At 61.1% G+C, this 57,671-nt stretch carries 44 protein-coding genes and 5 pseudogenes (2 of these 49 running past the window's edge); 21 read left to right on the top strand and 28 right to left on the bottom strand.

The window, feature by feature from the left end; all coding sequences use genetic code 11:
• The 7 genes from LPU83_RS68110 to LPU83_RS68080 form a co-directional block, all read right to left on the bottom strand.
• Positions 1-211, bottom strand: the 5' portion of a protein-coding gene (locus tag LPU83_RS68110; RefSeq protein ID WP_082321340.1) for a TetR/AcrR family transcriptional regulator. The gene continues 299 nt to the left of window position 1, outside the view; 211 of the gene's 510 nt are visible here — the first part of the coding sequence; the start codon lies at positions 209-211; its stop codon lies off the left edge, out of view.
• 63 nt (positions 212-274) lie between these two features.
• Positions 275-1,564 (bottom strand): alpha/beta hydrolase, encoded by a 1,290-nt coding sequence (locus tag LPU83_RS68105; protein WP_024317889.1) that lies wholly within the window; start codon positions 1,562-1,564, stop codon positions 275-277.
• 1 nt (position 1,565) lies between these two features.
• Positions 1,566-4,619 (bottom strand): efflux RND transporter permease subunit, encoded by a 3,054-nt coding sequence (locus LPU83_RS68100; RefSeq protein ID WP_024317888.1) that lies wholly within the window; start codon positions 4,617-4,619, stop codon positions 1,566-1,568.
• Positions 4,616-5,713: an efflux RND transporter periplasmic adaptor subunit gene (locus LPU83_RS68095; RefSeq protein WP_024317887.1), complete on the bottom strand. Its 1,098-nt coding sequence runs from the start codon at positions 5,711-5,713 to the stop codon at positions 4,616-4,618. The genes LPU83_RS68100 and LPU83_RS68095 overlap by 4 nt, the downstream gene beginning before the upstream one ends.
• Before the next feature lies 1 nt (position 5,714).
• Positions 5,715-6,779, bottom strand: a complete 1,065-nt coding sequence (locus tag LPU83_RS68090) for an efflux RND transporter periplasmic adaptor subunit (protein ID WP_024317886.1) — start codon at positions 6,777-6,779, stop codon at positions 5,715-5,717.
• A 667-nt stretch (positions 6,780-7,446) separates the two neighbouring features.
• Positions 7,447-7,671: a hypothetical protein gene (locus LPU83_RS68085; protein ID WP_024317885.1), complete on the bottom strand. Its 225-nt coding sequence runs from the start codon at positions 7,669-7,671 to the stop codon at positions 7,447-7,449.
• A gap of 523 nt (positions 7,672-8,194) precedes the next feature.
• The gene (locus LPU83_RS68080) at positions 8,195-8,590 is read right to left on the bottom strand and encodes a response regulator transcription factor (protein WP_024317884.1); all 396 of its coding nucleotides are present in this window, start codon (positions 8,588-8,590) and stop codon (positions 8,195-8,197) included.
• Between the two features lie 388 nt (positions 8,591-8,978).
• Between LPU83_RS68080 and LPU83_RS68075 the strand changes: the two genes are divergently transcribed.
• The 3 genes and pseudogenes from LPU83_RS68075 (at position 8,979) to LPU83_RS68065 (ending at position 17,272) form a co-directional block, all read left to right on the top strand.
• Positions 8,979-9,617: a response regulator transcription factor gene (locus LPU83_RS68075; protein ID WP_024317883.1), complete on the top strand. Its 639-nt coding sequence runs from the start codon at positions 8,979-8,981 to the stop codon at positions 9,615-9,617.
• Between the two features lie 575 nt (positions 9,618-10,192).
• Positions 10,193-15,734 (top strand): annotated as a pseudogene (locus LPU83_RS68070) (trifunctional serine/threonine-protein kinase/ATP-binding protein/sensor histidine kinase).
• 1,319 nt (positions 15,735-17,053) lie between these two features.
• A complete protein-coding gene (locus LPU83_RS68065; RefSeq protein ID WP_024317881.1) occupies positions 17,054-17,272 on the top strand; it encodes a hypothetical protein in 219 nt (72 codons plus the stop codon).
• Between the two features lie 442 nt (positions 17,273-17,714).
• Here the strand turns inward: LPU83_RS68065 and LPU83_RS74895 are convergent, their stop codons facing one another.
• The 13 genes and pseudogenes from LPU83_RS74895 to LPU83_RS68005 all read right to left on the bottom strand — a co-directional run bounded on the left by LPU83_RS74895 (position 17,715) and on the right by LPU83_RS68005 (position 30,100).
• Positions 17,715-18,569 carry a hypothetical protein gene (locus LPU83_RS74895; RefSeq protein WP_244656173.1) on the bottom strand — a complete coding sequence of 285 codons (855 nt, stop codon included), beginning with the start codon at positions 18,567-18,569 and terminating at the stop codon, positions 17,715-17,717.
• A 278-nt stretch (positions 18,570-18,847) separates the two neighbouring features.
• Complete coding sequence (locus tag LPU83_RS75245) at positions 18,848-19,153, bottom strand: DUF2092 domain-containing protein (RefSeq protein ID WP_280178244.1); 306 nt, start codon at positions 19,151-19,153, stop codon at positions 18,848-18,850.
• A gap of 79 nt (positions 19,154-19,232) precedes the next feature.
• Positions 19,233-19,502 (bottom strand): annotated as a pseudogene (locus LPU83_RS75240) (DUF2092 domain-containing protein); the annotation flags it as partial.
• A 356-nt stretch (positions 19,503-19,858) separates the two neighbouring features.
• The gene (locus tag LPU83_RS68050; RefSeq protein ID WP_024317878.1) at positions 19,859-20,371 is read right to left on the bottom strand and encodes an urease accessory protein UreH domain-containing protein; all 513 of its coding nucleotides are present in this window, start codon (positions 20,369-20,371) and stop codon (positions 19,859-19,861) included.
• Between the two features lie 213 nt (positions 20,372-20,584).
• On the bottom strand, positions 20,585-21,940 hold the full coding sequence (locus tag LPU83_RS68045) for an NAD(P)/FAD-dependent oxidoreductase (RefSeq protein WP_024317877.1): 1,356 nt from the start codon (positions 21,938-21,940) through the stop codon (positions 20,585-20,587).
• Positions 21,941-23,302, bottom strand: coding sequence for an NAD(P)/FAD-dependent oxidoreductase (locus LPU83_RS68040; protein ID WP_024317876.1), 1,362 nt, complete (start codon positions 23,300-23,302; stop codon positions 21,941-21,943).
• The gene (locus tag LPU83_RS68035; protein ID WP_024317875.1) at positions 23,299-24,336 is read right to left on the bottom strand and encodes a tetratricopeptide repeat protein; all 1,038 of its coding nucleotides are present in this window, start codon (positions 24,334-24,336) and stop codon (positions 23,299-23,301) included. Before LPU83_RS68035 ends, LPU83_RS68040 begins: the two co-directional genes overlap by 4 nt.
• A complete protein-coding gene (locus LPU83_RS68030; protein ID WP_024317874.1) occupies positions 24,336-25,121 on the bottom strand; it encodes an SDR family NAD(P)-dependent oxidoreductase in 786 nt (261 codons plus the stop codon). The genes LPU83_RS68035 and LPU83_RS68030 overlap by 1 nt, the downstream gene beginning before the upstream one ends.
• An 80-nt stretch (positions 25,122-25,201) precedes the next feature.
• The gene (locus LPU83_RS68025) at positions 25,202-25,825 is read right to left on the bottom strand and encodes a malonic semialdehyde reductase (protein ID WP_024317873.1); all 624 of its coding nucleotides are present in this window, start codon (positions 25,823-25,825) and stop codon (positions 25,202-25,204) included.
• A 79-nt stretch (positions 25,826-25,904) separates the two neighbouring features.
• Positions 25,905-26,696, bottom strand: a complete 792-nt coding sequence (locus tag LPU83_RS68020; RefSeq protein WP_051166737.1) for an acetoacetate decarboxylase — start codon at positions 26,694-26,696, stop codon at positions 25,905-25,907.
• 2 nt (positions 26,697-26,698) lie between these two features.
• On the bottom strand, positions 26,699-27,814 hold the full coding sequence (locus LPU83_RS68015; protein ID WP_024317871.1) for a DUF4331 family protein: 1,116 nt from the start codon (positions 27,812-27,814) through the stop codon (positions 26,699-26,701).
• Between the two features lie 22 nt (positions 27,815-27,836).
• Positions 27,837-29,177, bottom strand: coding sequence for a Dyp-type peroxidase (locus tag LPU83_RS68010; protein ID WP_024317870.1), 1,341 nt, complete (start codon positions 29,175-29,177; stop codon positions 27,837-27,839).
• Positions 29,178-29,377: 200 nt separating this feature from the next.
• On the bottom strand, positions 29,378-30,100 hold the full coding sequence (locus LPU83_RS68005) for a hypothetical protein (RefSeq protein ID WP_024317135.1): 723 nt from the start codon (positions 30,098-30,100) through the stop codon (positions 29,378-29,380).
• Between the two features lie 793 nt (positions 30,101-30,893).
• Between LPU83_RS68005 and LPU83_RS68000 the strand changes: the two genes are divergently transcribed.
• Both LPU83_RS68000 and LPU83_RS67995 read left to right on the top strand, forming a co-directional pair.
• Positions 30,894-31,580: a TetR/AcrR family transcriptional regulator gene (locus LPU83_RS68000; RefSeq protein ID WP_024317134.1), complete on the top strand. Its 687-nt coding sequence runs from the start codon at positions 30,894-30,896 to the stop codon at positions 31,578-31,580.
• Positions 31,581-31,670: 90 nt separating this feature from the next.
• Positions 31,671-32,198 (top strand): hypothetical protein, encoded by a 528-nt coding sequence (locus LPU83_RS67995; protein ID WP_024317133.1) that lies wholly within the window; start codon positions 31,671-31,673, stop codon positions 32,196-32,198.
• Between the two features lie 156 nt (positions 32,199-32,354).
• On the opposite strand, the gene LPU83_RS67990 is transcribed toward LPU83_RS67995, so the two are convergent.
• The gene (locus LPU83_RS67990; protein WP_244656171.1) at positions 32,355-32,576 is read right to left on the bottom strand and encodes a hypothetical protein; all 222 of its coding nucleotides are present in this window, start codon (positions 32,574-32,576) and stop codon (positions 32,355-32,357) included.
• A gap of 981 nt (positions 32,577-33,557) precedes the next feature.
• Between LPU83_RS67990 and LPU83_RS67985 the strand changes: the two are divergent.
• Positions 33,558-33,837: pseudogene (locus tag LPU83_RS67985) on the top strand (TetR/AcrR family transcriptional regulator); the annotation flags it as partial.
• Positions 33,838-33,923: 86 nt separating this feature from the next.
• Here the strand turns inward: LPU83_RS67985 and LPU83_RS67980 are convergent.
• Positions 33,924-34,628 (bottom strand): TetR/AcrR family transcriptional regulator, encoded by a 705-nt coding sequence (locus LPU83_RS67980; RefSeq protein ID WP_024317130.1) that lies wholly within the window; start codon positions 34,626-34,628, stop codon positions 33,924-33,926.
• 362 nt (positions 34,629-34,990) lie between these two features.
• Between LPU83_RS67980 and LPU83_RS67975 the strand changes: the two genes are divergently transcribed.
• The 11 genes from LPU83_RS67975 to LPU83_RS67925 all read left to right on the top strand — a co-directional run bounded on the left by LPU83_RS67975 (position 34,991) and on the right by LPU83_RS67925 (position 46,798).
• Complete coding sequence (locus tag LPU83_RS67975; RefSeq protein ID WP_024317129.1) at positions 34,991-37,969, top strand: molybdopterin-dependent oxidoreductase; 2,979 nt, start codon at positions 34,991-34,993, stop codon at positions 37,967-37,969.
• Between the two features lie 11 nt (positions 37,970-37,980).
• Entirely contained in the window at positions 37,981-38,856 is an 876-nt protein-coding gene (locus LPU83_RS67970; RefSeq protein ID WP_024317128.1) for a 4Fe-4S dicluster domain-containing protein, read from the top strand.
• Positions 38,849-39,496: a TetR/AcrR family transcriptional regulator gene (locus LPU83_RS67965; RefSeq protein WP_225039606.1), complete on the top strand. Its 648-nt coding sequence runs from the start codon at positions 38,849-38,851 to the stop codon at positions 39,494-39,496. The genes LPU83_RS67970 and LPU83_RS67965 overlap by 8 nt, the downstream gene beginning before the upstream one ends.
• Positions 39,490-39,678, top strand: a complete 189-nt coding sequence (locus LPU83_RS67960; protein WP_024317126.1) for a hypothetical protein — start codon at positions 39,490-39,492, stop codon at positions 39,676-39,678. Before LPU83_RS67965 ends, LPU83_RS67960 begins: the two co-directional genes overlap by 7 nt.
• A gap of 14 nt (positions 39,679-39,692) precedes the next feature.
• Positions 39,693-41,639, top strand: coding sequence for an acyl-CoA synthetase (locus LPU83_RS67955; RefSeq protein ID WP_051166714.1), 1,947 nt, complete (start codon positions 39,693-39,695; stop codon positions 41,637-41,639).
• Positions 41,636-42,070, top strand: a complete 435-nt coding sequence (locus LPU83_RS67950; RefSeq protein WP_024317124.1) for a VOC family protein — start codon at positions 41,636-41,638, stop codon at positions 42,068-42,070. Before LPU83_RS67955 ends, LPU83_RS67950 begins: the two co-directional genes overlap by 4 nt.
• Complete coding sequence (locus tag LPU83_RS67945) at positions 42,067-42,744, top strand: VOC family protein (protein ID WP_024317123.1); 678 nt, start codon at positions 42,067-42,069, stop codon at positions 42,742-42,744. The genes LPU83_RS67950 and LPU83_RS67945 overlap by 4 nt, the downstream gene beginning before the upstream one ends.
• 79 nt (positions 42,745-42,823) lie before the next feature.
• On the top strand, positions 42,824-43,780 hold the full coding sequence (locus LPU83_RS67940) for a fumarylacetoacetate hydrolase family protein (RefSeq protein WP_024317122.1): 957 nt from the start codon (positions 42,824-42,826) through the stop codon (positions 43,778-43,780).
• Between the two features lie 212 nt (positions 43,781-43,992).
• On the top strand, positions 43,993-44,943 hold the full coding sequence (locus LPU83_RS67935; protein WP_231052143.1) for an OmpP1/FadL family transporter: 951 nt from the start codon (positions 43,993-43,995) through the stop codon (positions 44,941-44,943).
• Positions 44,944-45,242: 299 nt separating this feature from the next.
• The gene (locus tag LPU83_RS67930; RefSeq protein ID WP_024317121.1) at positions 45,243-46,142 is read left to right on the top strand and encodes a glyoxalase/bleomycin resistance/extradiol dioxygenase family protein; all 900 of its coding nucleotides are present in this window, start codon (positions 45,243-45,245) and stop codon (positions 46,140-46,142) included.
• Positions 46,143-46,183: 41 nt separating this feature from the next.
• A complete protein-coding gene (locus LPU83_RS67925) occupies positions 46,184-46,798 on the top strand; it encodes a glutathione S-transferase family protein (protein WP_024317120.1) in 615 nt (204 codons plus the stop codon).
• A gap of 383 nt (positions 46,799-47,181) precedes the next feature.
• Here the strand turns inward: LPU83_RS67925 and LPU83_RS67920 are convergent.
• The 3 genes and pseudogenes from LPU83_RS67920 to LPU83_RS67910 form a co-directional block, all read right to left on the bottom strand.
• Positions 47,182-48,718: pseudogene (locus LPU83_RS67920) on the bottom strand (globin-coupled sensor protein); the annotation flags it as partial.
• 115 nt (positions 48,719-48,833) lie between these two features.
• Positions 48,834-50,372, bottom strand: a complete 1,539-nt coding sequence (locus LPU83_RS67915; protein ID WP_157997395.1) for a putative bifunctional diguanylate cyclase/phosphodiesterase — start codon at positions 50,370-50,372, stop codon at positions 48,834-48,836.
• Positions 50,335-51,039, bottom strand: a complete 705-nt coding sequence (locus LPU83_RS67910; protein ID WP_112334147.1) for a PAS domain-containing protein — start codon at positions 51,037-51,039, stop codon at positions 50,335-50,337. Before LPU83_RS67910 ends, LPU83_RS67915 begins: the two co-directional genes overlap by 38 nt.
• A gap of 404 nt (positions 51,040-51,443) precedes the next feature.
• On the opposite strand from LPU83_RS67910, the gene LPU83_RS67905 reads away from it, so the two are divergent.
• Positions 51,444-51,932, top strand: coding sequence for a Crp/Fnr family transcriptional regulator (locus LPU83_RS67905; protein ID WP_225039603.1), 489 nt, complete (start codon positions 51,444-51,446; stop codon positions 51,930-51,932).
• Between the two features lie 316 nt (positions 51,933-52,248).
• Here LPU83_RS67905 and LPU83_RS67900 read toward each other — a convergent pair whose 3' ends face one another.
• A complete protein-coding gene (locus LPU83_RS67900) occupies positions 52,249-52,890 on the bottom strand; it encodes a TetR/AcrR family transcriptional regulator (RefSeq protein ID WP_024317118.1) in 642 nt (213 codons plus the stop codon).
• A 170-nt stretch (positions 52,891-53,060) separates the two neighbouring features.
• Here LPU83_RS67900 and LPU83_RS76010 point away from each other — a divergent pair, with 170 nt between their 5' ends.
• The gene (locus LPU83_RS76010) at positions 53,061-53,354 is read left to right on the top strand and encodes a hypothetical protein (protein ID WP_024317117.1); all 294 of its coding nucleotides are present in this window, start codon (positions 53,061-53,063) and stop codon (positions 53,352-53,354) included.
• Between the two features lie 354 nt (positions 53,355-53,708).
• Positions 53,709-55,478: an acyl-CoA dehydrogenase C-terminal domain-containing protein gene (locus LPU83_RS67890; RefSeq protein ID WP_024317116.1), complete on the top strand. Its 1,770-nt coding sequence runs from the start codon at positions 53,709-53,711 to the stop codon at positions 55,476-55,478.
• Positions 55,479-55,811: 333 nt separating this feature from the next.
• On the opposite strand, the gene LPU83_RS67880 is transcribed toward LPU83_RS67890, so the two are convergent.
• Together LPU83_RS67880 and LPU83_RS67875 are read right to left on the bottom strand one after the other, a co-directional pair.
• Positions 55,812-56,222, bottom strand: a complete 411-nt coding sequence (locus tag LPU83_RS67880) for a M41 family metallopeptidase (protein ID WP_231052141.1) — start codon at positions 56,220-56,222, stop codon at positions 55,812-55,814.
• A gap of 571 nt (positions 56,223-56,793) precedes the next feature.
• Positions 56,794-57,103, bottom strand: a pseudogene (locus tag LPU83_RS67875) (efflux RND transporter periplasmic adaptor subunit); the annotation flags it as partial.
• 182 nt (positions 57,104-57,285) lie between these two features.
• Here LPU83_RS67875 and LPU83_RS67870 point away from each other — a divergent pair.
• Positions 57,286-57,671, top strand: the 5' portion of a protein-coding gene (locus LPU83_RS67870; protein ID WP_024317112.1) for a TetR/AcrR family transcriptional regulator. 301 nt of this gene lie beyond the right edge of the window; 386 of the gene's 687 nt are visible here — the first part of the coding sequence; its start codon is at positions 57,286-57,288; its stop codon lies beyond the right edge, outside the window.

Below are 57,671 nucleotides of genomic sequence, written 5' to 3'. Positions count from 1 at the left end.
GGAAGAAATTTTCCGCGACGGCATTCCATATCGTAGCTTTGGAGGGGAAGATTTTGTAGACGCTGGCTGGGGACTTCCCAAGAAGCCGGGCGATGTCGGCGACGTTTGTCTTCGACGGCCCGTACAGCCGGCACGCTTCCGTGCCGGCTTCGATGATCCGGGATGCGTATTCAGCTCGCGGCGGGTGTCTTACAATCGTTCCAACTTCCATTTGCCAATCTATCGAGTCCTAGCTGGACGGGGTTTCAGACTTCGGGCTAAGCCGCTTGAAGGTTCAGTACGAAATCTGCCCATCCTTGATCGTTCCGCCGTCGGAGGAGAGCTCCTCCTTCAGGATTTCTCGTGCTTCAGGGCTGATGACCGCGACTGGCGCCGCCACGGCAAGACGCGCAGCCGAGCCGGCGAAATTGGCCGCAGTCACCCCGATCTGATCGGCAACGCTGGTCTTTCCGCCCTCCAGGCTCTGCCCGGCCAGCCGCCGCCCGAGCAGGCGCACGATCTCGGGACTGTCGGCGAAGGCATTGTGGCCGAGCGGATCGTTCGTCGCGATGGCGCTGGTGTCGATGACGGAAACGCCGAGTTCGTCGAGAAGAGGCGCATACGGTCTGAGATCGGACCCGCCGACGCGGCTGACGCCACCAGATAGCCAGCTCGACATCTCCAGCGCCTTGTCGCGCGTCGACGTCAAGATCACAAAGTGCGGCCGCTTCGGCCCCATCTCGGTGAACTGACGGCGAAACACGTCGATGTCGATGTCCGGCGATGCGAGAACGACGTTCTTGACCTTCGCCGGGATTGATTTCTCGCGCATAGCGACGCCGCGCAGGGCCTCGGCCGCGAGCCAGCCGCCCATGGAGTGAGCGAGGATCGTCACATCGGAGACGTCGGGACTTTTGACCGCCTGGAGGATCAGATCCTCCAAAGCCCTGCGCGAATAGTTTGCGCTCTCCTTGTCGTAGAGGTAGTCGAAGACACGGCCCCTTGATGGCCAAGTGAAGAGGATCGGTGCGGCGTCGGTTCCCGAGTCATGGACGATCTGCGCGAAGCGGAAGACAGCGTCGGCGTAGGTGTTGTTGAAGCCATGCACGAAAATGATGACCTGATGCTTCGTGTTTCGATTCTTCCGGTACCAGTCGAAAGCCTGGCCCTCGGATTGCACCTTGGCAACCTGCGTGACCGCAAACTCCTTTTGCGGGTTGGGCGGCATGCGGGACGGCCACTGCACCTCTCCGATCTTGCGGTTCCGGTCGGGCGGGACGGACACATCGACGCTATTGAGGGAAATCGCCGTCCCGCGGTCGCCGGAAAAGAGTTTGCCGGGATCCTCCGTAGGCTTACGTGTCGTGGCGACGAGCATGGTGACCCGGCTCGTGCCGGTCGGGGCCACGGCGAGAGGCTGAAGGACGTTCTGCGCCCGATTGGCGCAACCCGATGTAATGAGAGACAGGGCCACGAGGACTGAGACGGTTCTGCACGCGCAATGAATGGCGGCGATCGTCGCAGTGAGGCTGTATCCGGTGAGACCCTGGGCAATGCGCCCAGGGATCGAGAGCGATGTCGTCATCTCAGTTCTGCTCGACTTCGCGAGGGATCCGGAACCAGGCGACGTAGAGCGCCGGCAGGAAGAGAAGTGTGAGCGCCGTTCCCACGACGATCCCACCCATCATCGCGTAGGCCATGGGACCCCAGAAAATCTCATGCGAGATCGGGATCAGGGCGAGCGTTGCGGCCGCGGCCGTGAGCATGATCGGCCGCATTCGATGTTCGGTCGCCTCTACCACCGCGTTCCATGCCGACATTCCCTCTGCACGCAGTTCCTCGATCTGGACGATCAGGATCACGGAGTTGCGGATGAGGATTCCGACCAGCGCGAGGACGCCTAGGAGTGCGACGAACCCCAATGGCGAGTTGCTGACAAGCAGCGCCACGACGACGCCGATGAGGGCCAGCGGCGCCACGGAGAAGACCAGTAACAGCCTGTGGAAGCTCTGCAGCTGGATCATCAGCAGCGTCGCCATGATGACGAACATCGCCGGCGCCACCTTGGCGATCGGACCCTGCGACTTGGCGCTCTCCTCGACCGCGCCGCCGACCTTGACGGAATACCCCGCCGGAAGCGTCTTTTCGAAGGCCGAAACCTTGTCGGAGAGCGCCTTTACGACGGTCGCCGGCTGCGTCGCATCGCCGATCCCGGCCTTGATCGTGATGGTCGGAACCCTGTCGCGCCGCCAGATCGTCGGCTGTTCGAGCTCATAATGGAAGGTCGCGACCGATGACAGCGGGACGGATTGACCACTACTGCTCTGCAGTTGCAGGTCAAGCAGCGTGTCGATCGAGCCGCGCTCCTTTTCCGCGGCACGGCCGATGACATCGACCAGATAGATGTCATCCCGGACCTGCGTTACGGCATTTCCTTGGACGACGGTGTTGAGCGCCATTGCGATGTCCTGGGACGAGACGCCGAGCTGTCTGGCCTTGTCCTGCAGCACGTCTATCTTCATGACGCGGGCCGGCTCGTTCCAATTGAAGGCAAGGTTCGTAAGGGAGGGATGGGTGCCGACGATCGAGCCCAGCTTCTGTGCCAGGTCGCGCACCGTCTGCAGATTTTCACCGGACACACGGTACTGGATCGGCTTGCCAACCGGAGGGCCAATGTCCAGTAGCTTCACGTAGGCGTCCGTTCCCGGAAACGTCTTCTGAAGGTAGGCTTCCATCTGCTGCTTCAGCTTGTCCCGGACATCGAGCCCCTTGGTGACGATGATCGTCTGGCCGATGGACACGTCGGCCGGCTGCACGTCGAAGGAAAGAACGAAGCGCGGCGCACCCCTGCCAACGTATGTCGACCAATGTTCGACGCCAGGGTTGCCGGCCAGCATCTCATGCTCGAACTGGGCCATCTGGCGGCTCGTTTCGGCGATCGAGCTGTTCTGCGGCAGGTTCCAGTCGACGATCAGCTCGGGACGGTCGGAGCTCGGGAAGAACTGCTGTTGCACCATCGACAGGCCGACGATCGATCCAGCGAAGAGAAGGACCGTTGCGACGATCGTCATCCAGCGCCAGCGCAGGCAGAACTGCAGAAGGCTGGAAAAAACCTTGGCAAAGCGACCCTTGTGCTCGGCGTGCTTCTTCATCGTCTTCGGTAGAATGGTCACGCCGATCAGCGGCGTGAACACGACGGCGACCACCCACGAAACGACGAGTGAAACCGCAATGACGACGAAAAGGGTGAAGGTGAACTCACCCGCGCTGCTCTTGTTGAAAGCGACGGGGATGAAGCCTGCGACAGTGACCAGCGTGCCGGTCAGCATCGGGAAGGCCGTCGAAGTATAGACGTAGGTGGCGGCTTTCGTGAGACTGTCACCTGCTTCCAGCCGCGCGACCATCATCTCGACGGCGATCATGGCGTCGTCGACGAGGAGGCCAAGCGCGATGATCAGCGCTCCGAGCGAGATGCGCTGCAGCGAGATGCCCGTGTAGAGCATCACCAGGAAGGTGATGGCGAGCACCAACGGGATCGCGATTGCCACCACCAGGCCGGCCCTCATCCCGAGGCTGATGAAGCTGATCGCGAGTACGATCGCGACCGCCTCGAACAGGGCCTTTGTGAAGCCCCCAACCGCCTCCTCGACCACCTTCGGCTGGTCGGAGACCTTTTCGACGGAGACGCCGACCGGAAGCTCCTGGACGATGTTACCCATCGTCTTTTCGAGCGTTTCTCCGAAGGCGAGCAGATTGCCGCCTGTCTTCATGCCGATGGCGAGCCCAATGGCTGGCTTTCCGTTGAAGCGAAAGAGCGACGTTGGCGGATCGACGTAGCCGCGGGTGATGGTGGCGACGTCCGTCAGCGGGAAGAAGCGGTCGTTGACCCGAAGATTGATCCCACGCAAGGTGTCTTCGGAGATGAAGCGCCCGCCGACCCGCAAAGCGACGCGTTCCGGCCCGGTTTCCACAAAGCCGGACTGGGTGACGGCGTTCTGCGCCTGCAGCGTGGCAATAATGTCGGCGCGGTCGATGCCGAGGGCGGCGATCTTGCGGGTGGAGAATTCGAGGTAGATCACCTCATCCTGCGCACCGACGATGTCGACCTTGCCGACGTCGGGGATCTTGAGGATCTGCGTTCGGGCGTTCTCCGCGAAATCACGCAGTTCCCTCTGGCTAAGTCCGCTGTCGCCCGTAAAGGCAAAGATATTGCCATAGACGTCGCCGAATTGGTCGTCGAAGAAGGGACCAACCACGCCGTGGGGAAATTCGTGCTTGATGTCGTCGACCAGGTTGCGGACCCGCGACCAGGTGGGCTTCACGTCCCGCGCGTTCGTATCCGGCAGCAGGTCGACGAAGACGGTCGTCTGACCGGCGGTCGTGATGCTGCGCGTGTGTTCGAGGTTGTCGAGTTCCTGCAGCTTCTTTTCGATACGGTCGGTAACCTGCTGTGTCACCTCCTCGGCAGAAGCGCCGGGCCACTGGGCCTGGATCACCATCGTCTTGATGGTGAAGGATGGATCCTCCTCGCGGCCGAGCCCGAGGTAGGCAAAGGCGCCTGCCGCCGCGAACATTATCATGAAATACCAGACGAGAGAGCGATGCTCGAGCGCCCAGTCAGAAAGGTTGAATTTATTCACGGGCGTGGCTCCTGTCCGAGTTTCACCTTCTGTCCATCGACGAGTTCATCGACACCGGCGATGACGATCTCTTCCCCTTCCCGCAGGCCCGATAGAACCAGGACGGAACGGGCGTCGGACGCCGGGCTATCGAGCTCAACCGCCCTCAGGGCGACTTGGGCTGTGGAGCGATCCACCACCCATACCTGGCTGGCGCCGCCTTCATAGCGGACGGCGGAGAGCGGCAGCGCGATCGCCTGCTTCCTTACTTCGACAAGCGGCGTCGCGGTGACCACGGCGCCGAGGCGGAAGATGTCGGGCGCCTGATCGATTGCGATCTTCAGCCGATAGGTGCGGGTGTTGGGATCGGCCTGAGGCGCGATCTCGCGGACGACGCCAATGGCTTGAATCCTGCTGTCGAGTTGAAGGGCGACATTAAAGCGGTCGTCCAGGCGAATGTTACTGAACTGCGCCTCGGGAACATCGACGACCACGTCGCGCTGTTCGAGGCGTGCCAGTTTCAGGACAGGCTGGCCGGCCGAGACGGTCTGGCCCATTTCCGCGGACGTGGCGGTCACGACGCCATCGAACTCGGCCCTCAGCTCGGAGTAGCCTAGCTGCTCATGCGCCTTGGCAAGGCTCGCCGTCGCTTTCGCAGCATTGGCGGCGGCCGACTTGAGCTGCTGTTCGGCAAGATCGTGATCGGCAATGCTTGCCGCATTGCTCTGGACGAGCCTTCGCTTGCGCGTTTCGGTCGTCGCGGCGTTCTCCAACTGCGCCTGGGCGTTGCGCAGATCGGCTTCGGCGCTCTTGACCGCGAACTGCAAAGTGAGAGGATCAAGCTGCGCAAGGACGTCCCCCTTGTGGACGAGGTCGCCGACGTCGACCTTGCGAGACACCATCCGCCCAAGAGTCCGGAACGCCAGGTCGGTCTCGATGCGGGCTCGCACGACGCCGGGCAAGCTTGGCATTTTGTCCTGTTCGGCCGCGGCTATGACGACTTTAACAGGACGGGGAGCCGCCTGCTGTCCCGCGGCGGAGTTTTGATCACAGCCGACAAGCAGGGAGATCGATAGAAGAAATGGAAGAGAGGCATAAATACGGTTCAGGGTCATCTCACTTGCCTTCCCAGGCGACTGCCTGACCTTCCCTAAGGAACTTTCCACCTTCGGTGACGATCAGGTCATGCGGGGCCACGCCGCCGGTGACGACGAAATCGCTCTGGCGGTATCGGTCGACCGATATCTTGCGGAGCGAAACCGAATGGTTTTGGGTATTGACCAGCCACACGGCGGGTTCACCTTGGGCTGATGCGATCGCGGTGTAGGGCAGCACAATTCCGTCGCGCGGCGAGGCCCGCAGCTTGCCCACCACGGGCGTCCCGAGCAGCCATTGCGCGGCTTCCTGGAGCCCCACCTTGATCCGGATCGTGCCACCCTTCCCGTCTATGACGGGCGAGACCTCGCGTATGTTGGCATGGACGTCGCGGGAGGGGTCCGACACCGGTGCAACCTCGACGTCCTTCAACGGCCGGCCATCCAGGAAGAACGCCTCGAAGACATCGAACACCGCATCTCTCGGACCGTCGTGGGCGAGCGTGAAGGCAGACTGCGCCGCTGAAACCACCTGCCCTGCCTCAATGCCGCGCGACGTGATGATGCCGTCCGCGGCGGCCTTCAGCTCGGTGTAGGACAGCGCGTCCTCGGCCGTCGCGAGCGCGGCCTCCGCGGCCTCGAGGGAAGCCTGCGCGCTCAGCAGCTCCTTCTGCGCATCGTCAAAGATCGCCCGAGGAACCGCCTGCGACTGCAGGAGCGACTTCGCCCGGTCGAAGGCGAGCGTCTTCTGAGCAACGACGGCCTGCGCCGACGCCAGCGCGGCACGGGCGACGCTGACGTCCGCCTGCTGTTCCGTGTCGTTGAGCCTTGCAAGCACGTCGCCGGCGTGGACGTGCGATCCGACGTCGACCTTTCTCTCGAGAACTCGACCGCTGACGCGAAAGGAGAGTTCAGTCTGAACCCGTGCCTTCACCTCGCCGGTGATTTCCGCACCCGGTTGATACTGAGCCGCCGACGCCGCAACGACGCGGACCTGCTGCGGCGGCGGGGCCACCGCGGCTTTCTCGTCGCAGCCAGCCAGAACTGCGCAGGCGAGACCAATTCCCAGCAATCGAAAGGACTGCATGTTTTGCTCCGATAGGGTTTCCGATCATCGGAAGCCGGCGTCTTGCACGGCGGCTCACAAACTATGATCTGCGGGTCGTCGCCCGATGTTGTCAACGCCCACTTAGAGAGTGTTGTGGGCAATGTCAACATTGAGAGATGAAAATATGTTGACACACGCGAGATGCGGCGTTGGGGACGCGCGTCCATTACGGTGCGATGTGAGGTCCCGCGCTCGAGATCGTTAGTTGCACTGGTGAAGCAATGCATGGCGAAGGAGGCGTCACCGGGACTGGTGCGCGAGATGCTGGCCGCCGTCCTCGACCGAGCGATCTCGTTGGCGCGAAAGCACCGCTCGGGTCATCGTCGTCGAACAAGGAAAGACGCCGAGATCGATCGGTACGAACCGCTCTATCAACCGCCTCGAGAACTAGAGGGCGAGGACGATTTCCATTCGCTATGCTCTCCCAACGAGCCCGCCTTGCCGACATCGACGTACACGCGGTCTGGGGAAGGCAATCCCCGTCGCCAATCTCGCCTTCCAGGCCCGACGCCAGTGCGTTGGAAGTAGAGATCAGTATCGCGCGGCATGGCGCACGGTTGGAATCAAGGGCGGCTGAAGGCTTTCGGCGAAGGGGATACGTATCCAACTCAAAATTCGGATAGCCGAATTCGTCCAAAATTTTAGCCTAAGCCGCGGTCAGCACATCATCGACCTGGACATACGACAACTTGATCTTCGCGGCCTTGTCCCTCAGCGCTGCGAGCTCTTCAGCAACCAGTTCCAGGGCGATCTTCTGGACGGCTGCCTTCAACCGATCCTCGACTTCGAACCTGTCCAGCAGGAAACAAGCTACTGCGTCTGCGAACATTTCCTCTATGGCAGGATCATCGTGCTCCAGTGGGTCAGTCATATTGTACTTCCTTTGGGTGCGGTATCCCTCTTCACTTTGCACCTTCAAGGGTAGTTCCCAGCGTTATCTCAGTCTATTGGACTGAGGGAAGAGTTTCTGAATTCTAGGTATCCTCATCTCCTCCTTTGGTTTAGTACCAGATTGTCGAAGTCTACCGAACTCAAACTCCTGGCGGCCCGCATGTGGTTCCGCCCATCGACTGAGCCCCTTGGCTGCGCCGGATTACGCCCCAAAAGGCAGGCTACGTTAACGCCGGTGGGGTGGTCCGTTGAGGGGGTCTTGCGGCTGTGACGGAGGCGACGGACAGACCATCAAGCGTCTGAATACAACACGAGGAGGCGTCCAAGACCTCCGCGTCCGCAAACGCGATGCGCTTGTACGAGATCGTTCTAGTACGGCGTGAGACAATGCCAATCTGCGGTGAACAATCGAGGCGTATAGTCAGCGGATCGCCGCCGCTCAAAAAAAACCTCCACTTCACCCCATCTCAGAACGGGGCGAGGCCTCCGGAGGTCGTACCACCCTATGATCCGCTTTTGCCCTGGCCGCCGAGACTCAGCGCAGAAAGGATGCAATCAAGCAAAACCTGTTCGCCAAATGGTTTTGTAAGGAAGCCGACAATGTCCCCGCCCAATGCAGTCGGGCGCACGTTCTTTTCCGGAAAAGCGGTGATGAAAACAGTCGGAATGCTCTCGCCCGACGCTACCAGCCTGCGGTGCAGATCAAGCCCACTCATTCCGGGCATGTTGATGTCCGTTACGAGGCATCCCGTGCGGCGAATGTGAGGGGATTTTAAGAAATCATCCGCGGACGAAAAGGTCTCGGCGTCAAAACCCATCGACCTCATGAGCCCCTTGATAGCCGCCCGCATCGGCTCGTCGTCGTCGACGATCGCAATCAGAGGTTTCTTGGTTGGCACTGTCGCCTCCCGACTTCGTCGATTGGCGTCGCGCCAAATCGGCGTTATTGGCGCGATTGCTGGATCGACTTAATTATCGGGCGGCGACAAAGGCATTGCAAGTTATACGATCGTATACACTATCTAAACTTGCTGCGACGAACCGGGGATCTATACGCGCCGTTCGCCGGCTGGCAGGCTCATGGACAGCAAACGCCCTTGGCGGCCGGCCCGCATCCAGCCTTGTGGCCGGGGTAATTATCGCGCATCGTGGCGTGCGAAAGGAAACCCCCTTTCGGCATTAGTGTTCTCATCGCTTGGCTGGCGCAGCCAGCCGGTCTCGCGGGCTGCCACTGTAGGGGTAGATAGTGTACTATCCCAACGTGGATTTACATTAGGGGTTCTGACGTTGACCGAGGCGCAAGCGACCATCATTGTCATCGATGATGACCCCGAAGTCCGGGAAGCGCTTGGCAGTCTGCTGCGTTCCGTCGGCTTTGCCGTCAATCTCCTCGCTTCGGTGGGCGACTTCCTCAGGTCCGGGCGACCCGATGGACCGACCTGTCTCGTGCTCGATGTCCGGCTTCCGGGACAAAGCGGTCTTGATCTTCAGCTCGAGCTGTCGCGAGAAAATATTCAGTTGCCGATTGTCTTCATCACCGGGCACGGCGACATTCCAATGTCTGTCAAGGCGATGAAAGGGGGCGCCGTCGAGTTCCTGACGAAACCGTTCCGAGACCAGGACTTGCTCGACGCCGTTCACATCGGCTTGGCGCGCGACCGCGAATGGCTTGAAAACGAAAAGGCGATGGCGACGGTGCGGGCTCGTTTCGCTAGCCTGACCCCACGGGAGCGCGAGGTGATGGCTTTGGTGGTGACAGGACGGCTCAACAAGCAGATTGCCAGCGCGCTAGGTGTGAGCGAGATCACCGTGAAGGTTCACCGCAGCCAAGTTATGCAGAAGATGGGGACCAGATCCTTGCCCGAACTCGCGCGTATGGCCGACAAGCTGATGCTCGCGCCCGGAAAGGCGCAAACCGGCTCATAAGGTCTTGACTAATCCCCTTCTCATTGCGAACCGCTCCCGCGCCAGAGCCAATCGCCCCGAGACCCTTCTCTCAGAAGCTAGCTCCTTTCCTTCTCCTCCTCGAGACGTTTGTATGTCGATCCATCAACGGGACGCTGGCTGAGCAGAAGTTCGTCGCTGGGGTGTCGGTCCCTGTATTCGAAAGTATGGCAAGAAGAAACCACCGTATAATTTCCCGCCGCTGCTTCCACCGCTACTCTATCCTCGTTGCCTCGAGACAGGCAGGTAGCGAATTCCTCCTTGCTACCAACAAGCTTCGGCACCCCTCCCACCGAAGCTCTGCGGGTCCGAGACCCCTCGACCGCCCAGCCGCCGCTGGGCGGTCGTCGTCAGGAGATCATTCGACGGGCGGGTGATGGCCGCTCGGTTGCTGTGAGGAACAGGCCAGATGTGGTAAGAAGGAAGAGCCGTCGTCACGGTCTGAAATATGTGCTCGCTTTGGCCAAATTGATTGGCGGATCTCGGAAACGAAGTGGCGATGATGACCTAGTCGATAGGTAAGCACATCCTCTTTCGGTCTTGGTGGAGATGAGGGTTTGGAGGTTCTTTGGGAGGACGGTGATCGCGTGTTCCACCGGCAACGGCGCCGAGGTGCCGACGGCAAGTGGAACCCGGTACTGGTCGTGCTTTCGGCCCTTGAGTACCCGACACCTTCAAGCCTCGGTCGCCTCGACCATGAATACGGATTGAAGGATGAGCTCGATAGCGCGTGGGCGGTGCGACCGCTTGAGTTGGTGCGCGACGGAAGCCGGACTATGCTGGTGCTTGAAGATCCGGGCAGCGAGCCGCTCGCCCGTCGGCTCGGAACGGCAATGGAAACGGGACTTTTCTTGCGCCTTGCGATCGGCATCGCCGCTGCGCTCGGCAGCGTCCACCAGCGCGGCCTGGTCCACAAGGACATCAAACCCGCCAACATCCTGGTGAAGGACAAGGGCGCCGAGGTGCGGCTGACCGGCTTCGGCATCGCCTCACGTCTCTCCCGCGAGCGGCAGGCGCTCGACCCCCGAAGTGGTCGCGGGAACGCTTGCCTACATGGCCCCTGAGCAGACCGGGCGCATGAACCGCTCGATCGACTCCCGCAGCGACCTTTATGCGCTCGGCGTGACACTTTACGAAATGCTGACCGGCAGCCTGCCCTTTGCCGCTTCCGACCCGATGGAATGGGTGCATTGCCACATTGCACGACAGCCGATGCCGCCCAGTCAGCGGGCGGCGGATGTATCGCAGACAGTCTCGGCCATCGTCATGAAGCTGCTGGCCAAGACGGCCGAGGAACGATACCAGACGGCGGGCGGCGTCGAGCACGATCTGAGACGCTGCCTCCGTCAATGGGAAAGGGAATCACGGATTGAGGCATTCCCGCTCGGCGAGCGCGATATCGCAGACCGGCTGCTGATCCCCGAAAAGCTATATGGGCGGGAGCACGAGGTCGAGACCTTGCTCGCAGCCTTCGACCGCGTGGTGTTGGGCGGGGCCCCGGAGTTGGTTTTGGTCTCAGGCTATTCCGGCATCGGAAAGTCGGCGGTGGTCAACGAACTCCACAAGGTACTGGTGCCCCCGCGCGGGCTGTTTGCGTCCGGCAAATTCGACCAGTACAAACAGGACATCCCCTATGCGACCTTGGCACAGGCCTTTCAGGGCCTGCTCAAGGGACTCCTGGCGAAGAGCGAGGCGGACTTGGCACCGTGGCGCGCGGCGCTGAGCGCGACGCTGGGACCGAACGCAAAGCTGATGGTCGATCTCGTCCCCGAATTGAAGCTCCTCATCGGCGACCAGCCGCCGGTCCCGGAACTTCCACCACTGGACGCGCAACGACGGTTCCAACTGGTATTCCGGCGGTTCATCAGTGTCTTTGCCCGGCCCGAACATCCACTGGCGCTGTTCCTCGACGATCTCCAATGGCTCGATGCTGCGACGCTCGATCTGCTTGAAGATCTGCTGACCCGGTCGGATCTGCAGCAGCTCGTGCTGATCGGCGCCTATCGCGACAATGAAGTCCCGGCCGCCCATCCGCTGATGCGGACGCTTGACGTGATCAAGACCGCGGGCGGCAAGGTCGCGGAGATCACGCTTGCGCCGCTCACGAAGGACTGTCTCCAGCAGTTGGTTGCGGATGCGTTCCAATGTCAGCTCGATCGAGCAGCCCCGCTCGCACGAATGATGCACGACAAGACCGGCGGCAATCCGTTCTTCGTCCGTCAGTTCCTATTTTCGCTCGCCGACGAGGGAATGCTCGCGTTCGACCATGACGCGGCATGCTGGTCCTGGAATCTCGAGCGCATTCACGCCAAGGGATACACCGACAACGTCGCGCACCTCATGGTCGGCAAGCTTGCGCGCCAGCCGCCCGATACGCGGGAGGCGTTGCAGCAGTTCGCCTGTCTTGGAAACATCGCAGATACCAGGGTGCTTTCACTCGTGCTCGGGATTCCGGAGAAGCAGGTCGCCGGGGCCTTATGGCCTGCCGTCGATCACGAACTGCTCGAGCGTCTGCCAGGCGCGTACCGCTTCGTCCACGATCGCGTTCAAGAAGCCGCCTATTCGCTAATTCAGGAGGACCGACGCGGCGAGTTGCACCTTCGCATAGGGAGGCTGCTTGCGGCGAACACTACGCGGGAGCGGATTGACGATCATGTCTTCGAGATTGTCAGCCAGCTCAATCGCGGAGCCGCACTGATCACCTCGGCTGAGGAGCGCGAGCAACTGGCAGAGTTCAATCTGCTGGCCGGCAAGCGCGCCAAGGCCTCGACGGCATACGCTTCCGCTCTGAACTATTTCGTTGCTGGCACCATGATGCTTTCGGGAGACCGCTGGGAGCGACAGCACCAACTGGCGTTCGCGCTTGAGCTGAACCGGGCCGAATGCGAGTTCCTCCTTGGCGCGCTGCCGGATGCGGAGGGCCGGTTAGCCCAGCTTTCCAGTCGTGCTGTCTGTTCCGACGACCAGGCTGCTGTCGCCTGCCTGCGCATCGATCTCTATGCTGCGCTCGGGCAGACCAGCCGCTCCGCAGACGTCGGTCTCGACTACCTGAGGCAGTATCTCGGCGTCGACTGGTCGCCGCATCCGGACGACGCGGAGGTGCATCGAGAATACGACCGGATCTGGTCGCAGCTTGGGAGTCGCGCGATCGACACGCTCATCGAACTCCCACTGATGAGCGACCCGGCGTCCTCCGCGACATTGGATATTCTCACGCGGCTCGTCGGGGCGGTATGGCATACGGATGCGAATTTGGCATGCATGGCAATATGCCTGGCCGTGAACCTGAGCCTGGAGCGAGGCAACAGCGACGGCTCATGCTACCATTATGTATCGCTCGGCTATATTGCCGGGCCGCGGTTCGGGGACTACGAGGCCGGGTTCCGCTTCGGTCAGCTAGGCTGCCAGATGGTTGAAACACACGACCTGAAGCGTTTTCAGGCGAGGACTTACAAAGATTTCGGGGCTCACGTCCTGCCGTGGAGAAGACATGTCCGGACCGGTCGGGACATCTTGCGGCGAGCGCTTGAAATTGCCAACCAGAGCGGCGACCTCACCTTTGCAGGATACAGCTATGTCAGTTTGAATTCGAACATGCTGGCGGCGGGAGATCCACTTTTGGAAGTGCAACGCCAGGCGGAGACTGGGCTCGCATTTGCGCAGAAGGTGCGGTTCCAGTTCGTCGTAGATCTCGCCAGCGCGCAGCTATGGCTCGTCCGGACATTGCGCGGGTTGACCCGGAAATTTGGGTCCTTTGACGACGACGGATTTGACGAACTTGAGATCGAACGCCGGTTTCTCGAAAATCCGAATCTTGCGGAAACCTGCTACTTCGTCAGAAAACTCCAGGCCCGATACTTCGCGGGCGACTATGAGGCGGCCGTCGATGCGTCGTTGAGGGCCCAGCGGCTGCCCTGGACATCGGTGGCGCATTTCGAAGAAACGCCGGAGCATCATTTCTACGGCGCCCTGGCTCGCGCCGCGTGCTGCGGCTATGAGGGGGAGGACCAGCGGGCGCGGCATAAGGAGGCCCTGGTTTTCCACCACCGACAGCTTCAGATCTACGCGGAGAATTGCCCGGAGAACTTCGAGAACCGCGCCGCACTTGTCGGCGCGGAGATAGCACGTCTCGAAGGCCGCGAAATCGACGCCGTGCGCCTATACGAACAAGCGATCCGCTCAGCGCGCGCCAACGGTTTCCTTCATCAGGAAGCCCTCGCATATGAACTCGCCGCCCGGTTTTATGCGCAGGGAGGCTTCGACGACTTCGCTCGTCTCTATCTCCGCAACGCGCGAGGCTGCTATCTACGCTGGGGTGCCGACGGCAAGGTGAGGCAACTCGACCAGCTCTATCCTGACCTCAGAGGGGAAGAACGCCCGCCCGCTCCAACAAGCACCATGGGCGCGCCGGTCGAGCAACTCGATCTGGCGACCGTAATCAAAATCTCGCAGGCCGTGTCGGGCGAGATTGTCCTTCAAAAGCTGATCGACACGGTCTTGCGCACCGCCGTTGAGCAGGCGGGCGCCGAGCGCGGCCTTTTGATCCTGCCGCGTGGCGGCGAGTCACGGATCGCGGCGGCCGCCACGACTTGCGGTGAAAAGGTCGCAGTGCAGATGCTCGACGAGATCGTCACGGAGTTCACGCTGCCACAATCACTCCTTCGTTACGTGTTGCGCACGAACGAAACCGTGGTCCTCGACGACGCAGCGGTTCAGAATCCATTTGCTGCGGACCCATATGTTTGTCAGCACCATGCTCGTTCAATTGTCTGTGCGCCGTTGCTCAATCAGGGCCAACTGACCGGGGTACTCTACCTTGAAAACACCCTCGCCCCTCGAGTCTTCGCGCCAGCCCGGATCGCGGTGCTGAAGCTGCTCGCCTCGCAGGCAGCAATCTCACTGGAGAATACCCGGTTGTACCGCGATCTCGCCGAACGCGAAGCCAAGATCAGTCGCCTCGTCAAGGCCAACATCATCGGCATCGTCATCTGGGATATCGAAGGTCGTATTCTTGAAGCCAATGACGCGTTCCTCCGCATGGTGGGATACGACAGAGAGGAGCTTGCCTCGGGTCGGCTATCCTGGACGGACCTGACGCCGGACGAATGGCGCGACCGCGACGCACGGACCGTCGCGGAGCTGAAGATGATGGGGGCGGTCCAACCGTTCGAGAAGGAGTACTTTCGGAAAGATGGCACCCGTCTGCCCGTGCTGATCGGCGGTGCATTGCTAGAAGAAAGCAGCAACGAAGGTGTCTCTTTCGTCCTCGATCTGACGGAGCGGCGACAGGCCGAAGAGGGATTACGGAAGAGCGAGGAAGCCCTGCGCCAGGCGCAGGGGCAACTGGCCCATGCAAATCGCGTCGCCACAATGGGCCAGCTCACAGCCTCCATCGCCCATGAAGTCAACCAGCCGCTCGCCGCATCGCTCACCAACGCTCAGGCGGCGTTGCGCTGGCTCGGCACCCATCCGCCCAATCTGGAGGAGGTGACGCAGGCGCTGGACCGGATCGTCGAGAACGCCAAGCGCGCCAGCGATGTCATCGGCCGGATCCGTGCCTTGATCAAGAAGGAGCCGCCCCGCAAGGAGCGGTTCGACCTCAATGAAGCCATTCGTCACGTGATCGCCCTGACCGGCAGTGAAGTCCTCCGACAAGGCGTCGCGCTGCAGACAGAATTCGCGACGGGCCTGCCCTTGGTCGAAGGGGATCGCGTCCAGCTACAACAGGTGATCCTAAACCTGATCATGAACGCAATCGAGGCGATGAGCGGCATCAATGAGGAAGAGCGCGAACTTTTGATCAGCACCGAGGCAGAGGCCTCAGGAACCGTTGTCGTCGGGGTGCGCGACAAGGGTCCAGGTCTTGACCCGCAGACAGCGGATCGTCTTTTCGAGGCTTTCTACACAACCAAATCCAGCGGCATGGGTATGGGCCTGGCGATTTGCCGCTCGATCATCGAGGCTCACGGGGGCCGGATGTGGGCCACCGCTAGTGGATCTGGTGGGGCAATGTTTCTGTTCACCCTGCCTCTCGAACCAGACGAAACCACTGGCGCAAAGCCTGCCGACCAAACCGCAATGTTGAGAGACTGCGTATGACCAAGAACTGGCTGAAGCTCTCGAGCCAGGCAGGTCTCCGCGAAGCGTGAAGGCCTTCGGAAGGTCCTCTCTTCCATCGCGAGACAACGGGGTGCCCCGAACTGGTTCCACCGTCACGCTCGGGCCGACAGGCGGCAGTGGCGGAAGTAACAAACGCATCGATCACGGTGCGCAATCGCGCTTGCGAAAACTGGGCGAAGCGGTGGAGAGCGTCAACCTGTCTACATCGGCTAAAAGTGCTGAGCACCAAGCTCGATGGCCCTCAATTCCGGACCCAGGACGCGACTTCGGCTCAATGCATGGTCGCGGAAATCACTAGAGGGCGGAGATCCCCGAAATCGTCTAAAAGACGGAGAAGCTCGACGGAGTGGCACAAGAGACCGAACCGGGTCCCAGCAACGTATAGGGTGAAGGCAGATCGCCAGGCTTGCAAAGCTTGTCCCCAGGGAGACTTGATCGTTTCGCGTGGCATGACGGAGAACATCATCAAATGAGCCTCCAAGTCCGTAGTCGGCCATGATGAAATATCTGGCGGCGTGTGGAGCGGAGAGCCCGGAGCGCAAGGCCCAGCTTCCCCATATGCGCTGGGAAACAGCGTCAATGGGACCAGCTCGATTTGGATGCGATGGAGTTCGTGTGTCATGGTCTCAATCCTTGGAGGAACGCGGAGCAACGAATAGGCAAACAGTCCGACCCATCGGCTCGCCGGCCACGCATCGCTGGTGAACCGCCTCAAGTCTGTTCTTGATGCAGGCATCGGCGTGATGAGCGCCTTCGTGAGCTAGATGACATTGCCGCGCGGGAGAAAGTATCCTGACCGTAACAGGACGCGGCTCGACCTGCTATTGATCTTGAGGAAGGATCGGGTAGCGAAGAGGAGGAGACGGCTTATACGGGGGTTTAGTAGTCCTTCATCGAGGCCCACTGGCAGAAATCAGACCGCCATCCGCTCCCGCGCGATGAGGCGCCTTCGGCCCTCCTGTTCCCACGGCCGATGACATCGACCAGATGGAAACCCTCGTCCCGAACTGCGTTGCCGCGTTTCCTTGGACGCCTTGAGCGCGCCGCCGCGAGACGTAGGGACGCTTCGAAACGAGTGGCTGAGCCGGCCATAACTCCGTGGCAGCCCGCCCGTGTGCTGCCTCCGTATAATTTGCGCATACACAAGTATCATGGCGGACCTACGAACTTTGCTTTACCTTTTGCTCATGAGTGCTGGCTCCCCAAATTGATCATGTTCGCACCGGCGTCGGCAGCCATTCAGCACACGTTGGAACCACGGCTAATCAGGTTCCAAAACCGTTAGGAAGGGACGCAGAATGCCGACGGTATCTCCGACTCCTATCACGCCTCCAGACGAGCATGTTGTCACCGCCCGAGAGGCGCTTGAGCCCCTCTATGAGAGACTGGAGCTTCACACCGAGGCCACCCTGCTGTCGGCGGCGATGGAGGCCGGATGGCCCGCCGATGAGGCAACGAAGGCGCTGGCTGCCCTTAGATTGCAAGACGCCCTCAATATACTCGGCCGAGAGAATTGAGGTCCAGCATATCGACCTCAGCCCAAGAACAAAGAACGAGATGGAAGGCGTCGCAAAGTTTCCTTTGCGGAGACGACGAACAATTTCGCCGGCGTTCGGCGTCGCCAAGGATTCGAGGGTTCGATTGGAACATCACAACGATGTTCCCGCCTTGCAAACCAACTCCATTCCAGATCGGTGCTCCGACGGAGATGCCGCGTTCCGGCGCCAGCTTCGCCGTATCTACGCGGCAGCCGTGTTCCTTCTAAAACGATCCGGCAAAGCCCCAAAGGCTCGCTTGGTTGCCGTTTAGCGGATCGACCAAGTTATCGACCTCCTCGGCGGTGAGTTTGAGCATATCGACACCGTCGTTGCTGCCAGGGAATACAGTTTTCAATGCGGGCAACGGCCGGACGAGACGTGCGACCGTCCGGCCTGTAACCTTCCCCGTGCTAGGTTGGTTCTAGTTCCCGCGAGGCGCGCGATTGTAATCAGATGGTTGGATGTCGCCCGTGACCGAGATATTTCCCTGGATCCTATAGACTATCCGCAAATTGGCAGCCGCAGCCTGAAGCCAACCGACGGCATCCTCCGAGGTCCATGCCGTTCCCTCCGGCGGTAAACTCTCAAACAGGCCTACGATCAAAGGACTCAAAGAGGAGGAGCTGCTGTTGCCGCCGCCCTGGTTCGTCCCCCCGCCTCCGCCGCCATCGGACGGAGCCGAGCGGATTTGATCGGAAGAGGTCGGAGATACCTCGCCAGAAGGGCCCGAAGACCTGGCGTGAGACGAACTCGAAGAACCCCCGGACGAACCCGACGACGCCGCGTTAGCGGAGCCTGCGCTGCCGTGGGACGAATTCGAATACGCCGCGCCGGAGGAACCCGTAGCGGATCCCGACTGATCTCCATAGGAAGAATACGTCGTTCCGCCCGTGCTCGAGGCGGCTGCCGCACCGGTAACGAGGCCTGCCGCATACCCGCCCAGAACGTAGGCTCCGCGGCGATAGTATCCGCGCCCGTAGTCTCCGCCGCTATACTCTCCGTAACCGTAGTCGCCGACGCCGCGGTCTCCACCACCATAGTATCCACGGCCAAAGTATCCGTTGCCGTTGCCCGAGACCTTGAGATCGCCTGAGTTGTTGACGGTGAGGTTGCCTGAGTCCTTCGCGACGATATTGCCCCCGGAGTTCATGAAGGCGCGGTTCCCGACGACGTTGCCGCCCGAGTTCAGCGTGTTGCGGATATTTCCGGACACATTGCTCCCTTCGCGGCCGGGGCCCTCCGCCAGTCGCCCCTTTGCGCCGCCGACACCTGGCATACGACTTCTTGGCTTCACTGTAGGACGGTTCTGCGCGCTTATCGGCGGCCGACCGTGGCTCGCCATCGGCGGACGCGGTGTCCGACCCACCTGCGGACGCGGCGACCCGCCAGGCCCTCCCGATGGCAGGTGCGGCATCCCTCCTGACGGGAAACGCGGTGGCCCGCCCATTGGCAGACTCGGCGGACCGCCGGGCGGTGGCGCAAACTGACCGAAGGCCACGTCCGACGTAATGGCCGTTAAAGCGACAAAAGCAAGGCTGGTGCACTTCAGACGATTCATCGCTTGCCGCCTTCCTTTCCCGACGCGACGGCGGGTGTCGAGTCGACCTCTTTCACCCCGGCGGGAGGGTCAAAGGTGAACTCGGAGTCAGACAAAGGAGGCTGGGTCTTCCAGCTCGTGAATTCTGCGATGAACCGGGGTTGGCCCTGCAGCAACGGATAGGTGACGATCAGGCGATGTGGCGTCGCCGCGGTGTTCTTCTCGACCCACAGTTCCAGATCGATACCGGACTTCTGAGAGAAAAACAGATGCCTGCACTCGATGCCGTCGACCTCGGCCGTCCCAACCTGCCAGGCGGCCATGGCATCGCCCAACAGGATTTTTATCCGGAGAAGCTCCAAAAAGTGCGCCCAGCGGAAAATCGAAGTCGAGCTTGTCTGCGACCACCTCAAGCGCGGACGGTATGTCGCCCGACGCGGGGGTCGTCACGTATTTTTTACTGTCGGGATAAAAGAGCGAGGCCGCCTTGCCGTCGTAGAACAGATTGTGCTTTCCGTCATCGCCGGTAAATTCGACGACGATCCGGTCAGGCCGGCGCACGGCGATTTTCATTGTGTGAAAAATGTGAAGCGGTTGTCCGGACTGATCCAAATAAACGCGGATCGTTCTCGCAGTGATCGACAGGTCCCTTGCGAGTAGCGTCTTTCCCATCTGTGAAACGGCGGTCTCGGCCTCGTCGCTGATCGCCGGCTTGAACGGAGGTTCCGACTCATCTGCGCGGGCTGTCGGCAGCGCGGCGAATCCTACGCACACGACGAGCGCGACGGCTTGGACGGCATTTCGAAGTATCGCATTCAAACCTCCCCCGCTTGCGCCATCGACAGTTGGGTCCGCCGCGACCGAACAGCGCAGGCCTTTCAATAGGATTCGGTTCGAGCCATTGCAAACTTTCATGTTCATTTCCTCTTTGATTGAAGATTCATTGATGGCAGGCAGGCCCAACGAAGGTTCCCGCCAGCAGACGTTTTCCACGCGCTTGAGCGTTCGGCGCCCAAGGAATGGGATGCTCAAATGCCTTGGCAAAACCACACGCCTCCGACGATGATCGCGAGCATCGAGAACGTGGACATGAGGCCGCTTTGCACTCTGGCACGTCGGGCGCCGGGCCGACTTGCGAACCAGCCGATGAAGGTTGAAAAGGTCGCCATCGCTGCGATCGTGCCAAGACCGAAGACGAGGAGATAGGCCGCCGCTTCGGTATTCGTGGGCAATGCCAGCGCCGGCACGATACCTAGCAAGTGAGAACTGCCGGCCAGTCCGTGCACCGTACCGACAGCGAAGGCCGGATGCTTGTGCCGGCGACCGTGCGGATAATACCCGTCGGAATGAGTTTCAGCCTGGTCGGCAAATGCTGTCCGTAGTCCCCAGATGCCGATGCCGCAGAGCATGACTCCCACGAAACGTTCGCCCCAGGCGGAGACGACGTCAATGGACAGAGCGCCCCGCAACACAAGCGCGAGCAGCCCAACGCCGATGACGCCGGCGCTGTGCCCGACCCCCCATCGGATCCCGTGCGCCATGCACGAGCTTTGGCGTCGACGGCATAGGGCGCGATGGCTGCAAGGTGATCGGGCCCGGAGACCACGTGAACAAAGCCTGCGAGGAGCCCGGAGGCCAGAAGGGTCGTCAGAAAGAAGGGGGTCATGTCGTAGCCTCTCGGGCGATCCAATTCGCATAGCGGTCAGGGAGCGCGACCAACGTGGCACGGAGCAGTTGTCCGGCCACGGCGCCCATCATCGGTCGGGCAATCGAATGCGCGCTCGGACATGGGAGTTGATCATGTCCGCGAGCCATATCAGCCCGCCACGCCAGAATCCGTGCAGCCGCGACTGATGGCTGCGGTAGAGGAGAACGTGACCGAGTTGTGCCACGCGCCCACGTAGGAAGCCGCCCGTGAACAGTCCGAATTGTCCAAGCGAGCCATAGGCGCCATAGCCGCCTAGCGATACGATCGAACCGAAGTCCCTGTAGGAGAATGAGGGCAGTTCTTTCCCTTCCAGCCAGCCAGGAAGATGGCGGATCAAATGCGAAGCCTGCTGATGCGCGACCTGTGCCGCCGGCGGTAGTGGCCTGCCGGGATCTCCCACGGAAAGACTGGAACAGTCCCCGACGGCAAAGATCCGGGGATCCTGCGTCGTCTGCAGCGTAGGTCGCACCACGATCTGGTTGTTGCTCGTCACCTCGAGCCCGTCGAACGAGGCACAGGCGTCCGAAGCCTTCACACCGGCCGCCCATACCTTCAGCCCGGCGTTGATCTGTGTTCCGTCCGCCAGTCGAAGGCAACCGGCTTCGGCAGCGACGACGCGCGCGCCTGTCAGGACGGTGACGCCGAGTTTTTCGATACGCTCGCGGGCGGCGATCGCCACCCGATCGGGAAACGCACCCAACAGATTCGGCCCGCTCTCGATCAGCGTCACCTTGACCTGGTCGAGCAGGCCTGCTGCGCCGTAGTAGGCAGAGGTATCGGCGAGCTGGACAAGCTCTGCTGCGAGTTCGACTCCTGTGGCGCCGCCGCCGACCACCGCGATGTGCAAGCTGCTCTTGGCGGCCAGCGCTTCGAGCATGTGAGCCATCACCTCGCGATTGAATTTCATCGCCTGGGAACGGCTATCGATCGTGAGGCAGTGATCGCGCACGCCTGGCGTTCCGAAGTCGTTCGCCTCGCTGCCCGTCGCGAGGATCAGCGTATCATAGGAAATCGCGCGCTCCGGCAAGATGGAGCGACCCTCGATTTCCAAGGGCTTCAGATGAAGCTTCCGCTCTTTCCGGTCGATGCCCTTGAGTTCTCCCGTCTCGAACACGAAACGTCGGTTGCGGGCTTGGGAGATGTAGGAGGTTTCCTGCTGGGAGACGTCGGTGGTTCCGGCGGCGATCGTATGCAGCATCGGCTTCCATACATAGGCAGGCTCCCTGTCGACCAGCGTCACGGCGATCGAGGCGTTGCGTATGCTTCCCGGCAGTTTCGAGGCAATTTCAAGTCCGGCGATTCCGCCGCCGACGACGACGATCTGGTGGGGCCTCGAAGGCCTGACACCTTGGTCAGGGTCGTGTCGCTGCAGCTTGTCGGACGGTGTGGATGGATTCGACATCTATCTTCTCCAGATGGCAGTGTCTTCGGCGATTTCGTTGATTGCAGGCGCGTACCCTCCCCGACCGGCTCCCAGCTCGGACGGCTCTACGATCAGCCGTCCGCTGCGGCGGTAGGTGGTTAGAAGGCGCACCCAGTTCCCCAGGATCGACAGCCTTGCATGACCGCCGCCAGACAGGATTCGAAGATGCAGCAGTCCCCACAACAACCACGCTGGAAAGCCGATGATCGAACGGCCGCGAAATTCCGCAACGCCGACGTGGCGGGAGATGGTCGCCAGCTTGCTCGGCGTGAAGGACTCGTAAGGCTTGGAATGGGCGGTGTTTGCAAGCCGGGCGGCGATGAGCCTGCCGACGTATCGGCCCTGATCCTGCGCAACCGACGCCAGGCCCGGCATCGGGCGACCGTCGGGGCCGATAACATGGGCCGCATCGCCGATTACAAAGCACTCGGGATGCCCCGGCACTGAAAGATCATTCAGGACCGCAACCGTTCCGTCGGGTTTGACATGCGCGCCGAGCGTGCGGGCTAGCGCCACTCCCTGGACGCCTGTGCACCACAACACGGTCGCGGCCGCGATATGCTCGTCGCCGACGACAACACCCGTCGCGTCCACGTGAGTTACGGGAACGCCCAGCTTCACCTCGACCCCTTGGTCTTCCAGCGCGCGGGCCGCATAGGCCGAGTGTTGCTCGCTGAATGCCGGCAGCAATTTTGATCCCGACTGGACCAGAACGACGCGCGCCTTGCCGAGGTCGATATTTCGAAAGTCGGATGCGAGCGTCCTTCGAATAAACTCGCTAATCGTGCCTGTGATCGCCACGCCTGTCGGCCCACCGCCGACGACGACCACCGTCATATCGCGCGCCTGTTTCCGACGGTCAGGCTCCAACTCGGCTCGCTCGAACGCCTTCAAAAGTCGATTGCGGGCGGTGATGGCGTCGCCGAGCGACTTCAGTCCGAGCGCGTGTGGCGCCCATTCCGCCTCGCGACCAAAATAACTCGTCTGCGCTCCCGTCGCGACCACCAGGATGTCATAGGCCAGATTGCCGCCTTCGTTCATGACGACAACCCGGCGGGACAGGTCGATGCGCGTCGCCTCGCGCATTTCCACCCGGACGTTGGGCATCTCCTGCAGAAGCGATCGGATCGGCGTCGCGATTTCCGCCGGCTCCAGGATCGAGGTGGCGACCTGGAAGAGAAAAGGTTGAAACAGGTGGTGATTGTTGCGGTCGACGAGCGTGATATCGGCATTGCTGTTGCGCAGGGCGCGTACGGCTGCCAGGCCGGCGAAACCTGCGCCGATGACAACGATCTTGACCCGCGATGTCTGGTTTGTCGCGACGGTGAGGCGAGCGTTCATACGGTGAACTCGCGGGCCAGGGTGGTGGCTTGTTCCGAAGCACTCGCCTTGGAAAGCAGCTTGCGCGACCTCGGCGTGTCGCGGACTCTTAAATTGGCCAAGGCAAGCTCGACCGCTCGCTTTGGCCGATTGCCGATCCCCATGAAGAAAGCCGCCGCATGGTCCGCATAGGCTTCGGGCCGACGCGCCAGCAGCCGCTCATATGCTTCGCCTGCAAGTTCGGCGTGTCTCGCGGACCTGCCGTCGCCGCGCGCGGCGAGAATTTCCGCATAGAGCGCGCGGTACTCCGGATCATCGGAGGCTTCCAACAGGGGGGCGACGAGAGATTCTGCCAGGTCCAGTTTCCCGCGGGCGAACGCCACCTCGGCACGATGCCCGCGTCCCGGAACGTGTGCAGGCAATACCGCGTCGAGCGCTGCGAAGACCGCCTCCGCGTGATCCAGATCGCCTCGGCGCATCGAACTCACTCCCCATTCGAAGAGCAGTTGTCCGCAGGGGAAAGGGGACGCACCATCGTCGGCGTCGAGCGCGGCAGCATAGTAGGTCTCCGCCCTGCCCCATTGATCCATTTCCGCCAGCAGCGTCGCGAGGCTTGCAAGCGTATCAATCCGAGGATTGCGCTTCGCGAGTCTTTCACGCAGGACCAGCGCTTCGTTATAGTATCCCGTCGCCTGAAGCAGAGCCGCGCGCGCTGCTTCAATTTCCTGTCTCGAATATCCAGCCACCAACGCTTGAGCGAGAAGCGCTTTGGCTTTCGCGAAACAGTGGAAGCGTCCCGCCATCTGCGCACGCACATAGACCGCTCTTGCGCAGTTGGACGACATGTCGATCGCCTCAGTGGCGATGGACTCGCCCCGGTCATGGTCCTCGATTCTGCCGAGCACGTCACCGCGGAGAAAGAGGAGCTTCGCGAGCGTGAGCAAGCTTTCGGAACTCCCACCCGCAGCACGCTCCCGCTCCAACCTGTCGATCGATGTCGACAGGTTGGCGAGAGCAATCCGCCCGCTTGTATAGCGATGGGGCTGGATCATCATCAGGAGGCAACCTTGAGGCCGGTCAGCAGCGCAGGATAGCCCCGCGTCAGGGAGCCTCCGTCGATCGCAATCGTGTCGCCATTGATCGATCTCGCTTTGGCGGATGCAAGGAACACGGCAGCCGCGGCGATTTCTTCCGCTTCCACGGCGCGGTTCATCGGGATGACGCTCAGGAACAGGTCGCGCATGGCGGGATCCTCGAGTTCCTTCCTAGTCAATGGCGTTTCCACGAGACCGGGCGCAATGCCAACGACGCGGATGCCTCGGCCACCGAGTTCCAGCGCGCCGCACCGGGTGATCATGTCCACCCCGGCCTTCGCGGCGCAGTAGGCCGCCTGACCCTCGCCGGGTTGGCGTGCGTTCACCGAGGAGATGTTGATGATGACACCCGGTCGTCCCTGCTCGATCATGATCCGGGCCCCATGCTTGACGCCGAAGAAGACCCCGCCGAGCGTCACGGCATGAACTGCTCTCCACTTGTCGGCGGAGAGTTCGGTAAGCGGAATGATCGCACCAAAGCCGGCGCAATTGACCACGACATCGAGCGACCCGAACCTATCGTGCGCCGCCCGCAGCGCGCCTTCGACCTGATCCTCGTCCGAAACGTCGACGACCCGGCCGATGGCGCGGTCGCCAAGCTCACGGGTCGCCTCATCGAGCGCCTTTGCATTGAGATCGCAAAGCACCACGCTCGCGCCCGCTTCGATAAATGCCGTCGCGATGGCCTTGCCGATACCGGATGCGGCGCCGGTCACGACGGCGCCCTTGCCCTTCAACATGTCCATATTTACTTCTCCTTGATCTGTGGAATGGTTTCCACATAGGGATCGGATCCTACGTCCGGACTCCCTTTGGGTTGCAAGCTTCAGAGGATCGTCGCCATCTCGTGGAACGAGAGCCGCGGGCTGCGAGGGAACAGCTTGGCGTCGTTGCCGTAGCCGATGTTGATAATGACGTTTGCCTTGATGTTGCCGTCGGGAAAGAACTCCCGCTCGACCTTGGCTGGGTCAAAGCCCGTGATCGGCCCCGCATCCAAGCCCACGGCGCGCAGCGCAAGAATGAAGTACGCGACCTGAAGGGTGCCGTTTTGAGCGGCACTGCGGGCAGCGAGGTCCGGGTTGTCGGCGAACCTGCTCTTCGCATCGGCGTGCGGGAGTAGAAACGGCAGGTGTTCGTAAAACTCCAGATCATAGCCCGTGATGGCGACGACCGGTGCGCCCATGGTCTTTTCGAGATTGCCGGACATGAGCGCCGGACGCAGCCGCTCCTTGGCTACCGTCGAGGTCAGGAAAAGCACGCGCAGAGGCTGCTGGTTGGCCGAGGTCGGCCCCATCTTGGCGAGGTCGAGCGCGTCACGCAGAAGCGCGTCAGGAACGGGAAGCTCGTGGAAGGCATTGTGGGTCCGCGCCTCGGTAAAGAGCTGGGCCACGGCATCGGCGCCGAGTGGTTCGCCACGACGAAGGCTGTTGCGGTCAACATTGGCAATCATTTGGTTTCCTTTTGCTATTGGAGTATTTGAGGGAAGCGGACGACGAGCGCTGCCTGGGCAGTCGCTCTCCGCGCCACCTTCAGCGCGCTCTAGCGGCGCCGGCCTCAAGGTAGTCGTAGACGACTTCACCGTCGTTGAGCGTCATGTCCCAGAGGTGCTGGCGCCCTTCGAGAACGCGCACGACCGGAAGCGCCGCGACCGGGCAGCCGACATGCGGGACCATGAACAGCTCCGCGGGACCGCCCCATGCGCCCTTCAACCGGACATCGTAGAGATTGACCTTGACAAGCTGGGCGACCTTCGGGGTGCGAGCGTCGACGTCGGGAAGCAGCTTCAGCACGAGCTGGGTGGTCTGCAGTTCCTTCTCGATCTCGGGCAGACGATCCGACAGATCGACCATGCGGTACGGCATGGTCGCAAGCGCGACCTGGGTCCCGCCATAGGACAGGGCACCAGTCAGGACGTCTCGCACGGCCGTCAGTTCAGGCTCGCCGTGTCGCTTTGGAAAGCCCAGGATCTCCCGGCCGGCCAGCGTCGGCGCTTCGCTGTCGAGATATGCTTGGAAGACGTAGATGACCGGTTCGCCCTCGTAGGTGCACGCCACGGAATGGCCGACCTCCGTGTAGGGTCCGAAACCTGTGACTTCCGTCATACGCCGCCATTCTATGGTGACGCGGTTGCCCTCGGCGGGTACGAGAGGTCTTGGGACGACCGCCCGGATGGCCTCCGCAGTGCTCTCGTAGGTGACGACGAGCTGGTGCATGTCTTTGTAGTGCCAAGGCCCGCGAGGATAGCTGGGCCTCAGCGTCGGCATCACTGGGTACTCCAGGAACCAGTCGGTGGCGCTGCCATTGTCTTTCATGATGTTCATGTTCATTTCTCCACAAATGCGGGCATGGAAAGATCCGTCCGCTCGTTGGCTTGACGCACGTAAGGAAAGATTGGTGCGGCCGGATTGGTTGGACCGTCGACGCCATCACCCAGCCGTTCGCCCCGCCCGCCGTTCACGAGAAGCGTGAGCATCTCGTCCAGGATGTCATCGTCGAGCCAGCGACCGCCTGCGCTCGCGTGCGGACGGTTCTCGAGCGCCGCCCGTTCGATTTCGAGAAAATTGCCCGTCGCGAAGGGATGAGCGAGATCCAGGACCAGGTAGTCGTCCATGAGCAGATCGCGCATGGGATGCCGCCCATCCGCTGCCAACTGCCAGGCCATCTCGCCGTCGAGACCGTCGAAGAACGCAAGCGTCGCATCGACACGCGACTCGTAGAGCGGCCGATATTCCCTGGAGAGGGAGAAGGCGTCCTCTTTGTTGTAAAGGTCGCGTAGCTCGACACCCTTGGGATCGCGTGTCGCGTTCGACAGCATCACGTTCTTGATTTCCGGCCGGCCGACACGTTCGAGCCGGATGGGCTTGCTGCGTGCGACTAGCGTTTCCGCAATGGCTCCAATCAAAGTAACGCCATCCAATCCTTCAAGGATTGGAGCGAACGGCACCTCGACGACGATCGTCAAGACGTCGCGAAACTCGACGGTGTTCGTGCCCTTGGCTCCGAAGGAGAGCTTGCCGGAAATGTCCGTGCGGATGGTGGCCTCGACATCCATGAAAAACGGGTCGCTGACCAGTCCCGCGTAGATCCGCATGCCCTCGAGTTCCGAAGGCTCGCCAGTGACGAATCCTGTCTCGCGCCCATCCGATGTGACGATGGAACCTTTCTGGGCCGACGTCCCGTCTGGCACATCACTAAAACGCACGTCGATCGTATAGTCTTCCGGACCGTGCACGAAGCCGGCTCCCGACTGGGTCAGCGGTCGCAGCCGGAAACGATAGGTCACGACATCGCTGAAAAACGACTGCGATGTGGCCATGGGAAACGCATTCATGATCAGGACGAGATTGCCTGGACGTTCCGGGCTGGGAAAGGCGTAGAAATCGGTGATGTCGACGGCGGGGTCGTCCATGACCGCCGGGCCGCTGAAATGATCTGACATTGTATTCGCCTCTTTCGATGGATCAGAATTTCTGTTCGATGATGCCCGCGAGCGCGTTCAGCCCGGGCACGAACAAGTATTCGCCGCCCTTGACCGTGACGAAGGTGGGTAGATCGAAAAGGAACGGTCGCTTGGCGCCTGGCACGGACATTTGCGATCCTTCGCCACCGACGCCATTGATCGGGTCTTGCTCGGCGGGGTCGAGTCCCATGAACTCCCCACCTTTCATCCATTCGGCCTGGACGAACTCGAACTGTCGTTCGATGTCGGCCTGGATGAACAGGTTAATCAGGCCGCGATCGATCCCATCGTCTTCAAGGGCGCCATCCTCAAGATGCGGACCGTATTCGACGCCGCGCCGAAGCAGTCGGTGGCGCCTTACGGCAGTCGCCCGTTTAAGGCGCGTGGCACGCGGGTTGCTGCGACGCAGGTGCGATCCGAGCGGGCACCGCAGGCCTTCGTCGTCGCCGGCATAGGTGAAATCGTTGCGCCGGTCAGGGTCGGCGGCGATGGCCGGATCGTCCTTCTCGGGCGACAGGTCGAGCGGGCAACCGCTCGGCCAGCGACCCATGAGTTTGGCCGCCACCAGGTCCCGATGGTCCTGATCGTCGCTGCCGTAGAGCGAGCGCGCGGCGGTCGCCAGATATCGGCGGAACGCTGCAACGTCCTGGTAGAGCTTGCGGAACACCATGTATGTTCCGTTCACCCGCAGTTCGAATGGTTCGGGCATCATCGTGCCGCCGGGTCCGACCTCGTCTTCATACCCGAGCAGGAACTCGCCCGGTTTCAGCGGACGCCAGGTGCCGTCGTTTTCGAGCGCGCCGTCGCCCGGATAGGCAGGCGTATCCGCGCCTTCGATCGGCGGTTGGGAGATTGGATCGGCAAACCCAAAATGTTCGCCTTCGGACCCGATCCCGCTTTCATGCGCGAGCGCCATGGTATCCTGAACGAACCGGATCTCGACCCCGCCGGTCGACTCGAACTCCTCGCGGAGGATGCGGGTTGCCTCTTCGCGACCTTGATCGGAATCGGTTCGAAGCCAAGCCATTGCGTCAATGTCGGGCCCCCCAAGGCCGCCCTCCCAATGTTCCGGCGAATGGGGTCCGGCGTCGCCTACCGCCCCTGCACGTCCCCCCATGCCGACCCGGAACGCTTCCGGGAAGCTGCCGAGCGCCCGTTGGGAAAGTCCGAGCGCCTTCAGGCCATGATGGGTGAACCCGATGTTGACCGTGAATCGCGTGCCACGCTCCTGTTGGCGCGCATTGACGCGTTGGAACATGTTGCGCAGCCATGCTCGCGACTTCGCCCCGTCGCTGAACCTCAGGAAAACGTGACGGCCGTATCGCAGGAGAATTGGCGTCACGACATTATCCTGGATGTCGTGCAGGTTGCCCTTGAGGTCAGCAGAAGTTAAGCTAGGCTGAGAACCTAGAGTCGGCATTGTCGGAATCCTTGTCTCAAAAAGTCGACGCAGTCGTCAGAAGATGAGGCCGCCCGAGCCGGGGGCGAACTGCCGACCTCATCTTCTGGGAGGTCAGTTGGTGCTGACGGTGTTCGCGGGCGTCATTTGCCGATGTGTTCGGCAACATCCTCGTACTGCCACTGGTGACCGACCTCGGTGTCGATCATCGCGTCGCTTGGCACTTGCTTGTAGGATTCGGCCAGCTCTCCGAAAAACGCGGTGACCATGTCCTCGAGCTTGCCCTCGCCCTTGGCGACCGCGCGCTGAAACTTCTGGGTCTTTTCGTACCAGTCAGCGGCCTTGTAGATCTGGCCGAGGCTGAGGCTCGGAAAAACATCGTAACAGGCCAGGGTCTTGATCTGACCGCGTGCGATATATTCCACGATATCGCTTGCCGTCGCATCCGGGCCGCTTGGACACCCTACGCACTGACCCCAGATCTTCGTCAGGTTCTCCTTCCCATTGAGAACGAAGTCGTCGAAGTATTTGTCGAGACTCCCGTCGAACTGGGAGATGAAGAACAGGGCATAACCATCGAAGTCCTGAGTCCTCGCGACGAACCATCGCGCCGTCCGGATCAAGCCGAGCATCGTCGTCGCCTCCGAGAACGTCTTGCCGGGCCCGCCCCAGACAGGGACCTCTCGGCTGAGCGTGTCCGTGAACGCCACCAGGTCGGCTCCGGACTTCAGTCCCCACATGCCGGTGAACTCCTTCACCTCGTTCTTGCTACCCTTGCCCATGACAAGACCTGGGTAGCGCAGGCCCCACCCGCCGGCGCTCGTGATGGATTCCGATACTGCTACGCTGCGTTCTTCACGATTCATTGAAAACTCCAATCTGATCTGCGCAAACGGCCTTGCGAAAGTTGACGGCGCCCACTTAGGCATCAAAAATGGCAAAAAGTTGGCGACAGCAACATTGATCCTCCTGTGTGTCGACACCACGCAGCTTTCCAACCAAGGTTGACGACTACGGACAACCACCAGAAGACATAGTCAGGCAACGCCCCATCGCGGCGATCTGCACGGGGCCGATCGTAGACAAGGCAATCGAAGTTTTGGGGCGGACCGAACGCCGAGTTTCTCTTTAGGGGGCTCGCCCGTCGAATGGGTGTCGGTCGGAACGGTCCACAAGCGCTTCGCCGACAAGGGTGAGTTTTGGCGGCGTGCCCCACCCTGTGTATGTAGAAAGATGTTCCACCGCGTCAGAGGGGACGAATGCCACAATCGTGTCCGCCTTCATTTACCGCCGACACTGAACGATTCACGTTCCGACCTCGACAACGGCAGTATTGAGCTCCTTTGTCACCGAAAACATCGTAGTCGGAGGAGCCCTCTGCGGCAATTATACGCTCGTTCAATCTCGCTATCCGATGGTGTCTACATTCACGCTGCGGGAAGGACCGCCGAAGACTGCATCCCGCCTTCCAGCGTAAACGCAGAGCGAGAGGTGGAAGAGAAGTTAGGTGCCCGTAAAAGACTGAGGTGTGAGTGACGTGACATTGAGCGGAGCGAGCCGGCCATGATGACAACGACACCTTGTCGAACAGAGCGGCCAATTTCAACATCACCTCCAAATATGTTGACAGAAGCAACTTGAGAGGCTAATTGGACCGGTATGACCCAAAATATTTCCAGCACAGAGCAACGCCCGTACCACCATGGCGACCTGCACAGGGCCATCGTGGATGCAGCGCTCGACGTCCTCAGCGAATCACAGACCACGGAGTTTTCGCTGCGGGAACTCGCCCGTCGGGCAGGCGTCAGCCACAACGCCCCATACAAACACTTCGCCGACAAGCGAGAACTGCTCGCCGCCGTTTCGGCGGTTGGGTTCGAACTGCTGTCAAAACGCATGGCCGAAGCGACCAAAGAACTCGACAGTCCGCGCAAGAGGCTGACAGCCATGGCGCGCGCATATGTCTGCGGCGGCGTCAAAAATCCGGCGCTCTACAGATTGATGTTCGGCGGCTACCTCGCCGGTCAGGACGATGGGCGCCCCGCAATCGAAAGAACCGCGGCCTACAACATGAAAGCACTCATCGTAGGTGCGATTTCTGACGGCGCTCTCGGGCGGCCAATTGCAGATACCGAGGCCAATACCCGCACGATCGATGGGGCCATTCTCATTTTTTGGTCGCAAATGCACGGTCTCACCTTGCTGCTGGCGGACCGCCTCGTCGGCCCTAGCGACAAGATGGAGGAGCTGACCGGGAACGTCCTGCAGGGAATGCTCGACGGATTGGTGAACAGCATCCCCGCGGTGCCAGAAGGCGTTTGGGTAGGTCCTCCGCTGGCGGGGTAGAAGTACCGATGACGAGTCGGAGCTTGTCGGTGAGCGGCCCCGTCATCTTCCTGGTGCACGCCGTGTTTTCGTTCCGGAAGGTGAATTCTCATGGATGCATACATTTCTGCCCTGGTAGGCCTCGCCGGCGTCGCGATCGGCGGCCTGGCTTCGTTCGCTACGGCCTGGGCGACGCACCGGTCACAGGTGAAGGAAAAACAACGCGAGGTCGAGGCTGCCAAGCGCGAAAAGCTCTTTTCGGATTTCATCGCCGAAGCCACGCGGCTTTATGGTGATGCGGTCAGCCATCAGAAGGACGACGTCTCAGATCTCGTGCTGCTTTACGCCCTGGTCGCTCAAATGCGTCTAATCTCATCGCGACCGGTCGTGGATGCCGCCGAAATGGCAATGGAAAGGATCGTCGAAACCTACCTGACCCCTAACCGCTCGCTTTCTGAAATGCGGGATCTCGCGCGTTCCGGCGCAATGAACTTTCTCTTGGATTTCGGTGAGGCCGGCCGAGCAGAATTGGCGGCGGGCACCTATCGACCCGATCATAGGATTTTTGCGGAAAGGTTAAACCATCCGCCGCCTTCCGGCGAGCGAGCAGCAAATACCGAGAGGTCCCTGGTCCCGTGATTAAGGCATGAGCGATATCCGGTCGTTCGACCGTGTAGCTGACGGCCGCCAGTCGACTTGGCGGCCAACAACCTCGGCGGATTTCCGCAGCATGGATGATCATCGCGCCTTCTCAAGGACGTCGGTCAGTTCCGTCCTGATGACTGGACAAACACATTAATCGAACTGTTCGCCATGTCCGATCTGTTCCCGAACTGCGTCCTCGCCATCGGGATCGCCTGCCGGCTCTGGATCGGCCCGGTTAGCATCCGTGAGCGATTGCGCTGCCTCAATGAGAGCGACCGTGATTTCCCGCGTCCCCCAGCCGGCCTCGCTTGCCGATGCAATGATTTCCTCCAACACGGTTCGGGCGGCCTTCGCTTCATTCAAACGATCCACAGCGTCTTCACTTATGGGGGCCGGGGATCGGATGCCGACTGAATCTATCCACGCCTCCGTCAGGGTCCGGAGTTCTTCCCGATCGATAAACTCGTCGGGTCGTCCGGAGTCGCGATCGGGATGGAAGACCGAGACGTCCATTTCATCGGGAAGAGACAGCTCCTGCCTCGCATTCATGATGCCGACGGTAAACCTGGCCCTCGGTCGTCACAGTCACTTCCACGATCTTTTTTTTGCCGGCTGCAGTAACACGTCTACCAAGTTCCGACCCGCCTTGGACGATCATCCAGCGAGGGACTGAGGAAGCAGTGCTCGTGCCTTCACTGAAGTTCCGGCTCTTCACTTTCACGGTACCAGCGCTACCGCAAGCGACCTGTCGCTCGACGGCTACGTGGCATGTCTTGATCGCGCCCTCGTACTGTAGTGCAGCAAAAGAGAGATTCGGATGAGAGTTTGCGATAATTCAGATAGGACCGCGCTTGACGACGGTCGCCAAACGGTCGGCTTGGTTCCTGGGTCTTATGGCGAATTCCTGCCGCGTTGGCCGACGCTGACGAACGTGGTCCTCGGGCACCCAGCTCAAGGAGGTTCGCTCGGTGTTTTTGTGGGATTTGCCAGGCTACCGGCAGGACGAGCAGAGGAAGCTGTTCCGTCGCCCAATACGAAGCTGATGCGGCTGCTGGCGGAGACCATGCTCGACAATGCTGCTATGAATGAACCTTTAACCGCTTCCTCCCTCCAGAACAGTAAGAAGTTATCACGAAGGATAGAGCAGTGATTGCGCTTGGATTGGCCTCCTCGCTCATCGCAGTCGTCACGATTGCCGGGTTTGCCCTGCTCGAGCGCATCGAAGCCAACCGCGGCGTCACAAGTTTCCGCGTGTTTTGAACAAAGTGGTGCTTGCGGCCCGCGTTGGGCTTGCCCTCCAGCCGATCGGGTTCGCGACCTCACAGGCGCTGAGGCCGCCTCCCTGAGCTGTTCATGGGGTTGCTTACCGCGCCGACCTACCCGTTCCGCGCGCCATTGACGGCCAGCTTCTGCGCGGAGGCTACTTGCCATTCGCTGTTTTCGCCCCGTGAGCTCGCCCGCCGGGCGGGCGTCTCACAACGCCCCGTACAAACATTTCGCCGACAAGCGCGAACTGCTCGCGGCCGTCTCGGCGGTGGGGTTCGAACTTCTGGCGATGCGCATGGCCGAAACGACGAAGGAGCTCGACAGCCCGCGCATGCGGCTGGCGGCCATAGCCCGTGCATACGTCTGCGAACGCGGATTCCGCAAGGCGGGCCTTTCAGAAGAGTTCGTGCAGAGCGCAGTACTCGTTGAAGGCGTAGTTCACTAGCCATAGTCTTATTCGACTTGGTTGGTCTGATGAATTCTGGAAACCGCGCCGGCGACCGCGGATGTTCGTTGAGCAAAGGCATCGGCGTTCAGTGCCGCCTCGTCTGTCCGGTTCGCGGCGTCGCCCGGCGGGCATCCCATCGCGCGCAAGACCGCGCGTACGATGTCCGGGATGGCCGTCGCATCGATCCTGCTCGTGCTGAAAAGCGATGAAGCCTGCTCGACAAGCGCGACAACGATGCGGACCGCGAGATCGACGGACCCGACCGCCAGCAGGCCGTCCGCCTGGGCGTCGGCGAGGTCCCCCCGCAGCCGAGCCTGCACCGCCTGGGCGACATCTGGCAGCATGACGGCCGCGCGCGCGGCGAGACGGGCTTGCGCTGGCGCTGCGGCCAGGTCGCGAAGCAGTATGGTGACGGCCGTGGCCATGCGGGTCAGCGGGTTGTCGACCGCCAGGCGGGCCGGCTCCAGACGCTCGCTCAATTCCGCGATCAGCGTCTCGCCCAGCTCCGCCTCCAGCGCCGGAAGGTCCCGAAAATGCAGATAGAAGGTTCCTTTCGCCACCCCTGCGGCCTGGGTCACGGCATCCACCGTCGCCGAGACCGGCTCCGGGGCTGCATAGCAGGCCCGCGCGGCTTCAAGGATCGCCGCGCGCGTGCGGGCGCGCTTCGCCTCGCCGATCGCCGCCCGACGCTCAAGATTGATTCGTGCCATTACCGCTCCTTGCCAGCGCATCAGACCCGCCCTGCCCCGAAGGACGGCCCCGGCGGAATTTCCATCATGGTCCGGTCGAATCCGGATCTCCGGACGATTCTAGTGGCGCCGCCCGCGTCGTCAATGCCTGCGGCCCGCCCCGATGCGGGCGGCCAGATCATTAGATTAACAGGTCAATAATTTTCAAATTGACCTTATAGTCATTATGACATAAAGGTCCATATTGAAAGATGGGATCGGAGGAGCACCATCGACGAAGCGGCGGACCCTCGCGATGAGCGATCGGGCCTCTTCCTTCTTCGCCTCCAGATCGAACGTTACGACTCGAGGACCGGCACGACATGTCAGCCATAAGATCTAAGATGAACCGGCAGCTCCTCAGGGCCATCCTTGTCGCCCTGCCGAAGGTGATGAACCTCACGGCCTCCCGTAATCCCGCGTTCCGGGAACGGCTGAAGCAGCGCGACGTCGTCGCATGGATCGGGCTGCAGGACGGCAGCATTGGCCGCATCGTGGAAATCCGGAACGGCAGGTTCCGCTCCCGGTCGGCTGCGGCCGCCGAGGCCGAGGTGGCGATGTCCTTCAAGGATGTGGCGACCGCCTTGAAACTCCTGCTGCCCAATCGCGATCAGGGCGAGATCATCCACGCGGCCAAGAACTTCAAGGTTGTGACCACCGGGCCGGACGAGTTGGTCGTCTGGTTCACGCAGACCCTCAACATGAGCGATACCGCCGGTCTGTCCATGGGGACGCGAATGTCCGATGGCAGTCTAAGGTACACCACCTGCACCAACGGCGGTCCCCTCTTCGTCTACGTCAAGGATGGCCGCATTCTACGGGTCACCCCCCTCGAGTTCGACGCGACAGATCCATCCACCTGGGTGATCGAGGCGCGCGGCCGCAAGTTCAGTCCGCCCCGTCGGGCGCTGGTGGCGCCCCACGCCCTGACGATGAAATCCCTGGTCTATTCGGACAAGCGAATCCTTCATCCCATGAAGCGAGTGGACTTCGATCCCGATGGCGAACGCAATCCCCAAAACCGCGGCAAATCCGGCTACGTGCGGATCACCTGGGACGAAGCGCTGGACATCGTCGCCAAGGAGATCAACCGGCAGAAGCGCGTCCATGGGCCGGGTGCCATCACCTTCCCGATGTCGTCCCACCACCAGTGGGGCAACGTCGGCTACTATCTCAGCTCGCTGATGCGGTTCGCCAACCTGATCGGGTTCACGCGGGTGGCCGCCAATCCGGACAGTTGGGAGGGCTGGTACTGGGGCGCCATGCACCATTTCGGCAATTCGATGCGTGTCGGCGTGCCGGCGGGCTATGGCGGCGTCGAGGATTGCCTCAAGGAAGCCGAGATGATCGTCTTCTGGTCCAGCGATCCCGAAAGCACCAACGGAGCCTACGCAGGATTCGAGGGCACGACGCGTCGCCTCTGGGCGAAGGAACTCGGCATCGAGTTCGTTCACATTGATCCGCATTGCAATCCGACAGCTCAGTTGTTTGGCGGACGCTGGTTTCCCGTCCGGCCGCAGACCGACGCGGCCCTCGCCCAGGCGATCATGTATGTCTGGGCCACGGAAGGCCTTTATGACAAGGACTACGTCGCCACCCGCACCACCGGTTTCGACGAATGGAAGGCCTACCTGCTCGGCGAGACCGACGGAGTCCCCAAGACCCCTGAATGGCAGGAGTCCGAGACCGGAATCCCTGCCAAGGACGTGCGCGCCCTGGCCCGCAAATGGGGCGGCAGGAAGGTCTACCTTGCCGTCGGCATGACCGGCACCGGCTTCGGCGGCGCGGGCCGCGGCGCGACGGGTGCGCAATGGGCGCGCTGCATGATTATGATGATGGCGATGCAGGGCTGGGGCAAGCCCGGCGTCAATTTCGGCAACCTCGAGATCGGCATCCCGCACGACCTGCATTTCTATTTCCCGGGCTATGCGGACGGGGGGATATCCGGCGACCTCGCCTTTACCGGCAATGCCGTAAACAACTATCAGCGCATGCCGCACATCCTGACGATGAACCCCGTCAAGCAGATGGTGCCGCGCCAGCAAATGCCCGACGCGATCATAGACGGCGAGGCCACCGGCTACCTGTGGGACGGCATGGCCCAGGAGGCGCAGTTCGCGCCGTTCACCTATCCGATGCCTGGCTACTCGCCGATCCACATGATCTACCGCTACGGCGGATCGTCGCTCAGCACCGTGACGCGGTCCGGGCGCTGGGTGGACGCCTACCGGCACGAGAGCATCGAGTTCGTGGTGAACCAGTCCATCTGGATGGAGGGCGAGGCCCAGTTCGCCGACATCATCCTGCCGGCCTGCACGTCACTGGAGCGCTGGGACATCGGAGAATGGGCGAACTCCGGAGGCTACGCCCATCACGGCGTCAACGTCGTCAACCATCGCGTCGTCACCCTCCAGCACAAATGCATAGAGCCACTAGGAGAGTCGAAGTCCGACTATGAGATATTCACCGCCATCCTGACCCGGCTGGGCCTGGGCGCAGTCTTCACCGAGGGCTGCAGCGAACTCGACTGGGTCAAGCGCGTCTTCGATTCGTCGGATCTGCCCGATCACGTCGCCTGGAAGAAATTCTGTCGCAAGGGCTACTACGTCGTGCCGCCGGAAAAGCCGGAGCTGCGCCAGCCCGTCGATATGCGCTGGTTCGCCAAGGGTCGGCGCAAGGACCTGCCCGAACCTGCGCCGATGCCGTCCCAGTATGCCGAGCAGTTCGGCATGGGCCTGCAGACGCCGAGCGGCAAGCTGGAATTCGTGCCCGAGATATTCAAGCGGCACACTGCGGATAATCCGGACCGGCCGGCGGTCAACCGTTACATTCCGTCCTGGGAAGGCCGCAATGCCGAGCTGGCGGAACGCTATCCGCTGCAGATGATCGCGACGCACAGCCGCTACAGCTTCCACACCAGCATGGACGGCAAGAACAGCGCGGTCAATCAGGTGGATGACCATCGCGCCCTGATTGCCGGGCATCGCTTCTGGCTGCTGCGCGTCAACACGGCCGACGCCGCGGCGCGGGGCATCCGCCATCGCGACCTGGTGAAAATCTTCAACGACCGGGGCGCCGTCATCTGCGCCGCCGACATTTCGCCCCTGGTCACCCCAGGCGTCGTCAAATCCTACGAAGCGAGCGCGGAATTTCAGCTCGTCGACGTCGAAGGCGAGACCGTCGAGATCGGCGGCTGCCTGAACACGCTGACGCCGGACAGATCGCAGAGCCGCGGAACCAGCAGCATGGCGCCCAACTCGTGCCTCGTGCAGATCGAGAAGTGGCGGAACGCCGAAGCCTTCAAGATGGCGCGCGCGGCTTAGGAGGAAGTCTTGTGAGCAAGTGGAATCTTATCATCAACGTCGGCCGTTGCGAGAACTGCTACAACTGCGTCATCGCCAATCGAGATGAACACGTCGGCAACGACTTCCCCGGCTACGCGGCGCCGGCCGCCGCCGTCGGCGAGAGCCCCATCCGAATCCTGCGCCGTACGCAGGGAAGCGCGCCCATGGTGGAGACCACCTACCTGCCGGTGATGTGCAATCACTGCGACGATGCGCCCTGCATTCGCCGCGCCGGCGACGCCATCCGCAAACGCGATGACGGTATCGTCATCATCGATCCGGTGAAGTCGCGTGGCCGCAAGGACATCGTCCGTTCCTGCCCGTATGGCGCGATCGTCTGGAATGAGGAGCAACAGGTGCCGGAGACATGGTTCTTCGACGCCCACCTACTGGATCAGGGGTGGGACCGGCCCCGCTGTCAACAGTCCTGCCCGACGGACGTCTTCGAGGCGTTGAAAGTCGATGACGCCGCGATGAAGAAAAAAGCGGAAACAGACGGACTTCAGGTGCTCAAGCCCAACCTCGGAGCCAACCCCCGCGTCTGGTACCGGGGACTGGAAAGGTGGGAGACATGCTTCGTGGGCGGTAGCGTCAGCGCCGATGTCGGCGGCACCGTGGAATGCGTCGAGGCGGCCGACGTCACCCTGTCCCAGGACGGCACGGTTCTCGCGAGGACGGTCACCGACGGTTTCGGCGACTTTCGCTTCAACAAGCTCGCCGGGGACGGCGGCACCTATCGCATCGACATCACCCATGCCCTTGGTGGCATCTGGCGCGACTGCGTTCTGTCGGAGAGCGTCTATCTCGGCGAACTGAGGTTGACTGGCAATTCACCCGCGGATTCGCGTGGAGGCGCCGATGCTTGAGAGTGATCATTGCCGCCCTGGCATGACATCTCGCCGACGAAGACGGCAGGAGAGCCGGGAAACAAGCGTAGCCCGCATACTCGGTGCAGCAGAGACTTTGTGCGCGATCCACGGATCCGCCAAGACGAACGTATGCGACATCGCGAGCTACCTCAGCATGTCGCCGGCAAATGTCTACAGGTTCTTTCCGTCCAAGCTGGCGTTGTACGATGCGCTCGTTGCGCGCGTGCTCGAAGACACATTTCCGGCAACGCGATCGGGCTCCGACAGAAAGCTCAGCGCTGCAACACTTCGCGAGTTCTTCGGCGGCCTTCATCGAGGTTTTCTCGCCCTCATGCGGGATGAGGAAAAGCTCTTCGAGCTGCTCACGATCGCCGATGACGAACACTGGCCCGCCTTCGAAGCACACGTCAAGCGCGTGAGAAGCATCGTCGCAGAATTGGTCGAGGCGGGTGTCCGGGAAGGGGAATTTCGCCAGCAGGACAGTCTTCGCGCCGCCGAATGCCTGTGCACGTCGACTGCCGCACTCTGGGAACCGAAAGCCATCAAGACGTTCCATCTGAGGCGCTCGCTCATTACGCCCGAGGAGTTGATTTCATTCAGCATCGAGGCGCTCCGGAATGGAGCTCTTCCATGTTGACGACGACGGTCTGCATCCGTTTCTCCGCGGCCCTTCCGGTGATGCCGGGCGACAGGACCAGGCGAGACGACGGATCAGACGCGGCGAAGTTCATGCCTATGGCGCTGGAGGCCGGCTCTGAGGAAGTCGGTCGCATCGCTGCATCCGGCTTGCAGCCAAGGCGCGCCGACGCTGACCTTTAGGGAGGTAGACCACCATGCTTGTAACCACCCCCGGCGGCTTCGGCCGTCCCATAGTCGCCTTGCCCGACGTCGAGGCGTTCGAGCAGTTCCCGCTGCCCGAGCGTGACCTCCCGGCAAACACCTACGATATGCTGGAGCGCGGCGCCGCCATAGCGCCGGATCAGCCTGCGCTGTCCTTCTTTCTACGCTCAGACGACTTCCGTGAGGCCTTCGTCTGGACGCACGCCGAACTGCTGGCTGACATCACGAAAACGGCCAATACCCTCCGCCGGCTGGGTGTCGGCCGCGACGACGTCGTCGCCTTCGTGCTGCCCAACCTGCCCGAAACGCATTTCGTGATCTGGGGGAGCGAGGCGGCGGGCATCGCTTTCGCAGTCAACCCGCTGCTTGAAGCGGGACAGATCTCCGAACTCCTTGCTGCCGGCAGGGCGAAGTGGCTCGTCACTCTGGCGCCCTTTCCGGGATATGACATCTGGCAGAAGGCGACAAGGGCCGCCGCGAACCTGCCGGATCTGCAAGGTATCCTCACCGTCAGCTTAGCACCGTATCTCCGCTACAACTCCGACGACGCGCCGGAGGAGCGGCTACAGATCGCGGGCGTCGATGGACTTTCCATCCCCGTTCTCAGCCTTCGCGAGGAAATGAACACGGAAAGCGGCGACAGGCTGACCTTCGACGCGCCCACCGCCGGGGACATCTCTTCGTACTTCTGCACAGGCGGTACGACAGGACTGCCGAAGATCGCCGCACGCACGCATTTGTCGGAGGTATTCGACGCGTGGTCCACAAAGGCCATGACGGGGGACGCGTTCGCGCCCGGCAAGACGATTTTCTGCGGCCTGCCGCTCTTCCACGTCAACGGGCAATTGGTGACGGGCCTGATCCCGTGGTCGCAAGGCGGACATGTCGTCTTGGGCACGCCGCACGGCTATCGCGGAGAAGGAGTGATCCCGTCCTTCTGGGAGATCGTCGAACATTATCGGATCGTGGCCTTCTCGGGTGTTCCCACAGTATTTTCGGCACTACTGCAAGTCCCGGTCGGGGGCCGCGACATTTCAAGCGCCGGCTACGGCTTCTGCGGCGCGGCTCCGATGCCCGTGGAACTGTTCCGAACGTTCGAAAAGACGATTGGCATCCGCATTCTGGAGGCGTACGGCCTGACGGAAGGCGCCTGCGTTTCCAGCGTAAATCCGCCGGAGGGCGAGCGACGCATCGGCTCGATCGGCCTGCGCCTCCCCTACCAGCAAATGGCATCGGTCAGACTTGATGATTCCGGCACTTTCCTCGGGTTCGCCGGGACGGAAGAGGTCGGCGTGCTCGCGATCCGCGGACCGAACGTCTTTGCCGGGTACGTCAACGCCGAACACAACAAGGGTCTCTGGATCGAGATTGACGGCGAGCGCTGGCTGAACACCGGCGATCTCGCCCGCCAGGACGCGGACGGCTACTTCTGGCTGACGGGTCGCAGGAAGGAGCTCATTATCCGCGGCGGCCACAACATCGATCCCAAGCTGATCGAGGATGCGGTGCAGGACCACCCGGCGGTGCAACTCGCCGCAGCGGTCGGACGGCCCGACGAGCGCGCCGGTGAACTGCCGATCCTCTATGTCCAGTTGAAGCCGGCGATGGTGGCGTCGGAAGCAGACCTGCTTGCCCATGCCGTCCACCGTATTCCCGAGCGCGCCGCGCACCCGAAATTCGTCCGGATTCTTTCCTCGCTGCCCGTCACGCCCGTCGGCAAGATCTTCAAACCGGCATTGTCGATGCTCGAGATCGAGGACGTGGTGCGACAGGAGGCGGAAGCCTCCGGCATCAGGCTCATATCGCTAGCGGTCGTTCAAGACGCCCGCCTCGGACTGCTCGCAACAATCGCGACCGACAGCGATCCAGCCACTCTCCGCGAAAAGCTCGGTCGCTATGCTTTCAAGGCCCAGTTCCAGCAGTCAGGAAACCAGTCATGAACGCTACAGCACGGATCCCCGTCACCAACCTTCAGCACCACGTCTTCTACGTCACCGAACTGGAGCGCTCAAAGGCCTTCTACATTGAGCTTTTCGACTTGCAGTTCTCCGCTCTCAACCATCCGGACAGCAGCGCCGCAATGCGTTTGTCGCAGCAGGAGATGCATTTCTTCTCCTTCGGCTTCCACCATCACGACATCTGCCTGGTGAAGCACCACAAGCTGAAGATGGACAATAAATCCATGCTGCACTTCGCGCTGGCGGTGAAGGACGCACGAGCGTTCGATGCAGTCAGAAGCCGCGCACGAGACATGTGCTTGCCGATCCGCGAAGGGCGCATGCTCGCCTCCGCACGCCCCGTGTCGCGCGCCTTTTGCGTCCAGGACCCGGACAAGCACTGGATCGAGATCATCGAGGAGACTAGCAGATGAGCAACGCCGCCTTCGTTCCCCCGAACGTCCTGTCCCCATTCAAGCTACGCTTCGCAGGCCTGCTGAAGCGGAAATGGTTTCGCGAAATTGTGCTGTTGTGGCCGACGCTGACGAGGCGGCGGTTCTCCAACAAGACCGAGGACTACGGCGTCTTCAAGCCCTCGCTCGTCGCTCACATGGGGCAGCTTTCGATCTACGTGCGCGACATCGCGCGAAGCCGGGCCTGGTACGAGCGAGTCGCCGGCATGGTCCACGCCCGCACCTGCGAGCCCGAACGGCACCCGTTCAAGGAAGGCTGGCGCATTCGCTGCTGCTACATGAGCGCGGCCGACCACGAGGAATGCCTCGTGCTCGTCGAGGAGCACGACCCCTCCGGCAGGGCTACCGTGCCTTCGGGCATGAGCTTCTTCCATTTTGCGCTCGAGGTGGAAGGAAACCAACTGGAGGATGTCATGGCCTTTGCCAAACAGCGGCAGGCTGACGGATTCCAGTTGAACTACGGTCCGGTCCGCCACAACAGCGAGCCCCACCTGGGAGACGGCGAAACAGGCGGCAACGTCGCCTGCTACCTCTACGATCCCGACTGGCACAACGTCGAATTCTGTGGGGCCATGGACACGATCGAGAATTATCGCGCGCGATACGGGGACCTCAAGGGCGACGAACGCGCCTGACCCTGTCCGATCAAAAGGCGCTCTGAGCGGATGCTCGAACCGCCTTCGAAGTGGCCCTTCCAACCAAAGGAAATGAAAAATGGTAGTTAGATTGACCCGATTTACGACGGGCGGCGACCCCTTGTGGGGGATTGTAGACGGAGACGAGATCGCACCACTCGAGGGCATCTTCGTCTCGACCTCCGACATCCTTCGCCTTTCTCCCGCCGAACTCAAGACGCGCGCGGGCGTCGAACGTCTCCCGATCACCTCGGCAAAGATTCTGAGCCCCGTCACCGCGCCGGCGCAGATCATCTGCCAGGGTCTGAACTACGCAGATCACGCGATTGAATCAGGGCATGCGCCACGCCAGAAAAACCTGCTTTTCATGAAGGCCGCATCCTCGCTGTCAGGGGCGTTCGATCCCGTGATCCGCCCTGACGGAGTTCAGATGCTCGACTACGAAGTGGAACTCGGGCTCGTATTGAAACGACCCTTGAGAGCAGGCGATCACGTCACCAGAGAGACCCTCGGCGATTTCATCGGCGGACTCGTCTTGTGCAACGACGTGTCGGCCCGCGACGTGATGTTCGGCGAAGCCTTCCTTCAGTGGTTCCGCGGCAAGAGCGCCCGCACCTTTTGCCCCTGCGGTCCCTGGCTGGTCGTTCCCGAGCCAAACGAGGTAGCCGACCTGCTCGACAGGATCGAGATACGTCTGTGGCTGAACGACGAACTGCGGCAGTCGGCCCATACCCGTGACTTCGTCTTTCGCCCGGAAACCTGCCTCAACGACGTTGCGTCGCTGATGGACCTGTCTGCGGGCGATCTGGTGCTGACCGGGACGCCAGGCGGCGTGATCCTGCAAGCCAGCGCCGCCCTCGCCCAGATTCTGACGACCAAGCTCTTCAAGGATTCGGAGCGGAAGGAGGCGATCGCCCAGGAGGCGACCGCGCACGCGCGCTACCTCGCGCCGGGCGACGTCATGCGCGCCGAAATGCGCACCGACGACGGCACGGTCGATTTCGGCCGCCAGATGCTCGAAGTCGTGGACGCGTGATCCCAGGCGGACCAGCACGGGCGGGTCGATGCAGCTCGCTCCGCAGCGTGATCGCCGGAGGCGGCATGGGCTCGAGGGTCGCCGCAGTCCGGCCGCTCGGTCTGGGGGAGACGGCTGGTTGGAGGAAAGGCGCAGTGACTGCAGGCATGGTGGCAAACGCCCATTCCTTGGGCGTTGCGGAAAGGCGGACGTCTCGGAGGAGGGAGACCTGCATGAAGACTACTAAATTGCTGACCGGATTTTTCGGCTGTCTTTTCATCACGCCCGCGATGGCGGGAGGCTTCGACATTCTGGGGCAACCGAACGACGTCCTTTTCGAACCGGGGCGCTACGCCGAGTTCGGGCTCGGCCTCGGCGGTGCGGATGTGGCCGGACAAATCACCGCCGCCGGACCGCCGTTTGCTTCGGGCGACACCGCGCCCACGCTTCCATTTTACAATGGCGCCTTCAAGGACGACATAAACGAGCAGTTCTCGGGAGCAGTCATCGTCGACAATCCCTACGGGCGCAAACTCCAGTATGATCGCGGACCTCTGTCCGGCCTGTCGGGGGAAGTCGAGTCGATCGCGATTACAGGCTTGCTGCGCTACAAACTCACGGATCGATTCAGCGTGTTCGGCGGTCCCAGGCTCCAGCGCCTCGGCGGCAACACCGACATCTCGGTCTTTGCGGGCGGCCTGCCTGCCGGTTTCGCCAACGTGGAGTTCGAGGACACGTGGGCGGTCGGCTACGTGGTCGGGGGCGCCTTCGAAATTCCCGAAGCCCATGTCCGGATCGCCGTCACGTACAATTCCGCGATCGACTACGATCTGGACACGTCCGGTGCCTACGTAGGAACGACGAACGTCAAGACGCCGCAATCGGTCAACGTCGATCTCCAGGCCCCTGTCAGTCTTTCGACGCTGGTCTTCGCGTCGGTCCGCTGGGCCGAATGGAGTGAAACCACGACCAGTCCGCCGGGCTATCCTCTGGGATCGCTCACCCACTTCAACGACACGACGACCTACAGACTGGGCGTAGTGCAAATGTTCAGCGAGAACTGGGCGGGGTTCACGGCCCTGACCTACGAGCCGAAAACCGGCATATCGGCTGACGCACCAATCGATGCAACGGACGGACTGTGGGCGCGACACTTGGCGCGATCTACACCAGGGACAAGGTGAAGATAACCAGCGCCATAACCTATTACCAGTTCGGCGATGCTTCGGGCTCGTTCGGAAATTTCACGGACAACGACGTCCTCAGCGCTGCCGTCAAGGTCGGGTACGCGTTTTGACCGGAGCTGCCGCCGCAGACACTGAGATCCTCGAACATCACCCACGCAACCGCTCCCGCGCGGACCTCGTCGTCGCTTCCACACGGGTCCTTCGGCAGCCAGGTTTCGGTAACGCGGGTATCGCGGAACCGGCATCAACCCGCGCCCGAGGGGCGCCAAACATAACCCATCTCAATGGAGGAAACTGTGCACAAACAATTCGCCCCGAGAGTGTTCCAACTGGGCTACGTCGCGCTGGAAACGCCCGACGTCATGCGCGCCAGGGATCACTACGCAGAAACCATAGGCATGAGCGAGACCGCGACCGGTCATGATGGAGAGAGCTATCTGTCCATCGGCTACGAGCACCACAACATCGTCCTGCGCCAAGCCATGCACAAGGCGATGGGCCATCTCGGCTTCCAGCTCAACCCCGGCACCGAACTCAGGCAGCTCGTGGCCGAGCTGCGCGCCTTCGGCCTGGGCGCTCAGATCAAGTCCGACAGTCAGCCGGGAATCCGCGAACTGGTCGAAGTCGAGCCGGTTCCCGGCACAACGCTGCAGCTCTATACCGACATCGATGCTCCCGCCCCCGGCTTCAAGCGTACCGGCGTGTCACCCCTCCGGCTCGGACATGTGGCGGTGATCTCGCCCGAAGGCCCGAAGCTGAAGACGTTCTTCATGGACTTCCTGGGCTTCTGGTTCACCGATACGATCGCGGGCATCTCCAATTTCATCACCTGCAATCGCGAGCACCACGTCGTCAATCTGGTGAGCATGCCGGACCAGCGGGTCCATCACATAGCCTTCCAGCTAAAGGGCAACGCCAGCCACGCGATGGCAGGCGATCTGCTGGCCGAGCGCGGTCTTCCGGTGAAGTGGGGTCCAACGCGTCATACCGCCGGTCACAACATTGCCAGCTATCACTACGACCCCGACCAGGTGCTGATCGAGCTCTACACCGACATGGACGTGTTCATCCCGGAACTGAACATGTGCGAGGCACGCCCCTGGCACGGGCACTTCCCGATGGCTCCGCGCGAATGGAAGCTCACGGAACTCGCGGCTTGGGAAACCGAGTTCGCCTTCAGCCTGGCGCAGGCCTGATCCACACGATCGCGTCACCTTCCGAAACAAAGGTCAGTTTTATGCAACTTTTTCACGCTCCCAGATCCTGCTCGCTGGGCATCCGGGTTCTCCTCGAGGAAATCGGCGTCCCCCACAAGGTCTCGGCGATCGATCTGTCATCCGGCCACCAGCGCGACGATGCCTCCCTGGCAGTCAATCCCAAGGGCAAGGTGCCCGCCCTACTCCGTGACGACGGGACGGTGCTGACCGAGTTCCAGGCCATCGCCCTCTGGCTTGCATGGCGCTTTCCCGAGGCCGGGCTCCTTCCCGACGATCCCGACGCTGCGGCGCGCGTGACGGAGGTGATGGAGTTCATCGTAGGCACGATTCACATGCGCGGCTTTGCACTAGTCATCATGCCTGGCAAGTTCGTCTCATCGCCAGCGGCGCAGCAGGAATTGCGCGCCAATGGACTGCAGGTGGCGACTGACGGTCTACACCATGTCTCCGCTCTTTTGGGAGAGACGCCGTGGCTGTCGGGCACCCGCCCCGGGGTCGCCGATGCGGCGCTGTTTTACGTCACGCAATGGGCCATAGCGTTGAACGTCGATCTGCCCGCGCCGCTCAACGCTTTCTACGAGGAAATGCTGAAGCGCCCGAGCGTGCTGCGAGCGACCGATCGCTCCTCCGCCTGATGATCTCCGAGGGAACCGCTCGCCGCGCGAGGATCCCCACTCATACCAGACAAATGCTTTCGACCCGCCTTCTTGCGGAAGTTCACTTCGACCTCGTCGGTCGGCGAACCGAATAGCGAATGAAGCAAGCGCGCAGACGATGATTGCGCCGGAAAGCGGTGGTTTTTGTGGCTGATGGGGGGGCTGGCTCAGTGCTTTCCGCAGTGGCCGCTTGGTCGACCGGCAGTGCAACCTCCTCGAAGTAAAATTACTTCTTACTCCACCGGCGCCAACCTACTTCAGTCTCGGAACTGCGGCAGCAGCCGCAGTTCCGGATCGCGATAGATAAAAACTCTTCTCAATTGTCGCGTGCGACTGCAACGTTTCCACGCGATGCGATGTTGCTATGCGACCTTCGCCTGCAATCTCTTAACCGTCATATTCTGGGTCATCGCGGCTGTTTTTAACGCCGGGGCCGGTTCGGGCCTGGAAGTCGGCTTTTGCCTGTTCTCGCCGATGTTGAATTCCCGCAGCATCTCCGCGATTCCCACCACTTCGGATACAAGCGCGTGGCTTGCCGCCGTGGTCTCCACCACCATGGCAGCGTTCTTCTGGGTGCCCTGATCCATGGTGTTGACGGCGGTGTTGATCTCCTGGAGCGCTGTTGCCTGTTCACGGGCAGCTTCGACAATGGCATGATGTGCCGGTCGATCTCCTTGACCTCATCAACGATCACTGTCAGCGCTTTACCGGTATCTCCGACAAGGGCTACGCCGCTCTTGACCTGCTCACCGGAATTGTTGATCAGGTTCTTGATTTCCTTTGCCGCCATGGCGGAGCGCTGTGCAAGTTCACGTACCTCCTGCGCGACGACAGCGAAGCCCTTCCCGGCGTCGCCGGCGCGCGCGGCTTCAACACCGGCGTTTAGCGCCAGGAGATTCGTTTGGAAAGCGATCTCATCGATTACGCCGATGATGTTCGAAATCTCGCGCGACGAGGTGTCGATCCCGCTCATGGCCGCCACCGCCTGCTGGACGATCTGACCGGATTTCTCCGCGCCCACCCGGGCCTTGCCGACGAGGTGACCGGCTTCTTCGGCGCGCCGGCTTGAATCCTTGACGGTCGTCGTGATCTGTTCGAGTGCCGCCGCCGTCTGTTCGATCGAGGCAGCCTGCTGTTCCGTTCGCCTAGACAGATCGTCGGCGGCCGAACAAATTTCCTCGGCCCGGAATGAATCTGCGAAGCTCCGGCATCAATCTTGGCAATCGTCGCGGAGAGTTGTTCCAGGGCATCGTTGAAGTCGTTCTTCAGCCCATGATAGGCTTCCGGCAGATCGTCGGTGATCCGATAGCCTACATCCTTGGCGGCGATGGCGGCCATCGCCTTGCCAAAACAGTCGGCGACCAGTTTCTGCTCGGCCGAAATTGCTTCGGCATGTGCCTTCTGCTTTGCGACTTCCGCTTCGTCGATATAGACGGAGATTGCCAGATCCATGTCCAGCAAAACGGCTTTGACCAAGCTTGCGAGTGCTTTTCCGAATTCGGTCGGCTTCATTGTCTTCTTGGAAAACAGACCGCCCCTGGGGAACACCTCTTCAACGGCGCTGCCGATAAGATGGTCGAGAATAATCGCGTATCCACCGATATACCACTGCGGTTCAAGGCCAATCCGGGCATGAACCGATCCAATCGTTCGAACCTTGTTGACATAGTCTTCATCGAAATTGCCGTTGGAAATGCTGATCCAGTGGCCCTGCTGCGCCCCCTTGGCGCGAGCGATATGCTCTTCCGTTGAAAAGAACCTCTTCACTTCGGGGCTCTGGCGGAGTTGCGCGTAAAACTTATCCAGACCGTTTGGCAGCTCGCGTTCCACAACAGCCTTCAGCAAACGGATGCTGGCGCGGCCAGCAGTATCCAACTGCATGAATTCGAGGCGACGGGCGACGTTCTGCTTTTTTTCCTCCGCCGTGCCGGAGCCGGCATTCGAACGCTGATTATATGCGGGATGGGGGTAGTGATGCGACATGAATTATTCTCCTCTGCTTGGTGGAAAACGATCAAGCGACCAGTGCGGCAACCGGCCGCTTTGCTTCGCAATCGAGGAAGTAAGCGTCGATCTGCTCGACGAGCATGGGTTTGGCCAGAAGATACCCTTGCGCATAGTCACAACCCATCTCCATAAGGGACTGATATTGGGCCTGCGTCTCGATACCCTCCGCGACTACCTCCATGCCGAGGTCGTGGGCCAAGGAGATAATGGCCCTCACGATCGCACCGTTTCCATAGCCACGGTTAAGGTCCGCGACAAAGGAGCGATCTATCTTGATGTACGACACCGGATAGCGCTGCAGATGGGTCAGCGAAGCGTAGCCCGTACCGAAGTCATCAAGCGCAATCTTGACGCCTGCCTCCGACAACCGGTTCAGCGTCACACCGATCGCTTCGTTAGTACGGTCGAGAATGACATTCTCCGTGACTTCGATGACGATCTCGGAACCCGAATGTCCGTGAGCCGCGATGGCAGCGAGGAGTTCTTTAGCGAAGTTGAGGTCGCGCAACTGCGCCGCGGCAACGTTGATGGCCACCTTGCCGGGTACGCGACCCTTCCGTTTCATGTCGCGCATCACGCTGAGAGTAGCGGAAACAACGGATCGCCCAACCGCACTAATCAGATCCGATTGCTCCGCCAGAGATATGAGTTCCGCCGCCGGTACCCATTCACTATCCTTCTTCCAGCGGACGAGAGCCTCGAAACCGGAATGGGCTCCGTCAAGAAACCGTAACTGAGGTTGCAGAGCCACCTGTATTTCGTCGCGTTCGATTGCACGGCGCAGCGCCTCGACCATCCCATTTCGGTGCCGGATGCTCCGTTCCATATCTGTGCTGTAGACGGCATAGGTCGACCGTCCGTTGCGTTTAGCCTGGTAGAGGGCAATGTCGGCACGTTTGATTACTTCTAGCGGAGTACCTGCCTTCGTGCTCCGGACGACAGCCAGTCCGAAGCTACCGCTGACGTTAACTGACTTTCGACCGAGCCGGACTGGGGCCTCGAGGCCCTTCAGCATCTTCCGAACGATCCGGATTGCGTTGGCTTCGCTGCCGATATCCACGAGCAGGACGGCGTATTCGTCACCTCCTAGGCGGGCGACAAAATCCGATTTCCTCACGCTTTCTTTGAAGCGTTTTCCGATTTCGACGAGAAGTACGTCGCCCGCGCCGTGGCCCAAAGTGTCGTTGATCGCTTTGAAGTGGTCCAGATCGACGAGCACCAGCGCACTATACCGGTCTGTCCGTTCAGAGGATATAACGGCATCCAGTCCTTCAATCATGGAACGGCGGTTAAGGAGGCCCGTGAGTGGGTCGGTTTCCGCCTGGAGTTTGATCTGTCGCTCTGCCCTCTTTAGATCGGTGACGTCGGTTTGGACACCGACGATGTATCCGGAGGCAGATCGCCGCTCCTGCACCTTAAGCCACCGATCTCCAGTCAGCGCCAGTAGAAATGCCCTTCCCGGATTGCGGTGATTGCGCAGCCTCGTGTTGATCCAGTTCCGCCTGCCATCATCCCCGGACGAGACATCCGCAAACTCGCCGCGCAATTGCGCGTTCCAAAATCTCCTGGAACGGTTGGCCTTCCCGGATGGCGGGCCCGGTCCGCCTATAGCAGTCTTGGAAGCCGGAGTTGAACAAGGCGAGCCGATCGTCTCCATCGTACACAGCAACGCCATTGGGGATTGTCTCAATGATGTCGCGGAGAAGAATTTCCATGCGCTCCCGCCGGAGATTTTCTTCCAGCAGCGTCTCTTCGCCCAATTTGCGTTGCGTGATGTCATACCGAATTGAGACATAGCCACGAATGGAACCTGATGCGTCCAGCTTTGGCGCGATGGTCGTATCGACCCAGTAGAGCGAACCGTCCTTTGCCCTGTTGCATACCTCTCCGTGCCACGTGCTCCCCGTTGAGATCGTCCGCCACATCTCCTGGAAAAACGATGGCGGATGGTGTCCCGAGTTCAATAGACTGTGCTTGGCTCCCAGGAGTTCAAATCTCGAATATTTGCTGATCTGGCAAAAATGATCATTCACGTAGGTGATCGTTCCGGCGCGGTTGGTAATCCCAACGATCGTATGGGGATCAAGCGCCATTTTGAATGATGCCAGTTCCGCCACCATGTCTTTAAGATCATCCAGGGTCGCGCACGCATGTGGCCCGGCATTTCTCTGTTCGGATTTCAATAAGTCTGCTCTGTTCTCTTGGCCCGGCATTGTTTGTTCCCCTTGCTGGACTTGCACAAATTCCAAGACGGCGTTACGCGGTTGCGGTCGACAGGAGGTATTCGAAGTCGTAGCGTACTCAGCCACGTGCCTTCATAGTACGGTATCGGAACTAACTATGTTCGTTACCGTACATTGCGTTGGTTAACGCAAAGTATGTCATCTGGAGTAAAGCAACTTTTGTTTGGAAGGCTAACTTGAAAGAGTACGCAATTCGGAATCGGTTATTGCTTGCATTAAGGCCGGCAGCCCAAGACTTCATTGCGAAAAGATCGCTCGTCAGGCCCATGGTCGCCGGGGAGGTCATTTACGAAGAGGGTGCGCCCTTCACTCACGCCGTTTTTCCTCACACGGGTCTTATCTCGCTGATGACGGAAATGGCGAATGGAAGGCGCGTGGAGAAAACCTCCGTGGGGCACGAGGGGTTCCTCGGCTTCGGGCTGATCATGGGTGGAACCGGTGCGCTCGGCATGTGCGTCGCACAGGTTCCGGGCTATGCCTCCTGGCTTTCGATAGCCGACCTCGACGAGGCACTGGAGGAGTTCCAATGCGTCAGGGAAACCATGCTGCGATACGCGAAATCGCTGATCACGCAACTCATGGAGACAGTGGCCTGCAATAGCCTTCATTCCGCGGAGCAACGGAGCATTCGCTGGCTTCTGAGGGCTCATGACTGCGTAGTGGGGGACCGTTTCAATCTAACGCAGCAGGTGATAGCGGAGGTTCTGGGTCTACGGCGCGCGACAGTGAATGCAATTTGTTCAGAACTGGCATCCGAAGGACTTATCGAATATTCCCGTGGGGACGTTACGATCGCGAATCGCGCACGCCTCGAATCGAAGGCCTGCGAGTGCTTTCACAAGATCCGAAAGGCATCCATGTAGGCGGACCTGGGAGCATGATTCCCTGTGCCAGGCGGCGGGTGTGCTCACCGAAGTCCTGCCGGCTGCGCCTGACAGAGACACACTAGAACTCGGCAGGCGTCAGATCAGAGGAACGGGAGCGAGGTCTCAAATTGCTGAGCGACGTCAGCTCAAAATGCAGCGTCCGGACGATCGTCGAAAAGCGGCCCTCAAAGCAGCACCCATGCGCCAACGCCAACCGGAGGGTATGAGCGCCTCGTGAAGGAGCGAATGGCCGGCATCTAGTTCGCAGTACCAAGCCTGCCAACCGCACCACTCGATTTGGCGCGTGTCAGTGTTACCCATCGTTCGCACAAATTTCGTCGTGTCGGAAAATGCGAACGATCTGAAGGCCGATGTCTTCCGGCGTCATGTCGCCGGGGCGATACCAACTCCCGACATTATTGAGGAGCGTCAGAAGCAGCAGACGATAAACGCCTCTGTCAAACGCGGGGTGCAGGGAAAGATCAGCGATCAGGTCCCGGAACATTTGCTCGAACGCGTCTCGCTTGGCGACGAGGCGCTCGCGGATCTCCAACGGGGCGGAAGCGAAGTCATTCATTAGGGGCATGGTAAGCGAATTTGGGTCGAGCTGAATTTCCAGCATGGTGACGCATGCCGCCTCCAGCCGCGCCCACGGATCGGTCAGTCCTGATACCGCGGCCAGAATACGGTCCTCGGCTACCTGCAGTGCAATGTCATGGATGCGGACGAAAAGCGCTTCCTTCGACTTGATATAATGATAGAGGGAGCCGCCGAGTAGCCCGACACGCTCGCCAATATCGCGGACCGATGTCGCCGAATAGCCGCGCTCTGCGAAGAGGGACGCGGCGGCTTCCAGTATGTCCCGGTGCCGGTCGCTGAACTCGCCCTGCAGCAATGCGCCACCCAGCCTGCCCTCTGCTGCCGCCGCCGTTTTCGGATTTTCAACTTCAGCCATCGCCTCTCCTGGTGATCGTATGTCCTGCGCCCATCTGAAGAAGCTCTTAGCGCAGACTTGCGCATTTCCCAACTCCCCACGCCTCGCCTCCCCTGCAGAGCCAAATTTTGTCCTTGCGGACTGTAACAACCGTTTGATACATCTCATCGCGACAATACAAGGAGAAAAGGTTGATCAACACGACCAGGGAAGCCATACAACTTGATGTGGTGATAATGGGCGCCAAGCCGGCAGGTCTTTCGGCGACCATCGTGATCAAGCAGCGCGCGATCGCCGCAGGACAGGAAATCTCGGCCGTTGTGGTGAAAAAGAGTTCCGAAGTTGGTGCCCACATTCTTTGGGGGAGCGCAGCGTCCGCTGGGGCTCGACGGCGCCTGCGAACTGCTGCTTCATTGCGACGCCGTCCAGGCCGCAACCTCGGCTTTATGAGAGCCTCGGACGGCATCACCACCGCAGCCGACTGATCGATGCCAAAGCCAAGGCCCTGGCCCTTGCGGAAAATTATGTCGCGCCGAAATCACCGGTGATCGTCACGCCGGCACCTTTCGGGGCATCCGCAATCCGCAACTTCATCGAAGGGAGGCGCTGGCCGGACGCGCCACCGCCCAGGACGGCGTGGTGGGACGCGCGGTCGCCAACGTGTTGACCGGTTGGTCCCTACGCGGATCCGCTGAAGCCGCTTACCGAAGACCCTGTCATCGCGCTCGAGCGCGAGACCTTTTATCGAACTCCTCGCAACGCCGGCAACTGCTAATCGCGTCAAGCACATGCTGGCGACCGTCAAGCCGCAGCGCAACTGAACCAACGAAGGAAAACCTATGGCTGCCTATATCCCCCCCATCGACGACATAACGTTCCTGCTCGGCGAGGTCTTCGACTTCGACGCGCTGATGGTCGCCCTTCCGGGCTGCGAAGAGGTCAATACGGGCCTTGCCGCGAGCATTCTCGAAGAAGGCGGCAAGTTCTGCGCCGAGGTGCTCGAACCACTGAACCGCCCCGGCGACGAGGAAGGTTGCCGACTGGAAAAAGGCGCGGTCACCACGCCGAAGGGCTTCGCTGACGCCTACAGGGCCTTTGTCGCGGCCGGCTGGGCCGGGCTTTCTGGAGCTCCGGAGTTTGGCGGCCAAGGCCTGCCGCGCGTGCTCCAGATCCTGCTCGACGAAATGCTATCATCGACCAACCTCTCCTTCGGCCTGTTCACAGGCCTCACCCGCGGCGCCGTCGAGGCGATTGCCCACCACGGGAGCGACCAACTGAAGCAGAAGTACCTGCCTAGGATGATTTCTGGCGAATGGACGGGCGCCATGGCGCTCACCGAATCCTCGGCTGGCACCGACCTCGGATTGCTCACTTCCCGCGCGGAACCGCTCGGCGACGGGTCTTTTGCGCTCAAGGGCACCAAGATCTTTATCTCCTCCGGCGACCACGATTTCGGCGGCAACGTCATTCACCTGGTGTTGGCGCGCCTTCCCAATGCGCCGACGGGAGTGAAGGGGATCAGTCTATTCCTTTCACCGAAGTTCCTTGTCAACCAGAACGGCTCGCTTGGTGAACGCAACGGCATGTCGGTCGGATCGCTGGAGCACAAGATGGGCATCCATGCCCAGCCGACTTGCGTGATGAACTATGACGGGGCCATCGGCTGGCTGGTCGGCGAACCCGACCGCGGCCTGAACGCCATGTTCACGATGATGAACGCCGAGCGCCTGTTCGTCGGCGTCCAGGGTCTCGGCATCGGCGAGGCAGCCAACCAGAAGGCCGTCGCCTATGCCCGCGAGCGCCTGCAAGGCCGCTCCACGGACGGCGCCCGCGGCCCTGTACCCATCATCGAGCATCCCGATGTGCGCAAGATGCTCCTCACGGGGCGTTCGTTTGCCGATGCTGGACGAGCGCTCGGCGTCTGGACCGCGATGCAGATGGACATCGCCGCCCTTCATCCCGACGAAGGAGAGCGCAACAAGGCCGCTGGCTTCGTCGCCCTGTTGACGCCGGTAGTAAAGGCTGCCTTCACCGACTTCGGGTTCGAGACGGCGGTCCTGTCGCAGCAGGTATTCGGCGGGCACGGCTACATCCGCGAATGGGGCATGGAACAGTATGTGCGCGACGCGCGCATCACTCAAATCTACGAGGGGACGAACGGCGTTCAGGCCATGGATCTCGTCGGCAGAAAACTGCCGATGGAAGATGGCGATCTGCCGCGGCGGTTCTTCGCGATGATGCGTGCCGAACTATTCGCAGCCGGAGGACCGGCCGAGCTTGACACGGCGAAGGCAGCCGTCGGCGAGGCCCTCGCCCGGCTGGCGAAACTGACGGAACATCTGTTGGCCATTGGCGAAGATCCGTCGGAGGGGGGATCTAGCGCCTCCGACTACCTGTGCTTTTTCGCGCTGGTTACCTTCGGATGGTTGTGGGTTCGCATGGCTGGAAAGGCTGCTGCATCCGCCCATGCGACTGCCGAACTGAAGCAGCGCAAGCTTATCCTGGCGCAATTCTTCGCGGCCCGTCTGCTGCCTCGAACTCTGGGACTGGAAGCGGCGATCCGCTCCGGCGCTTCCGCCATCATGGCACTTGACGCCGACATCCTATGATTGAAGGGTGCCCGGATAAAGGACGATCGACGCGTGGTAGTCCGCCAGGCGTAACCGACCCGATCCAATCTCATAGCCGCGGAGGTCTGGGTTCAGCCGTGTCGCTCGACTACGAGGCGTTCTCCGCAAAATTACTCCGGGGAACTTTGGTGGTCATCATGGGCACGATTTTCGCCGGTGTTTGACGTCGACAAGGATTCGAGCAGGCCTTTCCAAGGTTGTTCATCAAGCGTGACCTGGATTCCACGCAGCAGCAAGTGCCGGTAGGGCGGCCAGGGGCGGCCGCCTTCGACGAGCGAACCAGGATTCCTCCACGACCTCATTTGGCGGAACCTAGGACGGAGAATTTCGTCCTAGGATGAACTTAGCGACAACCTCGCCCGACAGAACCTCCTGTTCCATTAGGGCTTCGGCGACCCGCATGACATCCGCCCGCCGTTCACTGATGATTTCCTCCGCCCGCGCCAGCTCCTCGGCAAGCAGGCGTTCAACCCGCCGCCTCAGGATAGGATCCGTGCGACGAATTCGTTCGAGGTCGCGGGATCCTGTGAAGCTCGTGAAACCCAAGGCGCTCACGCCGTGGGTCGCAATGAGGATCGTTGCAATGTCCAACGCCAGATGCAGATCAGATCCTTCACCCCCTCCGGAACCCGCGTACATTTCCTCGAGGACTGCTTTCTCGGCAGCCTTGCCACCTTTGCTGCCAATCTGGCAGTAGAGAATGAGAACATCGACGCGCTGCAATCCTGCGCCGAACACTGGGAAACGGACAGCCTTCAGACCTATGTGGAGGCAAGGCTCGCGGGTACCGACACAGGCGCGGCTTGGCTCGATACTCTTCGGCTATACGTCGCTATTCGCCTTTGCGAAATGGTTGGGGCCTCGGTGAGGCATGGAACCCGCTTCCGGATGGCGGCGATCGACGAACAGGAATGGTCTACATGTGCGGGCACCGGGTACGATCTGCTGCGCGACGGCGAGGACCAGTTTCGCGCGAGTTCCGCTTTCGAACCTTGCGGCCACTTTAGGCTGGAACAGCAAGAAGCTCAGGCTTCTTCTCGAGGAATCGCTCATCGACCCAGCGTTCACGTCAAGTGAAATGGCCTTCTATCGGCGGCTTGATGTCTTACACCTTTTCCCGTCCGAGTAGTTGGAAATGTCGAGAAGCCGGATTTCGATCCGGCTTTTTCTTTGCCTTCGATCTTTGGCCAGTTTTAGCTTCAAGAATGGCCATTTCTCGATCGAATTTCCCTTCGGGATGCAGAAAATCAATTATTTACAGTCGAATTGGCCACTACCAAGGTCGTTTTCTCACCAGCGCGGCGCGGGCGACACTCACGTCCGCCTGTTGTTCCGTGTCGTTGAGCCTTGCAAGCACGTCGCCGGCGTGGACGTGCGATCCGACGTCGACCTTTCTCTCGAGAACTCGAGCTGACGCGAAAAGAGAGTTCTGTCTGGACCCGTGCCTTCACATCGCCGGTGATTTCCGCACCCGGTTGATACTGAGCCGCCGACGCCGCAACAACGCGGACCTGCTGCGGCGGCGGCACCACTTCAGCTTTGTCTTCGCAGGCAGCCAGAACTGCGCAGGCGAGACCAATTCCCAGCAATCGAAAGGACTGCATGTTTTGCTCCGGTGGGGTTGTGACCAAAAGAGAGCCGGTTCGCCGCAGTCTTCAATCTGATGCGAAATAAGGGGCGGTTGGCGATGTTGACAACGCCCACTTAAACGGTTGGAGTGGGCAATGCCAACATCGCTTAAGTAAAAATGTTGACAAGAGCAACTTCAGCACCTAAACGGACGGATATGACCCAAGACATTTCCACGACAGAGCAGCGCCCCTACCACCATGGTGACCTGCACAGGGCGATCGTACGTGCCGCACTCGATGTTCTCAGCGAATCCCAAAGCACGGAGTTTTCGCTTCGGGAGCTCGCCCGTCGAGCGGGCGTCAGCCATAACGCCCCGTACAAACACTTCGCCGACAAGCGTGAATTGCTGGCGGCCGTCTCGGCGGTAGGGTTCGAGCTCCTCGCAAAAAAGATGACCGACGCGACGAAGAAACTCGACAGTCCGCGCGAGCGGCTGGCAGCCATGGCGCGCGCGTATGTTTGCGGCGGCGTCAACAATCCTGCGCTCTACAGATTGATGTTCGGTGGCTATCTTGCCGGTCAGGATAATGGGCGCCCTGC

Origin of the sequence: Rhizobium favelukesii (genome assembly GCF_000577275.2) — a bacterium.
Lineage (GTDB): Bacteria > Pseudomonadota > Alphaproteobacteria > Rhizobiales > Rhizobiaceae > Rhizobium > Rhizobium favelukesii.
This window is presented reverse-complemented; position numbering and strand designations above follow the sequence as displayed.

Excerpts from the sequence above, each read along its gene's own strand:
- LPU83_RS67960 (WP_024317126.1), top strand. The coding sequence starts at position 39,490 with ATGTTGACGACGACGGTCTGCATCCGTTTCTCCGCGGCCCTTCCGGTG.
- LPU83_RS67940 (WP_024317122.1), top strand. The coding sequence starts at position 42,824 with ATGGTAGTTAGATTGACCCGATTTACGACGGGCGGCGACCCCTTGTGG.
- LPU83_RS68065 (WP_024317881.1), top strand. The coding sequence starts at position 17,054 with ATGCCGACGGTATCTCCGACTCCTATCACGCCTCCAGACGAGCATGTT.
- LPU83_RS67945 (WP_024317123.1), top strand. The coding sequence starts at position 42,067 with ATGAGCAACGCCGCCTTCGTTCCCCCGAACGTCCTGTCCCCATTCAAG.
- LPU83_RS68085 (WP_024317885.1), bottom strand. The coding sequence starts at position 7,671 with ATGACTGACCCACTGGAGCACGATGATCCTGCCATAGAGGAAATGTTC.
- LPU83_RS68020 (WP_051166737.1), bottom strand. The coding sequence starts at position 26,696 with ATGAACATCATGAAAGACAATGGCAGCGCCACCGACTGGTTCCTGGAG.
- LPU83_RS67965 (WP_225039606.1), top strand. The coding sequence starts at position 38,849 with ATGCTTGAGAGTGATCATTGCCGCCCTGGCATGACATCTCGCCGACGA.
- LPU83_RS67975 (WP_024317129.1), top strand. The coding sequence starts at position 34,991 with ATGAACCGGCAGCTCCTCAGGGCCATCCTTGTCGCCCTGCCGAAGGTG.
- LPU83_RS68025 (WP_024317873.1), bottom strand. The coding sequence starts at position 25,825 with ATGATTGCCAATGTTGACCGCAACAGCCTTCGTCGTGGCGAACCACTC.
- LPU83_RS67890 (WP_024317116.1), top strand. The coding sequence starts at position 53,709 with ATGGCTGCCTATATCCCCCCCATCGACGACATAACGTTCCTGCTCGGC.
- LPU83_RS68005 (WP_024317135.1), bottom strand. The coding sequence starts at position 30,100 with ATGAATCGTGAAGAACGCAGCGTAGCAGTATCGGAATCCATCACGAGC.
- LPU83_RS68030 (WP_024317874.1), bottom strand. The coding sequence starts at position 25,121 with ATGGACATGTTGAAGGGCAAGGGCGCCGTCGTGACCGGCGCCGCATCC.
- LPU83_RS74895 (WP_244656173.1), bottom strand. The coding sequence starts at position 18,569 with ATGCCAGGTGTCGGCGGCGCAAAGGGGCGACTGGCGGAGGGCCCCGGC.
- LPU83_RS68105 (WP_024317889.1), bottom strand. The coding sequence starts at position 1,564 with ATGACGACATCGCTCTCGATCCCTGGGCGCATTGCCCAGGGTCTCACC.
- LPU83_RS68015 (WP_024317871.1), bottom strand. The coding sequence starts at position 27,814 with ATGTCAGATCATTTCAGCGGCCCGGCGGTCATGGACGACCCCGCCGTC.
- LPU83_RS67925 (WP_024317120.1), top strand. The coding sequence starts at position 46,184 with ATGCAACTTTTTCACGCTCCCAGATCCTGCTCGCTGGGCATCCGGGTT.
- LPU83_RS68045 (WP_024317877.1), bottom strand. The coding sequence starts at position 21,940 with ATGTCGAATCCATCCACACCGTCCGACAAGCTGCAGCGACACGACCCT.
- LPU83_RS75245 (WP_280178244.1), bottom strand. The coding sequence starts at position 19,153 with ATGGCCGCCTGGCAGGTTGGGACGGCCGAGGTCGACGGCATCGAGTGC.
- LPU83_RS67955 (WP_051166714.1), top strand. The coding sequence starts at position 39,693 with ATGCTTGTAACCACCCCCGGCGGCTTCGGCCGTCCCATAGTCGCCTTG.
- LPU83_RS68090 (WP_024317886.1), bottom strand. The coding sequence starts at position 6,779 with ATGCAGTCCTTTCGATTGCTGGGAATTGGTCTCGCCTGCGCAGTTCTG.
- LPU83_RS68035 (WP_024317875.1), bottom strand. The coding sequence starts at position 24,336 with ATGATGATCCAGCCCCATCGCTATACAAGCGGGCGGATTGCTCTCGCC.
- LPU83_RS67935 (WP_231052143.1), top strand. The coding sequence starts at position 43,993 with ATGAAGACTACTAAATTGCTGACCGGATTTTTCGGCTGTCTTTTCATC.
- LPU83_RS67910 (WP_112334147.1), bottom strand. The coding sequence starts at position 51,039 with ATGCCGGGCCAAGAGAACAGAGCAGACTTATTGAAATCCGAACAGAGA.
- LPU83_RS68050 (WP_024317878.1), bottom strand. The coding sequence starts at position 20,371 with ATGGCGCACGGGATCCGATGGGGGGTCGGGCACAGCGCCGGCGTCATC.
- LPU83_RS67995 (WP_024317133.1), top strand. The coding sequence starts at position 31,671 with ATGGATGCATACATTTCTGCCCTGGTAGGCCTCGCCGGCGTCGCGATC.
- LPU83_RS68000 (WP_024317134.1), top strand. The coding sequence starts at position 30,894 with ATGACCCAAAATATTTCCAGCACAGAGCAACGCCCGTACCACCATGGC.
- LPU83_RS67900 (WP_024317118.1), bottom strand. The coding sequence starts at position 52,890 with ATGGCTGAAGTTGAAAATCCGAAAACGGCGGCGGCAGCAGAGGGCAGG.
- LPU83_RS67980 (WP_024317130.1), bottom strand. The coding sequence starts at position 34,628 with ATGGCACGAATCAATCTTGAGCGTCGGGCGGCGATCGGCGAGGCGAAG.
- LPU83_RS67950 (WP_024317124.1), top strand. The coding sequence starts at position 41,636 with ATGAACGCTACAGCACGGATCCCCGTCACCAACCTTCAGCACCACGTC.
- LPU83_RS68095 (WP_024317887.1), bottom strand. The coding sequence starts at position 5,713 with ATGACCCTGAACCGTATTTATGCCTCTCTTCCATTTCTTCTATCGATC.
- LPU83_RS68040 (WP_024317876.1), bottom strand. The coding sequence starts at position 23,302 with ATGAACGCTCGCCTCACCGTCGCGACAAACCAGACATCGCGGGTCAAG.